The 57,671-nt window shown below is 54.5% G+C and carries 50 protein-coding genes (2 of these 50 only partly in view); 37 read left to right on the top strand and 13 right to left on the bottom strand.

The genetic code is table 11. The features are described from left to right. From ACLTX1_RS03775 to ACLTX1_RS03735, 9 genes are all read left to right on the top strand, one after another. Positions 1–2,909 carry the 3' portion of a glycoside hydrolase family 2 TIM barrel-domain containing protein gene (locus ACLTX1_RS03775; RefSeq protein ID WP_395506817.1) on the top strand. Its footprint begins 70 nt before the window's first position, so only the last 2,909 of its 2,979 coding nucleotides appear in the window; its start codon lies beyond the left edge, outside the window; it ends in the stop codon at positions 2,907–2,909. Positions 2,910–3,258: 349 nt separating this feature from the next. After that, complete coding sequence (locus ACLTX1_RS03770; RefSeq protein ID WP_308448575.1) at positions 3,259–3,618, top strand: hypothetical protein; 360 nt, start codon at positions 3,259–3,261, stop codon at positions 3,616–3,618. A 218-nt stretch (positions 3,619–3,836) separates the two neighbouring features. Next, on the top strand, positions 3,837–4,925 hold the full coding sequence (locus ACLTX1_RS03765; protein WP_308448576.1) for a GntR family transcriptional regulator: 1,089 nt from the start codon (positions 3,837–3,839) through the stop codon (positions 4,923–4,925). Between the two features lie 37 nt (positions 4,926–4,962). Further along, entirely contained in the window at positions 4,963–5,922 is a 960-nt protein-coding gene (locus tag ACLTX1_RS03760) for a type I phosphomannose isomerase catalytic subunit (protein ID WP_308448577.1), read from the top strand. 13 nt (positions 5,923–5,935) lie between these two features. Further along, a complete protein-coding gene (locus ACLTX1_RS03755; protein ID WP_308448578.1) occupies positions 5,936–6,946 on the top strand; it encodes a sugar kinase in 1,011 nt (336 codons plus the stop codon). A 77-nt stretch (positions 6,947–7,023) separates the two neighbouring features. Further along, entirely contained in the window at positions 7,024–7,467 is a 444-nt protein-coding gene (locus ACLTX1_RS03750) for an 8-oxo-dGTP diphosphatase (RefSeq protein WP_308448579.1), read from the top strand. Between the two features lie 30 nt (positions 7,468–7,497). Continuing rightward, positions 7,498–8,223 carry a purine-nucleoside phosphorylase gene (gene deoD, locus ACLTX1_RS03745; protein WP_308448580.1) on the top strand — a complete coding sequence of 242 codons (726 nt, stop codon included), beginning with the start codon at positions 7,498–7,500 and terminating at the stop codon, positions 8,221–8,223. Next, complete coding sequence (cdd, locus tag ACLTX1_RS03740; protein ID WP_308448581.1) at positions 8,213–8,647, top strand: cytidine deaminase; 435 nt, start codon at positions 8,213–8,215, stop codon at positions 8,645–8,647. Before deoD ends, cdd begins: the two co-directional genes overlap by 11 nt. Positions 8,648–8,666: 19 nt before the next feature. Further along, entirely contained in the window at positions 8,667–9,971 is a 1,305-nt protein-coding gene (locus tag ACLTX1_RS03735) for a thymidine phosphorylase (protein WP_308448695.1), read from the top strand. 65 nt (positions 9,972–10,036) lie between these two features. Here the strand turns inward: ACLTX1_RS03735 and ACLTX1_RS03730 are convergent, their stop codons facing one another. Further along, entirely contained in the window at positions 10,037–10,564 is a 528-nt protein-coding gene (locus tag ACLTX1_RS03730; RefSeq protein ID WP_308448582.1) for a peptidylprolyl isomerase, read from the bottom strand. Positions 10,565–10,660: 96 nt separating this feature from the next. On the opposite strand from ACLTX1_RS03730, the gene ACLTX1_RS03725 reads away from it, so the two are divergent. The 3 genes from ACLTX1_RS03725 to ACLTX1_RS03715 are packed head-to-tail and all read left to right on the top strand — an operon-like array spanning position 10,661 to position 13,038. Then, the gene (locus ACLTX1_RS03725) at positions 10,661–11,431 is read left to right on the top strand and encodes an exodeoxyribonuclease III (protein WP_412330481.1); all 771 of its coding nucleotides are present in this window, start codon (positions 10,661–10,663) and stop codon (positions 11,429–11,431) included. Next, entirely contained in the window at positions 11,428–12,075 is a 648-nt protein-coding gene (locus tag ACLTX1_RS03720) for a hypothetical protein (RefSeq protein ID WP_412330480.1), read from the top strand. The genes ACLTX1_RS03725 and ACLTX1_RS03720 overlap by 4 nt, the downstream gene beginning before the upstream one ends. After that, a complete protein-coding gene (locus ACLTX1_RS03715) occupies positions 12,076–13,038 on the top strand; it encodes an AraC family transcriptional regulator (RefSeq protein ID WP_412330479.1) in 963 nt (320 codons plus the stop codon). It begins immediately after the preceding gene. 125 nt (positions 13,039–13,163) lie between these two features. Here the strand turns inward: ACLTX1_RS03715 and ACLTX1_RS03710 are convergent, their stop codons facing one another. After that, complete coding sequence (locus ACLTX1_RS03710) at positions 13,164–14,678, bottom strand: alpha-N-arabinofuranosidase (RefSeq protein ID WP_412330478.1); 1,515 nt, start codon at positions 14,676–14,678, stop codon at positions 13,164–13,166. A gap of 264 nt (positions 14,679–14,942) precedes the next feature. Between ACLTX1_RS03710 and ACLTX1_RS03705 the strand changes: the two genes are divergently transcribed. The 5 genes from ACLTX1_RS03705 to fucO all read left to right on the top strand — a co-directional run bounded on the left by ACLTX1_RS03705 (position 14,943) and on the right by fucO (position 20,923). Beyond that, positions 14,943–16,331: a rhamnulokinase gene (locus ACLTX1_RS03705; protein ID WP_412330477.1), complete on the top strand. Its 1,389-nt coding sequence runs from the start codon at positions 14,943–14,945 to the stop codon at positions 16,329–16,331. 46 nt (positions 16,332–16,377) lie between these two features. Further along, positions 16,378–17,574: a bifunctional phosphopantothenoylcysteine decarboxylase/phosphopantothenate--cysteine ligase CoaBC gene (gene coaBC / locus ACLTX1_RS03700; RefSeq protein ID WP_176819703.1), complete on the top strand. Its 1,197-nt coding sequence runs from the start codon at positions 16,378–16,380 to the stop codon at positions 17,572–17,574. Next, entirely contained in the window at positions 17,571–18,845 is a 1,275-nt protein-coding gene (locus tag ACLTX1_RS03695) for an L-rhamnose isomerase (protein ID WP_412264196.1), read from the top strand. The genes coaBC and ACLTX1_RS03695 overlap by 4 nt, the downstream gene beginning before the upstream one ends. A 14-nt stretch (positions 18,846–18,859) precedes the next feature. Then, complete coding sequence (rhaD, locus tag ACLTX1_RS03690; RefSeq protein ID WP_316686724.1) at positions 18,860–19,681, top strand: rhamnulose-1-phosphate aldolase; 822 nt, start codon at positions 18,860–18,862, stop codon at positions 19,679–19,681. Positions 19,682–19,774: 93 nt separating this feature from the next. Beyond that, positions 19,775–20,923 carry a lactaldehyde reductase gene (fucO, locus tag ACLTX1_RS03685; protein WP_412264194.1) on the top strand — a complete coding sequence of 383 codons (1,149 nt, stop codon included), beginning with the start codon at positions 19,775–19,777 and terminating at the stop codon, positions 20,921–20,923. Positions 20,924–21,009: 86 nt separating this feature from the next. Here fucO and ACLTX1_RS03680 read toward each other — a convergent pair whose 3' ends face one another. From ACLTX1_RS03680 to ACLTX1_RS03670, 3 genes are all read right to left on the bottom strand, one after another. Further along, positions 21,010–22,569, bottom strand: coding sequence for a glycosyltransferase family 39 protein (locus ACLTX1_RS03680; RefSeq protein WP_412330476.1), 1,560 nt, complete (start codon positions 22,567–22,569; stop codon positions 21,010–21,012). Between the two features lie 92 nt (positions 22,570–22,661). Then, positions 22,662–23,654 (bottom strand): glycosyltransferase family 2 protein, encoded by a 993-nt coding sequence (locus tag ACLTX1_RS03675; protein WP_176819707.1) that lies wholly within the window; start codon positions 23,652–23,654, stop codon positions 22,662–22,664. Beyond that, on the bottom strand, positions 23,644–26,193 hold the full coding sequence (locus tag ACLTX1_RS03670; RefSeq protein ID WP_412330475.1) for a YfhO family protein: 2,550 nt from the start codon (positions 26,191–26,193) through the stop codon (positions 23,644–23,646). The genes ACLTX1_RS03675 and ACLTX1_RS03670 overlap by 11 nt, the downstream gene beginning before the upstream one ends. Positions 26,194–26,649: 456 nt before the next feature. On the opposite strand from ACLTX1_RS03670, the gene dusB reads away from it, so the two are divergent. The 6 genes from dusB to galT all read left to right on the top strand — a co-directional run bounded on the left by dusB (position 26,650) and on the right by galT (position 33,659). Then, positions 26,650–27,636 carry a tRNA dihydrouridine synthase DusB gene (gene dusB, locus ACLTX1_RS03665; protein ID WP_176819708.1) on the top strand — a complete coding sequence of 329 codons (987 nt, stop codon included), beginning with the start codon at positions 26,650–26,652 and terminating at the stop codon, positions 27,634–27,636. Positions 27,637–27,653: 17 nt separating this feature from the next. Then, the gene (gene polA / locus ACLTX1_RS03660) at positions 27,654–30,248 is read left to right on the top strand and encodes a DNA polymerase I (protein WP_412330474.1); all 2,595 of its coding nucleotides are present in this window, start codon (positions 27,654–27,656) and stop codon (positions 30,246–30,248) included. Positions 30,249–30,254: 6 nt separating this feature from the next. Continuing rightward, complete coding sequence (locus tag ACLTX1_RS03655) at positions 30,255–31,070, top strand: putative RNA methyltransferase (RefSeq protein ID WP_308448595.1); 816 nt, start codon at positions 30,255–30,257, stop codon at positions 31,068–31,070. A gap of 201 nt (positions 31,071–31,271) precedes the next feature. After that, complete coding sequence (locus ACLTX1_RS03650) at positions 31,272–31,694, top strand: low molecular weight protein arginine phosphatase (RefSeq protein ID WP_308448596.1); 423 nt, start codon at positions 31,272–31,274, stop codon at positions 31,692–31,694. Between the two features lie 9 nt (positions 31,695–31,703). After that, positions 31,704–32,138: a ribosomal protein S18-alanine N-acetyltransferase gene (gene rimI / locus ACLTX1_RS03645; RefSeq protein WP_343284600.1), complete on the top strand. Its 435-nt coding sequence runs from the start codon at positions 31,704–31,706 to the stop codon at positions 32,136–32,138. Positions 32,139–32,165: 27 nt separating this feature from the next. Next, positions 32,166–33,659: a UDP-glucose--hexose-1-phosphate uridylyltransferase gene (galT, locus tag ACLTX1_RS03640; RefSeq protein WP_308448598.1), complete on the top strand. Its 1,494-nt coding sequence runs from the start codon at positions 32,166–32,168 to the stop codon at positions 33,657–33,659. Positions 33,660–33,780: 121 nt separating this feature from the next. Here the strand turns inward: galT and ACLTX1_RS03635 are convergent, their stop codons facing one another. Beyond that, on the bottom strand, positions 33,781–35,346 hold the full coding sequence (locus ACLTX1_RS03635) for a putative ABC transporter permease (RefSeq protein ID WP_343284601.1): 1,566 nt from the start codon (positions 35,344–35,346) through the stop codon (positions 33,781–33,783). Between the two features lie 134 nt (positions 35,347–35,480). Here ACLTX1_RS03635 and ACLTX1_RS03630 point away from each other — a divergent pair, with 134 nt between their 5' ends. Further along, positions 35,481–35,621, top strand: a complete 141-nt coding sequence (locus tag ACLTX1_RS03630) for a hypothetical protein (RefSeq protein ID WP_412264186.1) — start codon at positions 35,481–35,483, stop codon at positions 35,619–35,621. 174 nt (positions 35,622–35,795) lie between these two features. Here the strand turns inward: ACLTX1_RS03630 and ACLTX1_RS03625 are convergent, their stop codons facing one another. Further along, positions 35,796–36,617, bottom strand: coding sequence for a sugar phosphate isomerase/epimerase (locus ACLTX1_RS03625; RefSeq protein ID WP_343284602.1), 822 nt, complete (start codon positions 36,615–36,617; stop codon positions 35,796–35,798). A 221-nt stretch (positions 36,618–36,838) separates the two neighbouring features. Here ACLTX1_RS03625 and ACLTX1_RS03620 point away from each other — a divergent pair, with 221 nt between their 5' ends. From ACLTX1_RS03620 to ACLTX1_RS03605, 4 genes are all read left to right on the top strand, one after another. Continuing rightward, entirely contained in the window at positions 36,839–38,215 is a 1,377-nt protein-coding gene (locus ACLTX1_RS03620; protein WP_343284603.1) for a MurT ligase domain-containing protein, read from the top strand. Beyond that, a complete protein-coding gene (locus ACLTX1_RS03615; RefSeq protein WP_395506801.1) occupies positions 38,212–38,913 on the top strand; it encodes a hypothetical protein in 702 nt (233 codons plus the stop codon). The genes ACLTX1_RS03620 and ACLTX1_RS03615 overlap by 4 nt, the downstream gene beginning before the upstream one ends. Continuing rightward, positions 38,913–39,392 (top strand): DNA-deoxyinosine glycosylase, encoded by a 480-nt coding sequence (locus ACLTX1_RS03610; RefSeq protein WP_412330473.1) that lies wholly within the window; start codon positions 38,913–38,915, stop codon positions 39,390–39,392. Before ACLTX1_RS03615 ends, ACLTX1_RS03610 begins: the two co-directional genes overlap by 1 nt. 85 nt (positions 39,393–39,477) lie before the next feature. Continuing rightward, the gene (locus ACLTX1_RS03605; protein ID WP_176819722.1) at positions 39,478–40,281 is read left to right on the top strand and encodes a ZIP family metal transporter; all 804 of its coding nucleotides are present in this window, start codon (positions 39,478–39,480) and stop codon (positions 40,279–40,281) included. 70 nt (positions 40,282–40,351) lie between these two features. On the opposite strand, the gene ACLTX1_RS03600 is transcribed toward ACLTX1_RS03605, so the two are convergent. The 4 genes from ACLTX1_RS03600 to ACLTX1_RS03585 all read right to left on the bottom strand — a co-directional run bounded on the left by ACLTX1_RS03600 (position 40,352) and on the right by ACLTX1_RS03585 (position 43,568). After that, positions 40,352–41,725 (bottom strand): MATE family efflux transporter, encoded by a 1,374-nt coding sequence (locus ACLTX1_RS03600; RefSeq protein ID WP_412330472.1) that lies wholly within the window; start codon positions 41,723–41,725, stop codon positions 40,352–40,354. A gap of 196 nt (positions 41,726–41,921) precedes the next feature. Then, positions 41,922–42,092 carry a chorismate--pyruvate lyase gene (locus ACLTX1_RS03595; protein WP_176819724.1) on the bottom strand — a complete coding sequence of 57 codons (171 nt, stop codon included), beginning with the start codon at positions 42,090–42,092 and terminating at the stop codon, positions 41,922–41,924. Then, entirely contained in the window at positions 42,092–42,676 is a 585-nt protein-coding gene (locus ACLTX1_RS03590; protein ID WP_176819725.1) for a GNAT family N-acetyltransferase, read from the bottom strand. Before ACLTX1_RS03590 ends, ACLTX1_RS03595 begins: the two co-directional genes overlap by 1 nt. A 4-nt stretch (positions 42,677–42,680) precedes the next feature. Beyond that, the gene (locus tag ACLTX1_RS03585) at positions 42,681–43,568 is read right to left on the bottom strand and encodes a ribokinase (RefSeq protein WP_412330471.1); all 888 of its coding nucleotides are present in this window, start codon (positions 43,566–43,568) and stop codon (positions 42,681–42,683) included. Positions 43,569–43,859: 291 nt separating this feature from the next. Here ACLTX1_RS03585 and typA point away from each other — a divergent pair, with 291 nt between their 5' ends. The 5 genes from typA to ACLTX1_RS03560 all read left to right on the top strand — a co-directional run bounded on the left by typA (position 43,860) and on the right by ACLTX1_RS03560 (position 52,697). Continuing rightward, complete coding sequence (gene typA / locus ACLTX1_RS03580; RefSeq protein WP_176819727.1) at positions 43,860–45,683, top strand: translational GTPase TypA; 1,824 nt, start codon at positions 43,860–43,862, stop codon at positions 45,681–45,683. A gap of 40 nt (positions 45,684–45,723) precedes the next feature. Continuing rightward, positions 45,724–47,421, top strand: a complete 1,698-nt coding sequence (gene pgeF / locus ACLTX1_RS03575; protein WP_412264176.1) for a peptidoglycan editing factor PgeF — start codon at positions 45,724–45,726, stop codon at positions 47,419–47,421. Beyond that, positions 47,418–49,928 carry a glycoside hydrolase domain-containing protein gene (locus tag ACLTX1_RS03570; protein WP_412330470.1) on the top strand — a complete coding sequence of 837 codons (2,511 nt, stop codon included), beginning with the start codon at positions 47,418–47,420 and terminating at the stop codon, positions 49,926–49,928. The genes pgeF and ACLTX1_RS03570 overlap by 4 nt, the downstream gene beginning before the upstream one ends. 121 nt (positions 49,929–50,049) lie before the next feature. Next, positions 50,050–51,351 carry a M18 family aminopeptidase gene (locus ACLTX1_RS03565; protein ID WP_412330469.1) on the top strand — a complete coding sequence of 434 codons (1,302 nt, stop codon included), beginning with the start codon at positions 50,050–50,052 and terminating at the stop codon, positions 51,349–51,351. 41 nt (positions 51,352–51,392) lie between these two features. Then, on the top strand, positions 51,393–52,697 hold the full coding sequence (locus tag ACLTX1_RS03560; protein ID WP_395590273.1) for an alpha-amylase family glycosyl hydrolase: 1,305 nt from the start codon (positions 51,393–51,395) through the stop codon (positions 52,695–52,697). A 95-nt stretch (positions 52,698–52,792) separates the two neighbouring features. Here the strand turns inward: ACLTX1_RS03560 and sigE are convergent, their stop codons facing one another. Together sigE and ACLTX1_RS03550 are read right to left on the bottom strand one after the other, a co-directional pair. Then, positions 52,793–53,485 carry an RNA polymerase sporulation sigma factor SigE gene (gene sigE, locus ACLTX1_RS03555; protein WP_412266566.1) on the bottom strand — a complete coding sequence of 231 codons (693 nt, stop codon included), beginning with the start codon at positions 53,483–53,485 and terminating at the stop codon, positions 52,793–52,795. Positions 53,486–53,505: 20 nt separating this feature from the next. Then, on the bottom strand, positions 53,506–54,366 hold the full coding sequence (locus ACLTX1_RS03550) for a sigma-E processing peptidase SpoIIGA (protein WP_412330468.1): 861 nt from the start codon (positions 54,364–54,366) through the stop codon (positions 53,506–53,508). Between the two features lie 173 nt (positions 54,367–54,539). Between ACLTX1_RS03550 and ACLTX1_RS03545 the strand changes: the two genes are divergently transcribed. The 4 genes from ACLTX1_RS03545 to ACLTX1_RS03530 form a co-directional block, all read left to right on the top strand. Then, positions 54,540–55,385 (top strand): sugar phosphate isomerase/epimerase family protein, encoded by an 846-nt coding sequence (locus ACLTX1_RS03545; RefSeq protein ID WP_412330467.1) that lies wholly within the window; start codon positions 54,540–54,542, stop codon positions 55,383–55,385. Positions 55,386–55,413: 28 nt separating this feature from the next. After that, positions 55,414–56,091, top strand: coding sequence for a response regulator transcription factor (locus tag ACLTX1_RS03540; protein WP_176819734.1), 678 nt, complete (start codon positions 55,414–55,416; stop codon positions 56,089–56,091). 8 nt (positions 56,092–56,099) lie between these two features. After that, a complete protein-coding gene (locus ACLTX1_RS03535) occupies positions 56,100–57,104 on the top strand; it encodes a sensor histidine kinase (protein WP_412330466.1) in 1,005 nt (334 codons plus the stop codon). Positions 57,105–57,212: 108 nt separating this feature from the next. Further along, a protein-coding gene (locus ACLTX1_RS03530) for an ABC transporter ATP-binding protein (protein WP_412330465.1) crosses the window boundary here: on the top strand, positions 57,213–57,671 show its 5' portion. The gene runs 297 nt beyond the window's last position; only the first 459 of its 756 coding nucleotides appear in the window; it begins with the start codon at positions 57,213–57,215; the stop codon falls past the right edge of the window.

The following is a 57,671-nucleotide window of genomic DNA, read 5'->3' as shown; positions in this document are numbered from 1 at the left end:
TCTTGCCAAAGGCACCGGAGGACGGGGAAGAATCCACAAGAGTGTGCCTTTTGAACGGCACATGGTCGTTTCGGTATTTTGACTCGTTTTTAGACGTGTTCCCGGAGGGCTCCGAGGGTGAGATCTGCTTTGACGAGGAGGATATGGACGAGATTGAGGTGCCGTCCTGCTGGCAAAATGCGGGCTATGACCGCCACCAGTACACGAACGTGCGCTATCCGTTCCCGTATGACCCGCCGTATGTGCCGGACGAGAACCCCTGCGGTCTTTATCTGCGCCGCTTCTACATGAACGCGGAAGACCTGACGCAGAAAATTTATTTGAACTTTGAGGGCGTGGACTCCTGCTTCTATCTGTGGATCAACGAGCAGTTTGCAGGGTACAGCCAGGTTTCGCACTCGACGAGCGAGTTTGACATCACCGATTTACTGAACGAGGGTGAAAACTCCGTGGCGGTGCTGGTTGTAAAGTGGTGTGACGGCTCGTACCTGGAGGACCAGGATAAGCTGCGCATGAGCGGTATTTTCCGTGACGTGTACCTCATTCGCAGACCTTTGGCGCACATCCGCGATTACTTTGTAAAGACGACGGTGAGCGATGACCTTTCCCATGCGGATATCCGCGTGGAGATGGACTTTATCGGGCTGCCGGACGTGACGGCGGAGCTGTATGACGCCGAGGGCGCTCTGCTCGAAAGCACGGCGGGCGCGGAGCCGAACTTTGCGCTCGAAAACCCGCATCTTTGGAATGCCGAGGACCCGTACCAGTACACGATCGTGTTCCGCACGGCGGATGAAGTGATCGAGCAGAAGGTGGGCATCTCCAAAATTGAGATCCGCGACAGCGTTCTGTATTTCAACAATGTGAAAATCAAATTGCGCGGCGTGAACCGCCATGACAGCGACCCGGTGACGGGCTACACCATCAGCCGCGAGCAGGCGAAGCGCGACCTGTTCCTGATGAAGCAGCATAACATCAACGCAGTGCGCACAAGCCACTACCCGAACGCGCCGTGGTTCTTACAGCTTTGCAGCGAATACGGCTTCTATGTTATTGCCGAGGCGGACATTGAGGGCCACGGTGCGGCGGCGCAGACCGGCGGCTACGGCATGGACGAATACGCGGACAATGCACTGAACCCGATTTTCGACAAGGCGATTATGGACAGAATTCAGCGCAGCGTCATCCGCGACAAGAATAACGCGTGCGTGCTGATGTGGTCTTACGGCAATGAGACCGGCTGGGGCCCGAGCTTTGAGAAGGCCGGCGCATGGGTGCGCGAATATGACCCGTCCCGCTTGACGCACTACGAGAACACGTATTACGATGCGCGCGGCCACAAGAACGACCTGTCTTCCCTGACGACGGAGAGCCGCATGTACTCGGCGCCGGAGTGGATTGATGAATATATGGTCGACCCGAAGTACACGAAGCCCTTGGTGCTTTGCGAGTACATCCACGCGATGGGTAACGGCCCCGGAGATGCGGAGCAGTACCAGCAGCTTATCATGAAGTATGACCGCTTTATGGGCGGCTTTGTTTGGGAATGGTGCGACCACGCCGTTTACGGCGGTACGACGCCCGACAACCGCGATATTTTCCGCTACGGCGGCGATTTTGGCGAATATCCGCACGACGGCAACTTCTGCATGGACGGCCTTGTGTACCCCGACCGTACACCGCATACGGGTTTACTCGAATATAAAAACGTCATTCGCCCGGTGCGCGCGGCGCTTGTGAACCGCGAAACGGGGGAAATTCAGCTGACGAATTACCGCGATTTTACGAACACGGAAGAATTTTTGACGCTTTCCTGGGAAATTCAGCAGGACGGCGATACGGTGGCCTGCGGCGTGATGGACGACATCAAGATTGCCCCGCACGAAAGCGGTGTCATTACGCTGCCGGATGCAATTCCGACGGAGGGCGACGTGGCGGTGCTTCTGCAGTACAGCGCGAAGAAGAACGACAGCGTGTTCTTTGAGAAGGGACACCCGCTCGGCTTTGACCAGCTGATCGTTTCCCGCGGGGCACGCAAGGAAGAAGCGCTTAGAAAGGGCTTTGTTGTTGCGGAGGAGGACAGCCGCGCCGTGACGGTGACGGGCGACAGCTTCCGTTATGTGTTCTCGAAGACCGAGGGCGTGTTTACGTCTATGGTGAAGAACAATGTGAACATCATGACCCGCCCGATGACGTGGAATGTGTGGCGTGCACCGACGGACAACGACCAGTTTGTGCGCAAGGAATGGGAGCAGGCCGGCTACAACGAACCCGCGATAAAAGTCTATGCCTGCAACGCGAAAGAGGAAGACGGCGTTGTTGTGATCGATTGCAAGCTGAGCCTTGCGGCGGTGTACCGCAGACCGTTCCTGCACCTTGACTGCCGCTTTACGGTGGACGCCGAGGGCAAGGTAAGAGCGGAGATCAACGGTAAGCGCGACATGGAGCGTCCGTTCCTGCCGAGATTCGGCCTTAGAATGTTCCTGCCGAAGTCGTTTGACACGGCGGAATATTACGGCTACGGCCCGTATGAATCGTACTGCGACAAGCACCATGCGTCTTCGCTGGGTCACTTTGCGCAGACGGCGGACGACCTTTTTGAGGACTACGTGAAGCCGCAGGAGAACGGCAGCCACTTCGGCTGTGCGCGGGTGACGATCACGGACGGCGCGGGCGCTGTGACCGTGACGAGTCCGGAGGACTTCTCGTTCAACCTTTCGCACTATACGCAGGAGGAAATGACGGAGAAGATGCACAATTACGAGCTTACGGAAAGCCCCGACAATGTGTTCTGCTTCGACTGCAAGATGAGCGGCGTAGGCTCCAACAGCTGCGGTCCGCGCCTTGCGAAGGCGATGCAGTTTGACGACGAGACGTTCACGTTTAAGTTTGACCTGACCGTGGAATAAGACGGGCAAAATTTTGATAAATCAGAGCCGCCGTGTGGGAGCTTTTCCGCACGGCGGTTTTTCTGTGTAGTTGCGTGCAAACAGCCCAGTGGACTGTTTGCACGTGGGAGACCCAATTAGGGGGTCTCCCGAAAGGCGGCAATGCCGCCTTTTTATGCTGAACAGAGGGAAAAAGTACGAATGAGAGGCAAAGACTAAAAGTACAAAAATGCAGGGATTATACGAATGAATCTGTGTAAAATTATTGACAAAAAGACTTGAATACAGTATACTTTAGTTAAATAAAGGAGTTGAGTCCGATGGTTTTAATATAAGCGATTCCGGTACAATGAGGAAGGGAGAATTTGCTATGAAAAGAACCGTTGTAATTTTACTTGTTTTACTGATGGGATTGCTGACCGCGTGTGCTGTGCCGCCGAAAACGGAGGCGAACGTGACCGACCCGGATGCCATGAATGCTACCGCAGTGCGTCAGACAGAAGCGGACACCAAGACGGATTGGGCGCAGGGCTTGACGGAACAGCAGGAAGTCGAGACGGAGATCGAAAACGCTGTGAGCGCAGATACGCTTGACCGCTTGCAGCAGGATGCTGCGGAGCTGCTTGAAGAGTACGAAACGGCGAAGCTGGACGGCACGGAAGAGGAAGCCGCAAAGCTGAACGAAGCGTATGAGCGTGTGCTTGCGGAAATCAATGCGATGCTCGGCTGAAAGTGAAGAAATGGAATGTTTGCCGCTGCATGGCTTTTTGGGCTGTGCGGCGGCGTTTTTCCTCAAAATTTTCGTACTTTCCGGTGCTTTTGCAAAATATCTTGAAAATAAGTCCGTACAAATTTTGCGAAAGGTATTGCAAAAAGTTGTACGGCTTTTTATAATAAGGTTGTATTGAACCTGTGCAAACAGGTATCCTTTTTGAAAGGAACGATGACATGGCAGACACAGAAAAGAAAACTGCGAAATATCGCTTTCTGGTGGATACCATCAAGGAGAAGATCAAAAACGGCGAATATGAGCCCGGCGAACGCATGGAATCTGAAAACACGCTTTCCGATCAGTTCGGGTACAGCCGCCAGACCGTGCGGCAGGCGCTTTCCGTCCTCGAGCAGGAGGGGCTCATTGAACGCAGACGCGGCAGCGGCACGTATATCAGCTCCGAGAGCCGACGCACGCCGCGCGGCAACAGCATCGCCATTGTGACGACGTATATTTCCGACTATATTTTTCCGACGATCATCCGCGGCATTGAGGAGACGCTGACGAACGCGGGCTATGATTTGACCCTGAATGTGACGAACAACCACGTGGAGGAGGAAGCGCGCATTTTGCAGTCGCTCATCTCCCGCCGCGTGGACGGAGTGATTGTGGAGGGCACGAAGACGGCGTTCCCGAACCCGAACGTGGAGCTTTACCGCAGGCTTGAAAAAATGGGTGTGCCGGTGGTGTTTTTCAACAGCTATTACCGCGATTTACCCGATTCCGTTTACGTGGTGACGGACGACCGCAAGGCCGGCTTGCAGGCGGTCGACCTCTTGATTGAAAAGGGATGCAGACGTATCGGCGGCGTGTTTAAATCTGACGACATGCAGGGCCACGGGCGCTACGCGGGCTTTTCCGAGGGGCTTATCCACAACGGATGCGTCCTTGGCGACGACAATGTGGTTTGGTACACGACGGCCGAGCGCAGCAGGCTTTTTCGCCCCGACAACAGCGACTACATGTTTGAGCGCCTGCGCGGGTGTGACGGCATTGTGTGCTACAACGACCAGATTGCGTATGGGGTGATTGACCTCTTACAGAAGCACAATGTGCGCGTGCCCGAGGATGTTCTCGTCATCGGGTTTGACGATTCGAGCATTTCGGAATACTCGCCGGTGAAGATTACCTCTTTTGTGCACCCGAAGGTGGAGATGGGCAGAGCCGCGGCGAATAAGCTCATCCACATGCTGCGCAGCAGCGACCCGGAGCAGCCGCTTGTGCTCGATATGCCGCTGCACGAGAAAGAATCGACAAGACGATAAATTTTGATATAAAACAGTTTGAAAGGAACGAATGGATATGAAGATTGAGAAATTATCCCCGGCATTTAAGGACTATCTGTGGGGCGGCACAAAGCTGCGCGACGTTTACGGCAAAAAGTGCGACTATGAAAAGGTTGCGGAGAGCTGGGAGCTTTCTACGCACCCGGCGGGCCAGAGCGTGATAGACGGCGGTGAATACGACGGGCTGAAATTCGGCGAGTATTTGGAAAAAGTCGGTGCGAAGGCGCTCGGTGTGAACGGTGCGAAGTTTAAGGAGTTCCCGGTGCTTATCAAGTTCATCGATGCGAAGCAGCCGCTTTCCGTGCAGGTGCACCCGAGCGATGAATATGCGCTGCGCGTGGAGGGCGAATACGGCAAGACCGAGATGTGGTACGTTGTGGACTGCGAGCCGGGCGCTTCGCTGTACTTCGGCGTGAACCGTGCGCTGACGAAAGAGGAATTCAAAAAGCGCATTGAAGACAACACGCTGACGGATGTGCTCTACAAGGCCGACGTGAAGAAGGGTGACGTGTTCTTCATTCAGTCCGGTACGATCCACGCAATCGGCGCGGGAATTCTCATTTGCGAAATTCAGCAGAATTCCAACACGACATACCGCGTGTACGACTACGGCCGCCGTGGTGCGGACGGCAAGCTGCGTGAACTGCATATTGATAAAGCCATTGACGTTTCCAAGCTGACCCCGAGCGATACATCCGACAAGCAGGGCAAGCCGGAGGAGATTCCCGGAGGCACAAAGTGCGCGCTGGCTTCCTGCCCGTACTTTACGACGGAGAAATATGTTGTGGACGGCGAAGTCGAAATTGATGTGGCGGGCGATTCGTTTGCGTCGCTTGTTGTGACGGAGGGCAGCGGCAAGGTTGTCGGCAGCGAGAACGAAGTGGAGTTCAAGCCGGCGGACAGCCTGTTTGTACCGGCCGGCAGCGGCAAAATTAAGATTAATGGCCACTGCACGGTGGTGAAGACGACGGTTTAAAAGGGAAAACGCTATGAAGATGGAGTTTGTAGACGAAGCTGAACTGCAGAAAGCTGTGGACGAGCCGGAGGACGAGGTGCGCGGGCGCATTGTGCTGGTCGGCGAGCCGATGGGGCTTTTCATCGCGGAGGAGTTCGGCGAGCTGGAGGATGTGACACACTTTTCGGCGGCTGTGGCCGGTGCGGAATATAACGTGGCGGTGGGACTTTCCCGCCTTGACCATGAAGCGCTGTACTGCACGCGCCTCGGCGACGACCCGGTGGGCAAACGCATTTTAAAGAGCATGAAAGGCAACCACGTTTCCGACGCGCTTGTGACCGTGACGGACACGGCTTCGACCGGTTTTATGATGAAAGGCAGGACCGAGGCGGGCGACCCGAAGATCGCGTATTTCCGGCGAAACAGCGCGGCTTCGCAGATCTCGACGCATGACATCGATAAGCTCGACTTATACGGATGTGATTTTCTGCACGTGACGGGTATTTTTCCGGCGGTGTCGAAGTCGGCATTGGACGCGGTGAAACGATTGATGAGCCGCGCGAAGGCGCTGGATATGTTTATTTCGTTTGACCCGAACCTGCGCCCGCAGCTTTGGAAGGACGAAAAAGAGATGGTGCGCACGCTGAACAGCCTCGCACAGGAAGCAGACCTCGTTTTGCCGGGCCTTAGTGAGGGCAAAATTCTCACAAAGCGTGACACGCCGGAGGGTATTGCGGAGTTTTACCACGAGCGCGGCGTAGACAGCGTGATTGTGAAGCTGGGCGACAAGGGCGCGTACTGGTCCACGGGCGGCGAGCACGGCACGGTGCCGGCATTCCCGGTGAAAAGAATTGTGGACACGGTTGGCGCGGGCGACGGCTTTGCGGCGGGCGTCCTCTCCGCTGTGGCGGAGGGCATGTCCTTACAGGAGGCTGCGGCGCGCGGCACGGTAATCGGCTCGATACAGATTACGCACCGGGGCGACAATGAGGGTCTGCCGACGCGTGCGGAGCTTGAGACCATCACAAAAGCGGGCATTGTGTAAATTCTAATACTAACGGTGCCGCGCAGGAAATGAGGGTTTGTTCTGCGCGGCATTGTGCTATTTAGGGAGTGAGAAAAATGGGCAGAAAAGAAACGGTGGAGCTGACAAACATGTGCATGGTGGAGGACGGCAAGGGCAACGTACTCGTGCAGAACCGTCTTAACCCGAACTGGCCGGGTATCGTTTACCCGGGCGGGCATGTGGAAGCGGGGGAATCCATCACGGCATCGGTCGTGCGCGAAGTGCGGGAAGAAACCGGACTGACCGTTCAAAACCCGACACTGTGCGGCGTGAAGCAGTTTTGGCTTGACGACGGCGTGAGGTTTATCGTGTTTTTGTTCCGCGCGGATCAATTTTCGGGCGAGCTGCACGGCTCTGAGGAGGGAGATGCGTTCTGGCTGCCGCGGGCAGAGCTTTTCGAGCACCAGACGGCGGAAAACTTTGAGGGCTTAGTGCACGTTTTTGAGACGCCGGAATGCAGTGAAGTTTATTGTAAAGACGGCGAAACGCATTTTGCATGATTTGAAATTTAAATTTGGGAGGAAAGGTTTATGACACCGCATAACGAAGCAAAAAAGGGCGATATTGCAAAGGTGGTTTTGATGCCGGGCGACCCGCTTAGAGCGAAATTCATTGCGGAGACGTTTTTGGAAAATGCCGTGTGCTTTAATACGGTGCGCGGAATGCTGGGTTATACGGGCCTGTATAACGGCAAGCGTGTTTCCGTAATGGGCAGCGGCATGGGTATGCCTTCTATGGGCATATACAGCTACGAGCTGTATCATTGCTACGATGTGGAAGCGATCATTCGTATCGGTACGGCGGGAGGCATTGCGGACGGCGTGGAGCTGCGCGATTTAGTATTGGCGATGGGCGCGTGCACGGACTCGAACTTTGCGCACCAGTACCGTTTGCCGGGCACATTTGCGCCGACGGCGAGCTTTGAACTGCTTGAAAAAGCGGTGCAGACGGCGCGGGAGAAGAACTTACGTTATCGCGTCGGCAACGTGGTGACGAGCGATATTTTCTACGGCGACTGTGAAAATGAGACCGCCGAATGGAAAAAAATGGGCGTTCTGGCCGTGGAAATGGAGACGGCGGCGCTGTATATGACGGCGGCGCGCGCGGGCAAGCAGGCGCTTTCCATCACGACGGTATCCGACTTGCCGCTGAAGGGGGAATCGACCTCGAGCGAAGAGAGACAGAAGACGTTCACGCAGATGATGGAGGTAGCGCTGGCGGTTGCCTCTGAGGCGGTGGACGGACATGACAAATGAGGTCATAAAAAAGCTTTCGGAAGCGGCGCTTAATGTGCGGAAAAAAGCGTACTGCCCATACTCCGGTTTTGCGGTGGGCGCGGCGCTGCTTGCGAAAAGCGGTGAAATATACACGGGCGTGAACATTGAAAACGCTGCGTTTACGCCGACGAACTGTGCGGAGCGCACGGCGTTTTTTACGGCGATTGCAAAGGGCGAGCGAGATTTCGTCGCTGTTGCAATCGCGGGCGGCAAGGCGGGCGAGGAGCCCGAAGACTTCTGCGCGCCGTGCGGCGTGTGCAGGCAGGTGATGCGGGAATTTTGCGGGGACGCGTTTGTGATCATTCTTGCAAAGCCCGGTGAAGAAAAGGTTTACACATTAAAGGATTTGCTGCCGCAGAGCTTTTCGCCGAGAGACGTTCTGGGCGAAAAAGCGAAGCGGTAAAAAAGGCGGTGATTTTGTGCTGCATATTTTGGACATTATCCGCAAAAAGCGGGACGGCGGGACGCTGACAAAGGACGAGATTGAATATTTTGTGCGCGGGTGCACAGACGGGAGTATCCCGGACTATCAGCTTTCGGCGCTTTTGATGGCGATTTATTTAAACGGCATGACGCACGAGGAGACGGCGGAGCTGACCTTGGCGATGGCGCATTCCGGCGACATGGCCGACCTTTCCGCGATACACGGCGTGACGGTGGATAAGCATTCCACGGGCGGCGTGGGTGACAAGACGAGCATGGTTATTGTGCCTGTTTGCGCGGCGTGCGGGGTGAAGATTGCCAAGATGAGCGGCCGCGGGCTTGGACACACGGGCGGCACGGCGGATAAGCTTGAGAGCATTCCCGGTATGCGGATCGATCTTTCTCCGGAGGAATTTACAGCGCAAATCAATAAGATCGGGTGCGCGATGATCGGACAGACGGGCGAGCTGTGCCCGGCGGACAAGAAGCTTTACGCGCTGCGCGACGTGACCGGGACGGTGGAGAGCGTGCCGCTCATCGCTTCGAGCATCATGAGCAAGAAGATCGCCTCCGGCGCAGAGCGGATTTTGCTGGACGTGAAGACGGGCAGCGGCGCATTTATGAAGACAACGGAGGACGCGATTACGCTCGCCGAGGAAATGGTGGAGATCGCGAAGCTTTCCGGCAGGCGCGCGGCGGCGCTCATCACCGATATGGACAGGCCGCTTGGGCACGCCGTGGGCAACACCTTGGAGGTGCTGGAAGTTTTGGAGACGCTGCACGGACGCGGGCCGGAAGACCTTACGGAAGAGTGTTTGGAGCTTGCGGCAAACATGATCTGGCTCGGCGAGCAGGCGGAGAGCCTTGAACACGCGCGGAAGAAAGCGAAAACGGCACTGGAGACGGGCAAAGCGTTTGAGAAATTCTGCGAAATGGCCGAGGCGCAGGGCGCGGATGTGCGGTACTTGAGAGAACCCGAGCGGTTTGCGCTTTCGCCGGTGAGAAAAGACGTGTGCGCGCCGCGCAGCGGGTATGTGGTGCATATCAACGCGGAGCAGGTGGGCATGGCAAGCGTGCGGCTCGGCGCCGGACGCGAGAAGGCCGACGATATGCTCGACTACGGCGCGGGCATCGTGCTGAAAAAGACGGTGGGCGACGCGGTACAAAAAGGCGAGGTGATCGCCGAGCTGTACGGTGCGAGCGCAGAAAAGTGCCGCGACGCGGAAAGCGTGCTGCACGGGGCGTTCCGCTACGGCGACGAGAAAACAGAAGAATGTTCACTTGTACTGGCAAGGGTAGAGTAAAATAAAAAACCGCACCTGAAAAGGTACGGTTTCTGTGCGTTCGGTTTTAACGTTTGCGGTTAAAATCAGCCGCGCTCGGGGCCGGTGACGGGCTCGTCGTAATCAACGCCGAAGGTCTCGACGGTGACTTTCGTCATGACCTGATCTTCGCGCGGGCGGTCAGACCAATCGCGCGGGGAGGAAACGATGGCCTGTGCGACATCGATGCCCTCGGTAACCTTGCCGAATGCGGCATACTGGCCGTCGAGATGCGGAGCGTTATCGACCATGATGAAGAACTGGCTGCCTGCGCTGTTCGGGCGCTGGCTTCTTGCCATGGAGAGTACGCCGGTGGTGTGCTTCAGGTCGTTCTTGAAGCCGTTCATAGCAAACTCACCCTTGATGCCGTAGCCGGGGCCGCCCATGCCGGTGCCTTCCGGGTCGCCGCCCTGGATCATGAAGCCAGGGATGACGCGGTGGAAGATGGTGCCGTCATAAAAGCCCTTCTGAATGAGGGAAATAAAGTTGTTGACCGTGTTCGGCGCAATCTCGGGGTAAAGCTCCGCCTTGATGGTGCCGCGGGTGGTCTCGAAAGTAACAATAGGATTCTGCATACCGAATAACTCCTTTCATAGAGGTCTTTCGGGAAGAAAGACCGTTCGTAGAATTCAGTATACCATATTTAATTTGAAATTGGAAGTGATTTTGCTTTGAAGTTGATTTCTTGGAACGTAAACGGGTTGCGCGCCTGCATGACAAAGGGCTTTAATGACTTTTTAGCGGCGGAAGACCCCGATGTTATCTGCTTGCAGGAAACGAAAATGCAGCGCGAGCAGGCGGATTTTGATTTTGCGGGGTACACGGAATTCTGGAACTCTGCCGAGAAAAAAGGGTATGCCGGCACGGCAATCTTTACAAAAACAGAGCCGCTTAATGTGACGTATGGCATCGGCGACGAACAGTTTGACTGCGAGGGGCGCGTGATCTGCGCGGAATTCCCGGAGTTTTACCTTGTGACCGTGTACACGCCGAACGCTCAAAGAGAGCTTGTGCGCATTGATTTTCGTATGGCGTTTGAGGATAAGTTCCGCGCGTATCTCGAAAGGCTGCACGAAACGAAGCCGGTTATTGTGTGCGGCGACATGAATGTGGCACACAGGCGCATCGACATCAAAAACGCAAAGCCGAACATCGGCGGCGCGGGATTTTCGTACGAAGAAAGAGGGAAGTTTTCCGAACTGCTCGCGGCGGGTTTTGTGGATTCGTTCCGCGAATTGTACCCCGATGCAAAGGACGCGTATTCCTGGTGGTCGTATATGGGCAAGGCAAGAGAAAAGAACGTCGGCTGGCGCATTGACTATTTCCTCATCACGGAGGAGCTGAAAAAGAATTTGGCGGACAGCAAGATCCTCTCCGACGTGATGGGCAGCGACCATTGCCCGGTGGAGCTCATCTTGAATTTTAGCGAGGAAAACGCATGATTTTTAAGGAGAAAAAGACACCGACGCTTTTGATGATGCCTTCGGCGAACGGCTGGCGCGCGGTGCACAAGAAATATAAAAACGAATACGGCACGATGATCTGCACCGAAAAGGGTGATACGGTGGAAGTCATGACGGACTTCGGTGAATTTTCCACCGAGCGTACGGAAGCGGTGGAAAGCGCTGCGGCGATGATTTTTGAAAACAACGGCGTGAAAGAGATTACGGTGGACGGAGAGAAGCTTACCCGCGAAGCGTGGCAGGAAAAAGAAGATGCGCGCCTAAATGCGCTGCACAGGACGCGGGAGAATTACAAAAATGTGCTCGGAAAGCCCGTGCACTGCGTGACGGACAGGCCGCTTGGCTCTGCGCACCCGCGCTATCCGGAGATGATCTACCCCGTGAACTACGGCTATGTGCCGGGCGTGATGGCGGGGGATAACGCCGAGCAGGACGTGTACATTTTGGGCCCAACGGAGCCGCTTAAAACCTTTGACGGCGTGGTGATCGCAGTGGTGCATCGCTTTAACGACGTGGAAGACAAGTGGGTGGCGGCGGAAAAGACCGGCGTTTACACGGCGGAGGAAATCCTGAAAATTCTCGATTTTCAGGAAAAATACTACGAAAGCGAGCTGATCCTCTAAATGACCGAGGAACTCATGCGCAGGCTACGGGTCATCACGCCGGAGGAACAGCGCATTTTGGACGGCGGTGCGGTGGACAAGGCGGCGTACACGGCGCGGGCGGTGTTTACGGTGGACAGCGAGAAGCTTTTGGAGCGCGGGCGGCTCATCTCCGTGCGCGCGCACACGCGGTTTGCACCGTTCCCCAGACACGCGCACAGCTATATTGAAATTATGTACATGTGCTCCGGCAAGACGGTGCACCGCATCAACGGCGGCGAGCCTATCACCGTACATGCGGGCGAGCTGCTGTTTTTGGGGCGCGGCGCTTCGCATGGGATAGAACGTGCGGAATATGAGGACATTGCGGTGAATTTCATTGTGCTGCCGCAGTTTTTTGATACGGCGTTGGAGCGCATCGGCGCGGACAACGCACTTGGGCGGTTCATCGCGAACAGCATCAGCCGCGCGGGGGGCTCGGATTTTTTACTGTTTAGAGTTGCGGATGTGCTGCCGGTGCAGAATCTCGTTGAAAATCTCGTTTGGACGCTTGTGAACGACACGAAAAACCGCAGACGCATTACGCAAAACACGATGGCGCTGCTGTTTTTGGAGCTTCTGAACTGCACGGATAAGCTGGCGGCGAGCGAAAACGAGGGCGATCACAGCGCACTTGTGATGACGGCGCTGCGGGAGATTGAAGAAAATTACCGCACGGCGAGCTTGACGGACATTGCGGAAAAGTACGGTGTGACGATTTCGTACCTCAGCGCGGCGGTACACAGCACGACGGGGTTCACGTTTAAATCGCTTTTGCGGCGCAAGCGAATGGAGAAAGCGGCGGCGCTGCTTTCCGGCACAAAGCTTTCCGTGAGCGATATTATCATGGCGGTGGGGTATGAGAACACAAGCTATTTTTACAGGGCGTTTTCGGAAATGTACGGCGTGACACCAAGGGAGTATCGGTTGAGGCAGAGAGGTTAGTACGCATAAAATAACGCCGCACGCTCGATGAGGAAAACGAGGGTGCGGCGCTGCTTTATTTCTGAGAATTTGCCGTCTTTGAAAAGGCGGGCGAAACTTTTAACTACGCTTTTCGGAAGCTCGGTTTACTTCACGAATCTCAAAACATTCCACGAGGTTTTTGTGAGGTTCGCTTTATAGAAATTGCCGTCTTTTTCGGTTCTGTCCGTATGGAGCTTCGGGGTGACGGCGCTGTGCTCGGCGGTGTTGACGGCCTTCATATCCGGGTTTTCAAGGACGATGTGCTCTGCGAGGCGGTAATCGCCGAAGGAGCGCAGGTCGAGGTCGAGGACGATGTCATCCATCAGGCTGCGGTTGACGGCGAAGACGGTAACTTCGTCCTTTTCGTCGTTCCACACGGCGATGGACTCGACGTCGGTGACATCGGTGAAATCGATGGTATCGTGCTTTGTGGAGGTGAGCACCGGCTGGAGCGCAATGCCGCGGCCGTATTTGGAGGCGTGGAGCAGCGGATAATAAATCGTCTGGCACCATGCGGGGCCGTTTTCTTCGGTCATAATGGGTGCGATGACGTTGACGAGCTGTGCCATGCACGCCATTTTTACGCGGTCGGAGTGCTTCATCAGCGTGATGAGCATGAGGCCGACGAGCAGGGCGTCTTCAAAATCGTAGTGGTCTTCGAGCAGGTGCGGCGCGATCTGCCACGGGCGGTTCTTCATGGTGTCGGCATCGGTGGCATCGGCGTGGAACCAGACGTTCCATTCGTCGAAGCTGAGGTTGATGTTTTTCTTTGCGCGCTTCTTCGCTTTGACGAAATCGCACGTGGCGATGACGGTACGGATGAAGTGATCCATGTCGTCGCTCTGGGCGAGGAAGTTTGCGGTATCGTTGAAGCGGTTGCCGTAGTACTGGTGCAGGGAGATGTAATCGACGCTGTCATACGCCCAGGAGAGCGCGGTGTTTTCCCACTCCGGGAATGTGGGCATGCCCGTGCTGGAGCTGCCGCAGAGCACGAGCTCGATGGACGGGTCAATCTGCTTCATGGCTTTGGCGGTCTCATCGGCAAGGTGGCCGTATTCGTCGGCAGTCTTGTGGCCGGTTTGCCACGGGCCGTCCATTTCGTTGCCGAGGCACCAGACCTTGATGTTGTGCGGGTCTTTGACGCCGTGCTTGACGCGCAGGTCGCTGTATTTGGTGCCGGACGGGTGGTTGCAGTATTCGAGCAGGTTGCACGCTGCTTCAATGCCGCGTGTGCCGAGGTTGACGGCCTGCATGATCTGCGTGTCGGCTTTTTTCGCCCACTTTGCGAACTCGTTGATGCCGATATAATTCGGCTCTGTGCTGCGCCATGCAAGCTCAAGACGCTTCGGGCGGTCTTCTACGGGGCCTACGCTGTCTTCCCAGTAGAAATTGGAGACGAAGTTGCCGCCGGGGTAACGGACGATCGGCACTTGCAGCTCGCGCACGAGGTCGAGTACGTCGCGGCGGAAGCCGTCTTCATCGGCAGTGGGGTGGCCCGGCTGCCAGATGCCGCCGTATACTGCACGGCCGAGGTGCTCGATGAACGAGCCGTAGATGCGCTTATCGATTTTAGAAATTTGGAAATCCTTTTCAATGGTGAGTTTTGCCTGTTTTGCCATAGACCTGATCTCTCCTCAGAAGTTGTATGTACAATTTATGTGTTCATTTTAGCTTGAAAGCCGTGGATTGTCAACCTATTTCGGCGGAATTCTTTTGCTGTGTGCCGAAAAGTGAAGTGCGGATTTGTGCAGTTTGGCGGGAGAAAATTTTATGCGGCAGAAGAGAAGTTAAAATAAAGATAGTTTTAAGTGAAAACAGCGTCCTTATTTTTGAACACGATTCCTGCTATACTATTGCTGTAAACGAAAAAACGGAGGGCTTATATGAAAACGTATTTGGCGGTGGACATTGGGGCTTCAAGCGGGCGGCACATTTTGGGGTGGCTCGAGGACGGAAAACTGAAGCTGAAAGAAATCTACCGTTTTAAAAACGGGGCGGAAGACCAAAACGGCCGTTTGTACTGGGACATTGACCGCCTTGAAAGCGAAGTGACAGACGGCATTGCGGCGTGTGAGACTGCGCCCGAGAGCGTGGCGGTGGACACGTGGGCAGTGGATTATGTTTTGCTCGGTAAAAACGGAGAACGCATCTGCCCGGCGGTGGCGTACCGCGACAGACGCACGGAGACGGTGCCGGACGAGCTGGAAAAAACGGTGCCGTTTGCGTGGCTGTACGGAAGAACGGGCATTCAGATGCAGAAGTTCAACACGGTGTATCAGCTGGCGGCGCAGAAAAAAGAAATGCCGGATGTATTTGAAAAGGCCGAAAAGCTTTTGATGATCCCGGATTATCTGACATACAGGCTTTCGGGCGTGGCCGTGAACGAATACACAAATGCGAGCACGACGGCGATGGTCTCGGCAGAACATAAGACATGGGACAAGGAGATCATAGCGCGGGTGGGTTTGCCGGAGAAAATCTTCGGCGCGCTGCACAAGCCGGGTGAAGCGCTCGGCGGGCTGACGGAGCGCGTGAAGGAGAAGGTCGGCTTTGATTTGACGGTGCGGCTTGCGGCTTCGCACGACACGGCTTCTGCGTTTTTGGCGGTGCCGGCGAAGGATGAGAATGCGGTGTTCCTTTCGAGCGGCACGTGGAGCCTCATTGGCGTGGAGCTGAAAGCGCCGGTGACGAACGACGAGAGCCGTGCGCAGAATTTTACGAACGAGGGCGGGTATGAGTACCGCTATCGGTATTTGAAAAACATCATGGGCCTTTGGATGCTGCAGAACATGCGGCAGGAGCTCGGCGAAGAGAACAGCTTTGATAAGTTGACGGAGCTTGCGCAGAGCGCGGCGGATTATAAGGGCCGTGTGGACGTGAACGCAGAGTGCTTTTTGGCGCCGAAAAGCATGTGCGAAGCGGTGAAAAACGAGCTTATGAAACAGGGCTTCAAAGAACCGACAGTGCCGGAGATGCTCTCCTGTGTATACCACAGTCTGGCGGAAAGCTACGCCGAGACGATAAAGGCACTTGAAAAGCTGACGGGCAAAGTATATACGAGTTTAAATATCGTCGGCGGCGGCAGCCGGGACGAATATTTGAATAAACTCACGGCGAAAGCTTGCAAATTACCTGTATATGCGGGCCCGACAGAGGGCACGGCCATCGGTAATCTCATCGTGCAGATGATTGCGGACGGCGAGCTTGCGAGCGTACAGCAGGCGCGCAACGTGATACGGGACAGCTTTGAAATTAAAATTTACGAACCCTGAAAAGTGTATTATAATAGAGTAAAAACAAAACGGAAAGGACGATAAAATGCTGAAAGGTAAAACGGTTTTACTGGGCGTGACGGGCAGTATTGCGGCGTACAAAATTGCGGGGCTTGCGAGTATGCTGAAAAAGCAGCACGCGGATATTACGGTGCTGATGACGCAGAACGCCACGAATTTTATCAACCCCATTACATTTGAGACTTTGACGGGCAACAAGTGCCTCATCGATACGTTCGACCGCAATTTCCAGTACAGCGTGGAGCACGTTGCGCTGGCAAAGCGCGCGGACATTGTGCTCATCGCCCCCGCGAGCGCGAATGTCATCGGCAAAATTGCGAACGGCATTGCGGACGACATGCTGACGACGACCGTGATGGCGTGCCGCTGCCCGATTTTGATTTCGCCTGCGATGAACACGAATATGTTCTTGAACCCCATTGTGCAGGATAATCTTGCAAAACTGAGACGCTTCGGGTACACGGTGATCGAGCCGGACAGCGGGTATTTGGCTTGCGGTGATATAGGCGCGGGCAAGATGCCTTCCGAAAAAACGCTGTTTGACTGGATCATGCAGACGATCGGTGCGGAGAAAGACCTTGCGGGGCAGAAAATCCTCGTGACGGCGGGCGCAACGGCGGAGAAGATCGACCCCGTGCGGTTCATCACGAACCACTCGACAGGTAAAATGGGCTGCGCGCTTGCACGCCGTGCGGCGATGCGCGGTGCGGACGTGACGCTCGTCTGCGCAAACATGACCGTGGAACCGCCTCCGTTTGTGACGGTGGTGAAAGCGGAATCTGCGGAAGACATGTTCAACGCGGTGACGAGCCGTGCGCCGAAGATGGACGTCATCATCAAAGCGGCGGCGGTGGCGGATTACCGCCCGAAAACGGTCGCCGAGGAGAAGATCAAAAAGCATGACGGCGGCATGAGCATTGAGCTTGAGCGCACGCAGGATATTCTGGCGTACCTCGGCGCGCACAAGCCCGCGGGGCAGTTCCTCTGCGGCTTTGCGATGGAGACCGAGAATCTCATTGAAAACGCGCGTGGAAAGCTCGAGCGCAAGAACCTCGACATGATCGCGGCGAACAGCCTGCGCACGAAGGGTGCGGGCTTTGCGGGCGATACGAACGTGGTGACGCTGCTGACAAAAGACGAAACGGAGGAGTTGCCGATGCTCTCAAAAGACGAGACGGCAGACCGCATTTTAACAAAAATCAACACGCTTAGGAAAGGATGAACGATATGACACAGTATGAGGCGGCAAAAAAGCGCTATGCCGAGCGCGGTGTGGACGCCGACGCTGCCATCAACACGCTGAAAAGCGTGCCGGTCTCTCTGCACTGCTGGCAGGGCGACGATGTGCGCGGCTTTGACGGCGACCCGAATGCTCCGCTGACGGGCGGTATTCAGACGACGGGCAACTACCCCGGCCGTGCGCGCACGCCGGAGGAACTGATGGCGGACATCGACGAGGTGCTGCGCCTTTGCCCCGGCACGAAGAAGCTGAATTTACACGCGAGCTACGCGATCTTCACCGAAGAAAACGGCGGTTGGGTGGACAGAGATAAGCTGGAGCCGAAGCACTTTGCGCCGTGGGTGAAGTTCTGTAAGGAGCGCGGGCTCGGCTGCGATTTTAACCCGACGTATTTTTCGCACCCGAAGTGCGACCCGCTGACGCTCTCGAGCCCGAACCCGGAGACGCGCAAATTCTGGGTGGAGCACGGCAAGGCGTGTATCCGCATTTCGCAATATCTGGCGGAGGAGCTCGGTCAGCCGTGCATCATGAACATCTGGACGGGCGACGGACTGAAAGATATTCCCGCCGACCGCATGACGCCGCGCATGCTGTATAAAGAGTCTCTCGACGAGATTCTCTCTGAGCCGTTCGATTTTAACCTTGTGAAGCCGTGTGTGGAATCGAAGGTGTTCGGTATCGGGGTGGAGGCGTACACGGTGGGCAGTGCGGAATTTGCGCTGAGCTATGCGGCGATGAATAAAGATAAGTGCATCCCGCTGCTCGATAACGGCCACTACCACCCGACGGAGGTCGTATCCGATAAAATTCCGGCGATGCTGACGTTCTTCCCGGAGATTGCGCTGCACATCACGCGCGGTGTGCGCTGGGACAGCGACCACGTGGTGCTGTTTGACGACGAGACAAAGGAAATTGCGAAAGAGATTGTGCGCTGCGGCGGGCTTTCGGGTCGTGTTAAGATTGCGCTCGATTACTTTGACGCGTCCATCAACCGTATCGGCGCGTGGGTGACGGGCTTCCGCAATGTACAGAAGGCGCTGTTGTTCGCGCTGTTGCAGCCGACGGAGGAGCTGACGAAGCTGCAGAACGAGCAGGATTTCACGTCTTTGATGATCCGCGCGGAGGAGTTGAAAACGATGCCGTTCGGCGATGTTTGGGCGGAATACTGCAAGGAGCAGAATGTCCCCGCAGACGACATGGCGTGGCTTTCTGAAATTAAAAAATACGAAAACGAAGTGCTTTTAAAGCGCTGAGGAGGTATATAAAAATGATGACGGAAATTCCCGCAGTACGCGGTTTTATCCGCATGTGCACGGATGGCTGGGAGCAGGGCTGGCACGAGCGAAACGGCGGCAACCTGACCTACCGCATGAAGCCGGAGGAAGTGGAGCAATGCCGCCCGTTTTTCACCGCGCCGCGCGAGTGGAACAGCATGGGCGTGCAGGCAGATAACTTAAAGGGCGAATATTTCATCACGACGGGCAGCGGCAAGTTTTTGCGCAATGTGCAGGATGACCCGGAGCACAACATCGGTATTGTAGAGATCAACGATGCGGGCGACAGCTGGCGCATTGTGTGGGGCCTTGAGAACGGCGCGCGCCCGACGAGCGAATTCCCGAGCCACTTTATGAACCACAGTGTGCGCAAGGCGGCGACGAACGGCGCTTACCGTGTCATTTACCACGCGCACACGCCGAATCTCATTGCGATGACGTACATCATGCCGCTGACGGCGCGCGACTTTACGCGTGCTTTATGGCAGAGCGCCACGGAGTGCCCGGTGGTGTTCCCCGGCGGCGTGGGTGTGGTGCCGTGGATGGTGCCGGGCGGCGCAGACATTGCGATGGCGACGAGCGAGCTGATGAAAAAATATGACGCGGCCGTTTGGGCGCACCACGGCTTGTTCGTTTCCGGACCGGATTACGATATTACGTTTGGCCTCATGCACACGATCGAGAAGGCGGCGCAAATTTATATGCTTGCTATTACGGCGGGCGGCGGTAAAATTCGCCAGACCATTACAGACGACAATTTGAGAGCCATTGCGAAGGAATTCGGCGTGGAACTGAACGAAGAATTTTTGAACTGATATTTACAATTTCGTTACAAACAATCTGTGCGGACAGGTGTATAATTAACTTAGTTAAAAATTTCCCGTATTGGGGATTAGGAGATGTTTTTTATGGTCAGCAGAATCGTATTGAACACAATTTCTTATCACGGCAAGGGCGCGATTGAGAAGATTCCGGAGGAGCTTCAGGCGCGCGGCTACAAAAAAGCTTTTGTTTGCTCGGACCCGGACCTTTTGAAGTTCGGCGTTACGCAGAAGGTGACGGATCTTCTGGACAAGGTCGGCTTCCCGTATTCCGTTTACAGCGAGATCAAGCCGAACCCGACGATTGAGAACGTACAGCACGGCGTTGAGGCCTTCAAGGTTTCCGGCGCAGACTGCATCGTGACCATTGGCGGCGGCTCCTCCATGGATACCGCAAAGGCCATCGGCATCATCATTGAGAACCCGGAGTTCGCAGACGTTCGCTCTCTGGAGGGCGTTGCGCCGACGAAGAAGCACGCGGTGTTCACCATTGCTGTGCCGACCACTGCCGGTACCGCTGCGGAAGTGACAATCAACTACGTTATCACCGACGTGGAAAAGAAGAGAAAGTTCGTCTGCGTAGACACGAACGACATCCCGGAGATCGCGGTTGTTGACCCGGATATGATGTCCTCCATGCCGAAGGGTCTGACCGCTGCGACCGGTATGGACGCTTTGACCCACGCCATTGAGGGCTACATCACGAAGGGCGCCTGCACCATTTCCGATATGTTCCACCTTGAAGCCATTCGCCTGATTTCCGAGAACCTGCGCGGCGCGGTGCAGAACACCGAAGCCGGCAGAGAGGGCATGGCACTCGGTCAGTACATTGCAGGCATGGGCTTCTCGAATGTCGGCCTCGGCATCGTACACTCCATGGCACACGGTCTCTCCGCTCTGTATGACACCCCGCACGGCGTGGCTTGCGCCATCATTCTGCCGACCGGCCTTGAGTACAACAAGTCCGTTGCAGGCGAGCGTTATCGCGCAGTAGGCAAGGCCATGGGCGTTGAGGGCATTGACGCGATGACCGCCGAAGAGGCTGCCGATGCAACGATTGCGGCTGTGAAGAAGCTGAGTGAAGATGTGGGTATTCCGGAAAACCTGAAGGGCATCCTGAAGGAAGAGGACGTACAGTTCCTCGCAGAAAGCGCATTTGCAGACGCTTGCTGCCCGGGCAACCCGCGCGACACCTCCGTTGAGGAGATTGCCGAGCTGTACAGAAGCTTGATGTAATCGTTTTTTGCCTAAGGTAACCGAATAAACATAGAGACCCCCGCTTTCGGAGATTTCCGGGAGCGGGGGTCTTGTGCGTTATGGGGTTATACGGATTTTTTTGCGGGAAGACGCGCAGAGAGCTTTTCGGTGATGCGGCAGAACAGGCGGCGGATATTTTCGATGCCGACGGCTGCAAGCACGCAGAAAAGCGGAACGTTGGTGTATAAATAACGGGCGCGTACTTCAAACAGGAGCTCAAAGACGGTGAGACCGATCCAAGTGAGCCACAGGATATTTAAGGTTTTTGCGTGCTTATGACTGAAGCTGCTGAACAGACCGGCGGCGCTAAGCAGCAAGATCATGAGCCAAATGAATTGCTCGAAGGTTGCGAAATACAAGTAGCGGCTGCCGTCGGGGTAGTAGATGCTGCGGAGGAAGGGCGCGGCTTTTGTATTGGGCGGATCAAAAACGGTTTGAAGGAAATGTCCCTCTTTTCCCCATGCGAATGTGCCGTCATTATAGAGCGTGAGCATTTTTTGCGCGAGCTGTTTGAGCGTGCCGAAAAAGCCCATTTCCTGTAAACGCTGTTTGCCGACGGCGATATTTGCCTGCGTGCGCTCGGAAGCGGTGACAAAAGAACGGGAATAGCGAACGTCTTCGGCGGAATAGACACCTTTTTTTTCCGGGTTAAGACCCATCATCCAGAAATGTGCAATGCCGAAGCTTTGCTCGTTATCGAGCTGAATGTGATAGTGGGAACACAGAAAATCTGTACCGGCTTTAACGGCGAAAAAGGTGATGGCGACTGTCAAAAGTGAGAGCAGAAGCGGTTTTAACAGGTGCTTTTCGGACAGTGCGTAAATACCTTCAATCAAAAAAACGGCGATAAGCAAAATAAAACACTGCGGCTTGATAAAATACCCGAGTGTGCCGATGATGGCGGAAAGCACATAGGAGAGCCATTTGTATTTTGCCGGACGGATGAATACATAGAGTGTAAGGATAGGGAAAATCAGCCCTAAAGCGTCTGTGTAGCAGATGACGTTCCACGGGGAAAGCCCAAAGCTGAGTACCGCGAGAAAAAAGCCGAAAAAAGCGTATAGCTTTCGTGTGAGCTGCGCGGCGGTTTTATAAACGAGCAGACAGGAAAGCGTATTGAGTGCGCAGTTGACGGTGATGACGCACAAAGCCTGCTGTGTATCGGAGAAAATGCTGAAATATTTATTCAGCTTGAAGACGAACAGCTCGAAGAAAAAGTACAGCAGATTATTGGGATAGTTGGAAAAATAGCGGATATCGACCGACTGCTTGTGCATCAGATTGCGGGCGTTTTCTGTAAGGAGGCCCGCGTCCCAACCGGTTTCGAAATAAATGTTATAGGAAATATAGAGCTGTGCGGAAAATAAAAGCAGACACAGACAGTATATGAGCACATCGGACGATACGGTCGGACGATGCCACGAAAGCTTGACCTGTTGCAGGCGGTCAAGGGACAGAAACAGCACAAAAAGGGGGATGCCGAACAGAAGCAGAGCGATGTTTGAGAGCAGAAATGTCTGCTTTTTGGCGTATGTACATTGCGTAAAAAACAGGAGCAATACAAAAACGCAGCCGAAAACGGAGCCGAGGAAAAATTTGGAAGCTCCGAAAGCGAATTTTTTCATAAAATGTACCTCTTAAACTCAACATGCCGTGAGCAGCGGGAAAAGAAATCCCGAACTGCTGAGACAATTCGGGATCCGGTTTGGTTAGCGTATCAGTGTTCGTCCAAGACCTTTTCTTCCGGTTCGGCTTTGAGGTGGGTTTCGATGAGAAAGCGGGGGCGCTGCTTGACTTCGCTGTAAATTTTGCCGATGTAGCCGCCGACGACGCCGAGGCAGAGCATTTGCAGACCGCCGAGCAGCCAGATGGACGCGACGATGGCTGTCCAGCCCGCGACGGTGACGCCGCACAGGTGCGAGATGAGCGCGTACAGGAGGCCGAAGATGCTGAGGACGGAGATGAGAATGCCGAGGTTGGAGATGAGCTTTAAGGGCTTTACGCTGAACGACGTGATGCCGTCGAGCGCGAAGGAGATCATCTTTTTTAAGGGGTATTTGGATTCGCCCGCGAAACGCTCGGCGCGGTCATAATAGACATAGTCGCTTTTAAAGCCGATGAGCGGCACGATGCCGCGCAGAAACAGGTTGACTTCCTTATACTCGGAAAGGCCCTCGAGCGCGCGACGGCTCATCAGGCGGTAATCGGCATGATTGAAGACGACGTCTACGCCGAGAATCTTCATGAATTTATAAAAGCCCTCTGCGGTGGTGCGCTTGAAGAACGTATCGGTCTCGCGCTTGTTGCGCACGCCGTAGACGACGTCGCAGCCCTCCATATATTTTTCGACGAAGCGGTCGATGACGTTAATGTCATCCTGCAGGTCGGCATCCATGCTGATGGCGCAGTCGCACAGCGGCATGGCGGTCATGAGGCCGGCGAGCAGGGCGTTTTGGTGGCCGCGGTTGTGCGCGAGCTTTACGCCGTCCACATAGGGAATCGCTTCAGCATATTCGGAGATAATCGCCCAGGTTTTATCCTTGCTGCCGTCATCGACATAGAGAATGCGGCTTTCGGGATCGACCTGCTCGGCGCGGATCATGGTGTGCATTTTTTCGGTCAGACGCTTGGTGGTCTCCGGCAGCACGGCTTCCTCGTTGTAGCAAGGAATGACGAGGTACAAGACCGGAATATTACGTTCAGTCGTCATTATCAAAACCTTCTTTCTTTTCCAAAGCGCGGTCGGTTTGACTGCGCGGTTTTATGTGAATAATCCCGCTGTTTTCAAAATGCGCGCCGTGCTTTTTTGCATAGTGGGAGAGCTGGCGCAGCACCATATTGTGGCGGGCGAGCGGCACGGGGACTTCTTTGAAGATCGTGCGCATGAGTACCATATACAGTGCGAGCAGAAGCACGCACACGACGGTGATTGCTACGCCGAGGAACAGGCCGGGCGTGCGGTATTTGAACTCGATCTTGACATTGGTGCCGGCGTTGACGCGGATGGCCATGAAGCCGACGTTCACCTTTTCGATATCGACCTTTTCGCCGTTGACGTAGGCCGACCAGCCGTCTTCGTACGGGATGCTGAAGAACACGGGCACGTCGCGGCTTGCTGAGATGGTGGCGTTAAAGCCGGTATTTGTATATTCAAAGGTATCGCAGGTGAGCTTTGCGCGGTTTTCGCAATCTGTTTTGTAGGTTTCTTTGGTGTAGGAGAGTTTGCTTGTATCGAGCGGAGAAAGCATATCGCCCCATTTTGAAACCTGCTTATCGGTGAGGACGATGCCCTTGAGCATCAAAAGCTCGCGGTAGCTTTCGCTTGTGTTTTCGTAGTCCTTTTCGGTGACGTAGCTGTCGTAGGTGAAGCCCATGGGAATGTAATGTTCGTTTTCCCAAATGTCAAAGCCGTTTGTGTTGCCGTAGTACATCCAGCCCGGCATGGCGGGGTCGGCGTAGTCTTCGCCGGCGAAATACTCGGTATCGTGATCGTCGTCAAAAAGATACTTGACGCTTGTCAGTCCGCGCAGGCCGTAGTGAGTGGTATCCGGGCGGGAAGCGACATCGCGCTGCACGCCGATGGAATCGTAGAACTCCATGAGCGAGCCGGGGACGATGCTGTGGAACGCCTGAATGGACTGTACCTCCCAGAACATGGCGGAGTTATCGAGGCTTTCGTAGAAATCCGTACGGACGTTGTCGTCGCGCAGGTCGTCTATGGCGACATCCGCGCCGCCGTTTAAGGCGTAGGGGATGATGTGGTCATAGGTGTAATCCGACTGTGTTTTGCCGAGCGCGATGAAGAAAACAGAATACAGCACGATGGTGATGCTGAGACAGACGGACGCGGCGCGGTAGAACGGGCGGGAGCCGCGGTTATAAAATGCAAGAACAAAGCCGACAAGTGCAAGTGAGAGGAGCGCAATGGCGGCGTATGTCCAGAAGCGCGTGGGGTATTTTTCGAGGCCGAATGTGACATCGGTAATCTCGCCGTCCGTTTTGGTGAGTGTAGGCATGAGGCCGATGATGAGCGTCATGGCGAGCGTGATGAGCGTTGTCCACTTTAAGGAGCGGCGCCAATCAACACGCGGGTTTTCGAGCGCCATCATGGTGGCGGCGGCCATCATGAGCGTGAGCATATAGAACCAGCGTGCGTAATACGACGCGTTCATGAGCTGGAACAAAGCGTTGAGGCCGGGAATAAACGCCATGAAGAGCAGAACGCAGAGCATCTTTTTCAGCCAGTGGCGGCGCTTCAGCTGCATCCAGCCGATGACGCCGGCCATGCTGAACATGGGCAGCCATGCGCCGAGGGACGCCCATTTGGATTCGGAATCCGGGGTGAAGTTCGGGCGTGCGGGAAGATCCGGCGGGAAGAAGAGACACTGCAAAATGTGAATGTAGCGCTGGTTGCGGTCATAAAGCAGGGCGCTCCAGCCGCTGATGGGATTGGAAACGCGGTAGTTTTGAATGATGCACAGAACGCTTGGCACAAGCAGAATGCACGCGATGCCGAGGCCGAGCACGGCTTCGAGCGCGAGCAGGAGGAAATCTTTGACCGTGATGTGCCAGCTGCCGGAGAGCAGACGCACAAAGAAGTAGATGACCGTGAATGTCACCATGCCGACGAAGAAATAATAATTCACGATGCACGCGGCGGCGACCATGAGCGCAAAAATGCCGCGGCGCTTTGTGTACATGTATTCATCGAGCGCGGCTAAGAGCAAAGGGAACACGATGATGGCTTCGTGGAAATGATTGAAGAAAATGTTGTAGATCGAGTATCCCGAGAAAGCGTATAAGAGAGACGCTAAGAGCGCCGTGTTGGGGTTCTTTGCATAGCGGTGCAGATAGATATAGCCGGAGAGGGAGGCACAGCCGAACTTTAAGATGAACAGCGGGCCCATGAGGTATTGCAGCCATTCGCCCGGGAACGGAATGGTGAGCCAGAAGAACGGGCTGCCGAGCAGGTAGAACGAATAGGAACCGATGAAATTGACGCCGAGGTCTGTTAAATGATTCCAGCCGATGTTGCCGGAACGAATGGCATCGTGCGCGATGCGGTAGAACGGCACCTGCTGCACATTGAAATCGCCGTAGAACAGAAAGCGGCCGCCGTCTACGATCATGAACGGCACAAAGATGACAAAGGCCAAAGCGAGGCCGAAAAGGAAGGAGAAGAGGAAATAATTGCCGCGCGGCTTTTGCTGGATGCGACCATCGCGCACATAAGATTTTGAGGTATCCAAGTGAATGTCCTCCTGTATGTGAATTTAGAATGAGGTTTCTTATAAGCGTGGTTAAAAGTTTTTGATCGACCTTTTTTCAAATGAAGGTCAAACCGAACCTGCGGTTCGGTCGTGGGGTCTCGGGGTGAAGCCCAGAGTCGTCGTCCGCAGACGACGAAAACTTTTTGCCTCCCAAAAATCAGGACTGGGAGAAACCAATGCTTCGCATTGCTATCAAACAGTCCGGTGGACTGTTTTTGCGCGGGAGACCCAATTAGGGGGTCTCCCGAAAGGCGTGTAACGCCTTTTTAAAAGAGAGATTCCCCGCATCTATATTTAAGCTCAGTATAACACAAATAAAGGGTAGATTAAAGGCAAATTCTAATTTTTAAGGAATTTTTATTGAAATGTGCGGGGCAGTTCGGTATTATAATATAAGTAAAATTAAAAATACAGAAAAATCAGAAGGATATAAAAATGAAAATCGGAAATCTGACTTTGAACGGTGTGGCGGCGCTGGCTCCGATGGCGGGCGCGACCGATCGGCCGTTCCGCGAGCTTTGCTGCTCGTTCGGCGCAGCGTACTGCGTGACGGAAATGGTCTCGACGAGAGCGCTGCAGTATAACTATAAAAAAACGCAGGAGCTTATCACGCTCGGCGAAAAGGAACACCCCGTCGCGATCCAGATGTTCGGCGACGACCCGCTCATCTTTGCATCTGCCGCAAAGCGCGCCGCAGCGGCCGGGCCGGATGTTATTGATATCAATATGGGTTGCCCTGTGCCGAAAATTGCGGGCAATAACTGCGGCAGCGCCCTAATGAAAAAGCCGCCGCTGTGTGGGGACATTGTCCGTGCCGTGAAAAATGCGGTCGACCTGCCCGTGACGGTGAAAATTCGTAAGGGCTGGGACGAAAACAGCGTGAACGCAGTGGAGGTCGCAAAATATTGCGAAGATGCGGGCGTGGACGCCATTTGCGTGCATGGCAGAACGCGCACACAGATGTATGAGCCGCCGGCGGACTGGGATATTATCCGTCAGGTGAAGGAAGCCGTGAAGGTGCCCGTCATCGGCAACGGCGACGTAAAATGCGTGCAGGACGCCGTGCGCATGATGAACGAGACCGGGTGCGACATGGTGATGATCGGGCGCGGGGCGCTCGGCAATCCATGGATCTTCAGGGAGATCAACGGCTATTTCAGCAGTGGTCTGCGCATTATGCCGCCGCCGACGCTTGCGGAGCGCATTGTGGTCATTAAAAAGCATATGGATGCGCTGTGCGCCGCAAAGGGAGAGGGGCGCGGCATGCGCGAAGCGAGAAAGCATGTGGCGTGGTACATGCACGGTCTGCGCGGTGCGGCGGAATTCCGGCGCATGGCGGGCGAGCTGGAAACGCTCAGCGACCTCGATAAATTGCTCGAGAAAGTGTATATAGAAAACAAAGACGTGTCTTTTGACCCGTAACGGAAAGGAAGATCAGCGTGAAGCTTTTGGTACTGGACGGCAACAGCATTTTAAACCGCGCGTTTTACGGCATTAAGCTGCTGACAACGAAAAGCGGCGAGTTTACAAACGGTATTGTCGGATTTTTGAATATTCTGGAAAAAGTGAAGGACGAAACGGAGCCGGACGCGGTGGCCATCGCATTCGATATGAAAGCGCCGACATTCCGCCACAAGGCCTATGCGGGTTATAAGGCGCAGCGCAAGGGCATGCCGCCGGAGCTTGCGGCACAGATGCCGGTCTTAAAGGAGCTGCTCGGCGACCTCGGCTATAAAATCGTGACGTGCGAGGGCTGGGAAGCAGACGATATTCTCGGCACATTTGCGGAAACGTGCGAAAACACGGACAATACGTGCATGATTGCGACCGGCGACCGGGACAGCCTGCAGCTTGTCTCGCCGAAAACGACGGTGCGCCTTGCAACGACGAAATTCGGTCAGTCTGCCGTGACGCTGTGTGATGAGGCGTATATCAAAGAGACGTACGGCGTGGAACCGAAGCAGCTCATCGACATCAAGGCCATTCAGGGTGATACCTCGGATAATATTCCGGGCGTTGCGGGCATCGGCGAAAAGGGTGCGGGCGAGCTGATCCGCAAGTTCGGCTCTTTGCAGTATATTTACGACAATTTAGATGAGCTGGACATCAAGCCCGGCATGAGAACGAAGCTGATCAATTCCAAAGACAACGCGTTTTTGAGCTACGACCTCGGCACCATCCGCCGCAATGCGCCGATCGATACGGAGCTTGCGCATTATATTCCCGGCGAGGGCGACCCCGCAGCCGCAGCGCAGATCATGACGCGTTTAGAGCTTTTTAAGCTGATGGAACGCCTGCACCTGACTCCCGGCGCGGCGCCGACGGCGAACAGCACACAGGCCGAAGAAGCGGTTTTGCTGCCCGTGAAGAATTATAAAGACGGCGCAGCGGTGCTCGGCCAGTGTGAGGACGAGGGGGCGGCGTACTTTGTGCCGGTATTTGAAAACGACGAATTAAAGCAGCTTGTGTTTAACGGTAAGTTCGACGCGGGCAAGCCGGCGATTGCGGTCGTGGATGCGGACGACGCGTTTTTGAAGGCGTTCCTCGGCAGTAAGGTGACGAAAAAGTACACGTTTGCGCTGAAAAAGCTGCACCGCACGGCGCTGCATTTGAGGACTTCCCTTGAAAACGCCGTGATGGACACGGAGCTTGCGGCGTATCTTTTGAACCCCTCAGGCTCCGATTACGGTGTGCTGCGTTTGGCGGCGGAATGGGGCATTGCCGTGCCCGCATATGAGGACGCGAACGTGCAGGCGGCGGCTGTGCTGCCCGCTGTTTGTGCGGCGCTGCAAAAGGGCATCGACGAAAACGGCCAGCACGAATTATTGGAGAACATTGAAATTCCGCTTGCTTTGGTTTTGGGCGAGATGGAGGAAAGCGGCTTCCTTGTTGACCGCGAGGCCATAAAAACCTACGGCGAGGTGCTTTCTGAGCAGGTGGACGCGCTGCAGAAAGAAATTTATGAAGACGTGGGGTACGAATTCAACATCAACTCCCCGGTGCAGCTGGGCGAAGCGCTGTTCGTAAAGCTCGGACTGCCGCACGGCAAAAAGACGAAAAAGGGATACTCCACAAACGCAGATGTGCTGGAGGGTCTGCGCGGTGTGCACCCGGCGGTCGATAAGGTTTTGCGCTACCGCACGCTGACGAAGCTGCGTTCCACGTACTGCGAGGGCTTGCTGAAAGCCATCACGGCGGACGGGCGCATTCACTCGAGCTTCAACCAGACTGAAACGCGCACGGGGCGTATTTCCTCGACTGAGCCGAATTTGCAGAACATCCCGGTGCGCACGCCGCTTGGGCGTGAATTCCGCCGGTTCTTCATCGCAAAAGAGGGAAATGTGCTTGTGGACGCCGACTATTCGCAGATTGAACTGCGCGTATTGGCGCACGTGGCAAACGACACGCAGATGCAGGAGGATTTCCGACTTGGGCGCGATATCCACACTATGACGGCGGCGCGTGTGTTCGATATGCCCGAAGACCTTGTGACCCCGCAGATGCGCAGCCGTGCGAAAGCGGTCAATTTCGGCATTGTGTACGGCATCGGCGCGTTCTCGCTTTCAAAGGATATCGGTGTTTCCCGCCGCGAGGCCGAGGACTACATTCACGATTACCTGCGCAATTATAAGGGCGTTGCAGACTATATGGAACGCGTGGTGGAGGAAGCGAAGAAAAACGGCTATGTGGAGACGCTGTTCGGCCGCAGACGCTATCTGCCGGAGCTTGCAAGCTCCAATTTCAACATGCGTGCGTTCGGTGAACGTGTGGCGCGCAACATGCCGATTCAGGGCACGGCGGCGGACATCATCAAGATTGCGATGGTGCACGTGCGCAACCGTTTGAAAGCCGAAAAGCTCGATGCAAAGCTGATTTTGCAAGTGCATGACGAACTCATTGTGGAGTGCCCGGAAGCGGAAAGCGACACGGTGAAGAAAATTCTGGAAGAAGAAATGGCAAACGCGGTGCAGCTGAGCGTGCCGATGCTGGCAGAGGCCGGAAGCGGTAAGAGCTGGTATCAGGCGAAGGGCTAAGGGTTTATGATGATATTTTGCTGTCCCGCATGCGGCAGCGCGTTGGAAAGAGAAGACCGCGCGCTGCGCTGCGCAAACGGACATTCTTATGATATTGCGCGCCAGGGGTATGTGCATCTTCTGCCCGTAAAGCAGATGCACGCGAAGATTCCCGGCGACACAAAGCAGATGGTGGACGCGCGCCGCGTGTTTTTGAGCGGCGGCTACTACGATGCGTTCCGTGACAAACTGGCGGAGCTGACGGACAAATATCTGCCCGAGAACGGCGTTGTTTTGGACGCAGGCTGCGGCGAGGGCTTTTACACTTCGGCTTTATATGAAAAAGCCAAAGCGAAAAACGGTTCGGTTTCCGGCGTGGACATCTCGAAATTCGCGGTGAAAGCGGCTGCGGGCAAATATAAGGGCATCGATTTCGCGGTGGCGAGTTTATTTCACTTGCCGTGTGCGGAAAACAGTGCAGATGTGCTGACGGACGTTTTTGCGCCTATTGTGCCGGAGGAGTTTTTTAGGGTACTGAAGCCGGGCGGCGTGATGATCCTTGCGGTGCCGGGTGCGCGACATCTGTACGGCATGAAAGAGGTTTTATACAAAGAGCCGTATGAGAACGAAGAGCACGACACGGCCTACGACGGGTTTGAATACCTCGGCCGTGCGTGTGTGCAAAAGTTTATCACGGTGAACGGGCAGGAGAGCATTGAAGCGCTGTTCTCCATGACGCCGTACTACTGGAAGACGGACGTAGAGGGCGGAGAGCGTCTGCGCGCGCTCGATGTGCTCGAGACCGAGATTAAATTTGACTTTCTGGTTTACAGGAAGAAGTAGGCGGGTGCGCCTTTCAGCAGCTTTGTGCGGCACAATGTTGTTTATTATTGTTGTTTTGTTGTCATTCATTGAAAATTAAAGAATACTTAGTAGAATTCTCTCCCGAACTGTGCTATGATAGGTAGCGGTCGTTCGGGAGCGTTTTCATTTTGGAAGACGAAATACGACCGATTATAGAAGTATTCGAGGTTTATAATAAAGATGAAAATTTTGTTTGTCTGCACCGGAAACACGTGCAGAAGCCCAATGGCGGAGGGCATTTTCCGCCACGAAATGGAGCAGCGCGGCTTTGAGAATATCATGTGCCAAAGCGCCGGCCTTTCCGCGCTGGACGGGCAGCACCCCAGTGAAAATGCGGTGCTGGTCTGCAAAGAGATCGGCGTGGACATTAGCGGTCACATTGCGCGCCGCTTTACGCCGGAAGAAATCGATGTGTGGGACGTTTATTTCACGATGTCGAAAACCCATGCGTACATTTTGATGCAGGCGGGTGTGCCGGCGGAGAAGATTTACGTGCCGCATTACATTGACGATCCCTACGGCGGGGACCTAAATACCTACCGCAAGTGCCGCGACAAGATCTGCGAGGAATTGCAGACGTTTGAGCAGCATCTCGGTTTTTAAGGAGCGTTTATGCAGATTGTTTCGATGACGGCGGAGCACGTTTCGCGCCTTGCGGAGCTTGAAAAGCTTTGCTTTTCGGAACCGTGGAGCGAAAAAAGCCTGACGGAGGAGATTGATAATCCTGCCGCGTGCTTTTTGGTGGCGATGCAGCAAGATGAGGTGCTCGGCTACGGCGGCATGCACACGGTGCTCGGCGAAAGCTATGTGGATAATATTGCGGTGTTCCCGGAGTTTCGCGGCCACGATGTGGGCAGAACGCTCATGGCGGCGCTGATCGAAAAAGCGCGGGAAAACGGCGGCGTTTTCATCACGCTGGAGGTGCGGACATCAAACCTGCCGGCCATTGCGATGTACCGTTCGCTCGGCTTTACGGAAGCGGGTGTGCGCCGCAATTTTTATACAGAACCAAGAGAGGATGCGCTGATTTTTACGCTCTCCTTCTGAATTTTTAGCTATACGGGGGTAAAAAGTATGCTTTTCGGAAAAATCAAGGCGCTTGTCGAATACGGCGTGCGCACGGGGCTCATCGAAGCGGAAGACACGATTTACACGCGCAACCGTTTATTGGAGGCGCTTTGTGAAGAGGATTACGCGGATGAGGAAGCGGAGCAGAGCGAAAACCTGGCACTTTTGCTGGACGGTCTTTGCGACGAAGCCGTAAAGCGCGGCATCATCGAGGACGGTGCGACGTCCCGCGATTTATTTGACACGAAACTGATGGGCCTTTTGACACCGCGCCCGTCCGATGTGAACCGCACGTTTCGTGCACTTTACAAGGAATCCCCGGAAAAGGCGACGGACTGGTTCTATAAGCTTTGCGGCGACTGCAATTATATCCGCCGCGACCGTGTGGCGCGCGATTTAAAGTGGGTGTATAACGACCCGCGTTTCGGTGCGATTGATATTACCATCAACCTTTCAAAGCCGGAAAAAGATCCGAAGGCTATTGCTGCGGCAAAGAAAATGAAGGCTTCTGGTTATCCTGCCTGTATGCTGTGCAAGGAGAATATCGGTTATGCGGGCCGCATGAACCACCCGGCAAGACAGAACCACCGCGCAATCCCGATCACGGTGAACCATGCGGATTGGTTTTTGCAGTATTCTCCGTATGTGTACTACAATGAGCACTGCATTGTGTTCTGCGGCGAGCATGTGCCGATGCAGATTGACAAGAGCACGTTCCGCAAGCTGTTTGATTTTGTGGAGCAGTTTCCGCACTATTTCCTCGGCTCTAATGCCGATTTGCCCATCGTTGGCGGTTCCATTTTGACACACGACCACTACCAGGGCGGCCACTATACGTTCGCGATGGCGCGCGCGAACATGGAGGAGCACTGCACGCTGCACGGCTTTGAAGATGTGGAAGCGGGCATTTTGAACTGGCCGGTATCTGTTTTGCGTTTGCGCCATAAAAACCCGGATCGCCTGATTGACGCGGCCGACCATGTATTGAAAGCGTGGAGAAGCTACACGGACGAGGATGCGTTCATTTTTGCGGAGACGGACGGCGAGCCGCACAACACCATCACGCCGATTGCGCGCTGTGTGGACGGCGTATACGAGCTTGACCTTGCGCTGCGCAACAATATTACGACGGAAAAGTATCCGCTCGGCGTATACCACCCGCACGACGAATATCATCACATCAAGAAAGAGAACATCGGCCTCATTGAAGTTATGGGCCTCGCGGTTTTGCCGTCCAGACTGAAAGACGAGCTGAAGACCCTGAAAGACGTGATGCTGAAAAACGGCGATGTTTCAAGCGTGGAGAGCATCGCAAAGCACGCGGAGTGGGCAGCGCAGGTGAAGCGCGACCACCCGGAAATGAACGAAGCGAATGCCGAGCACATCTTGCAGCAGGAAGTGGGAAAGGTGTTTGTAAAGGTGCTGGAGAACGCAGGCGTCTACAAATGCACGGCAGAGGGCAGAAAAGCGTTCAGAACGTTTGTAGAAAGCGTACGCTGAATCGAAAATAATACGATAAAATAAGGAATCCACCGTATGTGTGAAAGCGATACGGTGGATTCTTTTTAATTCGTGATGAAACAGCTTCAAATTTCTTTGCCGCAGTATGGACGGATTGCGTTTACGTGTTCTTTACCGTGTCTTTCAGCGGTTCGCTTTTCGTGCCGTCTTCGTTGACCTTCTGCATGTTCGGGTAGACGAGTGCGAGGTAGTTGTCATCCAAGTGCTTATCGAGGAACATTTGGAACGAGCTTGTGGCGGGGATGCCCTCGGCGCGCTCGTTGGCGCGGGTCAGCGCGGCGCAGGAGATGAGCCCGTCAAACAGCATGAACGCAACGAGCAAAATGGTGAGGATAGCGCCCGGGCGCTTCGGGATTTTTTCGATCATGCGCGACATGGCGGGGTAAATTTCTTTGATCCAGATAAGGCCGAGCGTGCCCCAGATGAGCGCGAACATCAAGTTTGTGCGGCCGTCAATGTTGAACGGTGTGCCGCTGTAATCCCACGAAACGGTGCCGAACAGCATCTCCTGTCCCCAACTGCACAGATACTCGAACGCCGCACCGATGATGCCGCTGGCAACAAAAATGACGATGTCGTCCTGCTTGTAGAGCTTATACAGGCACAGCGTGATGATGGCTGCGCCGCCGCCGTAAATGGGTTGGAATGGGCCGTACACAAGGCCTACACGCAACTCAATCTGGTGCGCGATGAAGAACGCCCAGCATTCTTCAAGCACAAAACCGGCAAGGCAGCCGATGAAGAAGATCCAGAAGAGTTTTGTGAAGTTCATGCCGAACGCAAACGGGCGGTCTTCCGGGTTTTCGAATGTAGCTTCATATTCATAGCGGTTGCGCTTCCAGCGTTCGGCGGAGCGCTTTTTGCGCTCTTCCGTCGTGATGCGGTACGCTTTTAATTCCTTTTCGTACTGCTCGTTCGTCATATCCGGCGAGGCGCTCATGAAGCGGCGCTTTAAGAAGTTCGATTTGTTGAGGAGTGCTGTGTAGTTTTCGTCGGCGGTCTTCTGTGCTTCCTGAAGCTTCTTTTGCAGGTCGAGGTCATCGATGGCCTCCGCTGCGCCGATGGCGCCGCCGGTGACGGCATTGCCGAGGGCGTTTCTCGCCTCGCGCACGCGGTCTCCGAGTTCGGATAAGCGTTTAAACTGGTGATTCAAGCGCTGCACGGTGATGGACGTGATGATGATGTCGAGCAGCATGATGCCGAGGACGGCATAGAGGATGACCCAGCCGACGGTGCGGTTGACGTAGTGCAGAAGTGACGTGAGTACCGGCACGATGAACACCACAATGAACGAGAAGCACACGCCGCGCACGGTGGCGACGGGCACGGAAACGTAGCCCTTGATATTCCACTTGAATTTGGAGTAATCACGCAGGCGGATGTGCGTTGTTTTGCGCAGCAGCCACGCGAACGTGAATTCCACAAGAAAGCTTGAAATCAGGCAGAAAAACAGCGTGGCAACAAACGACGTCTGCCAATGCAGCGCCGTCAATGCCGCCCACGGCAGCGCAATCATCAGGCCGTACTGCGGGCAGTACGGGCCGTTCAGCATGCCGGGGTTTTTGAATTTTCGGTATACCATGCCGATGTACCCCACCTCTGCGACCCAGCCGCAGAAGGAAGCAAGCACAAAGTACCACAGAAAAAGCCAGATCTTATATGCCATGCGTGCATCTCCTTAAACCATCGAGCGTCCTATGTATATCTCGGAAAAGTATAAAACAGTATAGCATATTTCACGGTTTTCAACAATACTTCTGCAAGAAAAAACTGTCGAAAACCGCAGCAATATCGGAAATTTTGAGGGGAAAACAAACGGCTCCTACCACGAAAACCTGCCCATACTGCCTGATGGATGACGTGAAGATCGGCGCGACGAAATGCCCGCACTGCGCATCCGTGCTTCCGCCGGAAGACGAAGAGGAAAAGAAGGGCGCATAATATCTCGCTTATACATACGCGGCTCCACGGTGCTTTCATGCGCCGGGAGCCGTTTTTCTTTTTATTGTCCGAAGGACTATAGCATTCGCCGACAGGCGAATATAATGAAGGCGCACTTTCGGAGAGAAAGTACGCCTTGAAAATATGTATTCTTATGTCTTACTTAGAGCAAAATTACCAGCCGAGGCCCTTGAGGTAATCGCGGCTCATCTTCACGGCTTCGAGAGCGGGGGTGTCATAAGACTGATCCTGCTCGACAACGACCCACTTGGAGCCGGCTTCCAGTGCTGCATCGAGCACCGGCGGAATGTTCTGCATGCCGTGGCCGACCGGACGGAACTCGAACTTGCCGGTTTCTTTCTTCTTCTCGGTCTCAATGCCGATGAGCTCGTACATGTTGGCCGGCTTACCTTCCTTGTAGAAGTCCTTGAGGTGGACGACCGGTGCGCGGCCGGCGTACTTCTTGATGTAATCGACCGGCTCTTCGCCGGCGACCTTGACCCAGCAGATATCAAGCTCGGTCTGGAGCAGGTCAGCGGGAATCTCGGTATAGATATAATCGAGTGCATACTGACCGTTCGGCATCTTTACAAACTCGAAATCGTGGTTGTGGTAAAGCAGCGTGATGCCGACTTTCTTGCAGGCTTCGCCGATCTTCTTGAAGGTCTCAATGTTCTTGAGGAACTTCTCGGTGCCCGGACGATCTTCTTCCATCAGATACGGGATGGCAATGTACTGCATGCCGATCTCCTTATACTGTGCGACCGTGCCTTCGATGTCGGCTTCGAGCTCCTGGAACGGAACGTGTGCGGAAAGCGGAACGAGGCCCACTTCTTCCAAAATCGCCTTGACTTCCGCCGGCTTCATGCCATAAAGGCCTGCAAGCTCAACGCCGTCATAGCCCATGTCCTTGATTTTCTGCATGGTGCCCTTAAAATCGCGCTCAGCGTCATCGCGGACAGAATAAACCTGTACCGCTACGGGTAAAGTTTTCATGGTGAACTCCTCCTAAATTAATGGATTGCTTTTCTTTATCATACAGTCTTTTTTGTGAAAAATCAATCCGTGATTATGAAAAATTCCTAAATATTCGCAATTTCAGAGCCGAAACAATTCAAAACGGCGTTATCTTGCAGTTCATCTTGCAGTTCACGTCTAAAAGTAGTATAATCATGCGTATCGATAAACGGAAAATTCAAATTTAAGGAATGAAGAAAATGAAACGAAATTTACGCTTTTATTTTGCGCTGATGTTTGCCCGCGGTACGGCGCTGGTTTTAAAGCTCATCGGGCGAAAGGGCACGTCCATGCCGGGCTCTTGGGCCATTATTCTGTGCCCGGATTTTATCGGGCGCATGCCGAAACCGAAGAAGATCATCGGCATTACGGGCACGAACGGCAAAACGACTGTCTCGAACATGATCGAGGATGTTTTGGAGGATAACGGCATCGAGTTCATGTGCAACCGCTCCGGCACGAATGTCGCGACCGGCGTGGCATCTACGCTCATTGCGAACAGTCACTTTTTCGGCAAGCCGAAGTGTGACCTTGCGGTGTTTGAGCTTGATGAGCGCTCTGCGCCGAACATTTACCCCTACATGCAGCCGGACATTGTGCTGTGCACGAATATTTTCCGTGATTCTTATAAGCGCAACGCGCACGCGGAGTTTATCCTCGACATTCTGAATAAGGAAATTCCAAAGAACACAAAGCTCGTTTTGAACGGCGACGACCCGCTTTGCAGTTCCATTAAGCCCGAAAACGACCGCGTATATTTCGGCATCGACCACCTTGACACGGACAAAAAGGAATGCGACAATATCGTAAATGATGTGCCTGCCTGCCCAAAATGCCACGGTCCGCTTGTGCACGACATTGTGCGCTACCATCATATCGGCCGTGTGCACTGCGAAGCCTGCGGCTACCGCTCGCCGGACATCGACTACCTTGCAACGGACATCGATACGAAAGACATGAAAATGAACGTGACGGTGGGCGGAAAAAAATCGGAATACCCGCTTTTGAACAGTACGAACATCAATATTTATAACGCCCTTGCCGCCATTGCGACGCTGCGTGAATTCGGCCTTTCCGAAGAAAAAATCCGCAATTCTATGGAGAAAATGGGCATCAGCGAGACGCGTTACTCTGAAAAAGAAGTGAACGGCAGAAAGTACATTCTGCACCTTGCAAAGGGGCAGAACCCCATTGCGTGCTCCCGTGCGTTTGAAAATATCCGTAACGCGCCGGGCAAAAAGTCCGTTGTGATGTTTCTCGACGACTACTTCGATGCGCGCCACACCGTGGAGAACACCGCGTGGTTCTACGACACCGATTTTGAGTTTTTAAATGACCCGAGCATCGTGCAGGTCGTCATTGCCGGTGCGCGCCACCACGATACGTATGTGCGCACGCTTCTGGCCGGTGTGCCGGCGGAGAAGATCGTGCACATGCGCGATGAAAGCGATACGCCTGCGGCGGTCTCGAAAGAAGCGGATACAGTCTTTATTCTGTACGACGTATACACCATTCGTTTGGCAAATGACATTCGCGATAAGATGATCGAACGTGAGAAGGAGGGCGAGACGAAATGAAAATAGAAGTCCTTTTCCCGGAATTCTGCAACCTGTTCGGCGACGCGTACAACATGGTCTACCTTGAAAAAACGCTGCCGGAAGCGGAGTTTATCCGCACGAAATTCAGCGACGATGTGCGCTTTACCGAAGAAAAAATGAACCTTGTGTATATGGGTCCCATGACGGAGCGTATGCAGGAGCAGGTCATCCGCAAGTTGATGCCGCTGAAGGAGAAAATCCAAAAAGCCATTGACGACGGCACGGTGTTCCTTTTCACGGGCAATGCGCTCGAAATCTTCGGCGATTACATTGAAAACGAGGACGGCAGCCGCGTAGAGTGCCTTGGGCTTTATCGTTTGTACGCAAAGCGCGATATGATGCACCGCCACAACAGCGACTTTGAGGGCGAATTTGACGGCAATGTCATCATGGGCTTTAAGACGCAGTTCACGATGGCCTACACGCCGGATGAATCGCACGGCTTGTTCGTGAAAAACAAAGGTGTGGGGCTCAATATAAAGGCGAAATACGAGGGTATCCGCGTAAACAACTTCTTCGGCACATACCTTGTGGGGCCGATCTTGGTTTTGAATCCGCCGTTTACAAAGTACATTTTGAACCTGATGGGCGCGGGCGATGTGAAGCTTGCGTTTGAAGCGGAAAACATGGAGGCCTACGAGCAGCGCAAGAAGGATTTTGCCGAGAAGGTACACTGATGGTGCAGCACGAAATTCCGCCGGTGTTCGACGAAAACGGCCGCGTGCTCGTTTTGGGCTCGTTTCCGTCTGTGCAGTCGAGAAAAGCGGCGTTTTTATACGGGCACCCCCAAAACCGCTTTTGGCGCGTCTTGAGCGCGGTTTTCGGTGAACCGGTGCCGGGGGATGTCCCCGAAAAGAAGGCGCTTTTGCTAAAGCATAAAGTTGCCTTGTGGGACGTCATTGCCTCGTGCGACGTGACGGGCTCGTCTGACGCGAGCATCAAAAACGTTGTGCCGAATGATCTTTCCGTGATTTTATCGACAGCGAACATCACGCATGTGTGTACAAACGGTCAAATGGCGCACAAGCTGTATCAAAACTATCTGGCGAAAGAGATCGACTTGCCGGAAACGGTTCTGCCGAGCACTAGCCCCGCGAACGCCGCGTGGAGCTTGGAGCGGCTGACGGAAGCGTGGAAGATTATCCGATCAATTTAATGCGGCAAGCACGCGGTTTTAAAAACCGCGTGCTTTTTTCACTCATTTTTTCTCTCTCCATATAATAAAATTAGGAGGGCTGAAAATGAATGATATTGTATTTTATGCGTTGTTGGCGACGCTGGGGACATGGCTCGTCACGGCGCTTGGTGCTGCTACGGTGGTGCTGTTTAAATCGCCGAACCCCAAAATTCTCAATTTGATGCTCGGCTTCGCCGCCGGGGTGATGGTTGCGGCGAGCTTTTGGTCACTTTTGCAGCCGGCCATCGAGCGCGCGGAGGCGGCGGGAAGCATGCCTGCGTTTTTGGTGGCGACACTCGGGTTTCTCTGCGGTGCGTTGTTCATGTGGGGTTCCGATAAATGCGTGACCTACGCGCAGCGGCGCTCCGCTTTGGCGCAGGGCGAGAAAAACGCACGGCTGAACCGCATCATTTTGTTGGTACTTTCCATCACGCTGCACAACATCCCGGAAGGGCTCGCTGTGGGCGTGGCGTTCGGTGCGCTGAAAAACGGCGGCTATACGCCGGAAGCGCTGATGGGTGCCGTGACGGTGGCCGTGGGCATCGGCTTGCAGAATTTCCCCGAAGGCGCGGCGGTCTCGCTGCCTTTGCGCCGTGAGGGGTGCTCCAGAAGGAAGAGCTTTTTCATCGGGCAGGCTTCCGGCTTTGTGGAGCCGATTGCGGGCGTTTTGGGCGCTTTGCTTGCCGTGTACATTGAAGCCGTTTTGCCGTTTGCGCTGTCCTTTGCGGCGGGCGCGATGATTTTAGTCGCGGTGCACGAGCTCATCCCCGAGTGTCAGCGCAACCAGAAAGCGCAGCCGTATGCGGCGACAATGGGCATTGTGACGGGCTTTGCGCTAATGATGCTTTTGGACGTGATGCTGGGGTGAAATTTTAAGATAGAATAAAAAGTCCGAAACACGGTTTAGGTGCTTCGGACTTTTGCCGTTTTGTTGTATTTTACGCCTTTGCGGGTTCTGCGGCGGGGACGGTGAGCAGCTTTTTCCAGCGGCCGCTGTAATAGTAGATGAGCAGCGGGATGATGCCCAGAATGTAGCCGATCGGCGCGGCAAACCAAATACCTGTGGTGCCGATCCAGATGGGCAGAAGCAACGAGAGACCGATCTTGCTGCACAGCTCCACAACGGAGGAGACCATGGAAATGTTGATTTTGCCCATGCCCTTGACGGTGCTGTTATAAAGCCAGATCCATCCGAGGAACGGGAAGAACCACGCCTGAATGCGGATGAATTCGAGCGAATATTGGATAACTTCGGTCTCGTTCGGCTTGACGTACAGCGAGACGAGCAGCTCAGAAAAAATGAGTGTCAGCGCACCTGCAAAAATGCTCAGACCGCCGACAAGAAGGAAGATTTGCCGCACGCCAAGCTTGATGCGCTCTGCGTTTTTCGCGCCGAAGTTCTGCCCGACATAGACGGAAAAGCCGAACGAGAAATTGCTGAACAACATCACGGCGAGGTTCTGCACGTTGCTGCCGACGGTGAACGCCGCGACGACGTTGGAGCCGTAGCCGTTGATGACGCGCGTAATAACCATCATGCCGACGGAAAGGAACAGGCTTTGCAGAGCCATTTGCGCACCCATGCCGAATATTTTAAGGCTGACGGGCATATCCGGGCGCAGGGTGTGGCGCTTCGGCATCAGATCGGGGTATTTGCGGAACATGACGAGGATGCAGATGGCGGCGGAGATGGCCTGCGAGCCGACCGTTGCAACGGCGACACCCGCAACGCCCATGTTGAGACCGATGACGCTGATGAGGTCGAGGATAACATTCAAAATGGAGCACAGAATGAGGAAATACAGCGGTGTTTTGCTGTCGCCGAGTGCGCGCAGGATGGATGCCGCGGCGTTATACGCAAACTGTGCGATGCCGCAGCCGCAGACAATCTGAATATACAGAACGGACATGTCAATGACGTCTTCCGGCGTTTTTAAAAGCTGCATGAGCGGCCGCGCGGCGAAAACGCTGATGAGACCCAGAACAACGCCGAGCAAAAGGGTGATCCACCCGGAGGCGACGATGCCCTTGCGCACGCGGTCGGTGTCGTTTGCGCCGACGTATTGCGAAAGCACGATGGAAATGGCACTCGTCACGCCGGTTGCAAGCAGCAGGATAAGGCCCGTTGTGGACGTGGTGGCACCGATGGCGGCCAGCGCGTGCGAGCCGACGAAGCGGCCGAGCACGGCGGAGTCCACCATGGAATAAAGCGACTGGAAAATACTGCCGATCATCATGGGCAGCGCAAAACGAAGCATCAGGTTGATCGGTTTGCCCTGCGTCATGTCGATGGCGCCGGACGGTTTGGACATGATACAACAACTCCTAAAAAAATAAGATTAAGGTAAACCGTTCCGTAGAAAATAAGGGTAAACCGCGTTTGTAGAACCTCTTCGCTGCGTGTTAGTTTACAAGTATCATTGTACCAAGAAAGCAACGCGAGTTCAATGAACGGTTTACCCAAATCAACGGGAAAAATATTTGGCTATTTTTGCCAATAATTGAATGTTAAATGATGGAATAGGTGAACATTTCGTAGTGCAGCGCGGTGCCGATGTCAATCTCCTCCGGCAAAAGCGCGCGAGCGACCAGAATTTCATCGTGCGTGTCATTGTCCGTTCGGCGCAAAACGGCGTAGTCGCCGTCGATGCTCGCCACTTCGTATTCGTAGGGGCCCATTATACCACCGTACCTTCTTTAACAAATGTGGCGGCGTGCTCACGCGCGGCCTCGTAGTCCTGCGCTAAGATGAGGTAGGCTTTCGTGAAGCGCTTTGCGTTCGGGTCTTCCGGCTCAATGGCGCGCTCCATTAAAAGAACACCGTCCGTTTCGGAGACCTCGTGAAAACCCATCTTTTTGTGGAATGCCACGGCGGCATCGTTCGGCAGATTGATGTGCGCTGTAACGCGGCGGTAATTTGCATAGTGCATGATGTCCAGCATCAGGCTGTATAAAGACGTGCCCACGCCGCTGTGCAGACATTTTTCGGAGACGTACAGCTGTGCGTCGGCGGAGAACAGGTCGTCTTTCGGAATATCGCGGTCGGTCAAAAAGCAGAATCCCGCCGTCTGGTTGTTGATCTCCGTCAGAATCCACATACGGCCGTATGTATAGGTGTCGATGCGCTGCACGTATTCGGCGAGCGTCGGCACTTCGGTGTCAGGCGTGTAGTGTGTCTTTTCGACGTAGGGTGTGTAAATTTTGAGCATGGACGGGCCGTCCCACTCGTTCGTTCTGCGTACTGCAACTCTGAAATCACTCATATTTTCAGTTCCTTTCGTTCGTAACTTCTGCATATAGGGGAATAGACGGTGCGGCACCGGGGCGCGAGACCGCAATGGCAGCGGCTTTTGCCGCGAGGATCAGCGATTTTTTCGGCGAAAGCCCATCCAGCATACCGCGCATGAAATAGCCCGTGAACGTATCGCCGGCCGCGGTGGTATCGACCGCACGGACAAGCTCCGCCGGGGCAAACGCGCGCTTATCTTCTTTGGCGTACCACGCGCCTTTACTGCCGAGCGTTAAGACTGCGGCGGCGTGCGGGTATTTTTGAAGGAGCTTATCCAAAATAGCGGTGGGAATTTTTGTGCCGGTCAGCTGTTCGCCCTCCACTTCGTTCAAAACGAACACGGAAACGAGCGACAGATTGCACTTTAAAACGTTTTCGTTCATCGGGGACGGATTGAGCCAGATCTCCATGCCGCGCGCATGGGCTTTTTCGAGAATATACGGCAGCGCGCTGATCTCGTTTTGCAGCAGAAGAATGTCGCCTGCGCCGAATTGCGCAAGCACGCGGTCGGCATATGCTTCATCCACAGCCCCGTTGGAGCCGCCGAAAAGCAGAATGGCGTTCTGTGCCTCTCGGCTGACCTGAATGACGGTGTGCCCGCCCGGCATATCGCGCATTTCGATGAGGGAGGTATCTACGCCGTTTTGGTTCAATAAATCGCGCAGGTGCTCGCCGTCCGTGCCGATGAGCCCCGCATGGCAGACGGAAAGCCCCGCCCGCACAAGCGCAATGGACTGGTTTAACCCCTTGCCGCCCGGGAACACGGTGCGGCTTTCGCTTTGAATGGTCTCACCGCCCTGCAAAATGTGGTCGACCTTATAAACATAGTCTGTATTGAGTGAGCCGAAATTCAAGATCCTCTTCAAGGTTTTGCACTCCTCTGTTTCAAAATCAATACAAGAATAGCACGAACAAAGCCCGCCGTCAAGGAAAGCAGGACAAAAGAAAAAACGCAAAAACCCAATATTTCAGCGGTTTCGCCAAGGCGGAACATATTCACAAAACGCGCGAAAAGTGGTATAATATTTCGGTTAGTGAGCAAACCGAGGTTTTAATCCGTTTTTTGCCGTATCCCGCGCATGCAAAACGGCGCGGCCGGTTTTGAATTTTTTGAAGCAGTTTGAAGTTAAGAACGATAAAGAAAGGGATTGATAAAGATGGGAAAAAGAGAAAATTTGCGCAACGTAGCCATTATTGCACACGTTGACCACGGCAAGACCACCCTTGTGGACCAGCTTCTGCGACAGAGCGGCGTTTTCCGCAGCAACGAAGCCGTAACCGAGCGCGTCATGGACTCCGGTGATTTGGAGCGTGAGCGCGGCATTACGATTCTCTCCAAAAACACAGCTGTCATGTACAATGACATCAAAATTAATATTGTCGATACCCCGGGCCATGCCGATTTCGGCGGTGAGGTGGAACGTATTCTGATGATGGTAGACGGCGTTCTGCTGCTTGTCGATGCGTTTGAGGGATGTATGCCGCAGACGCGCTTTGTTTTAAAGAAGGCGCTTGGTCTTGGCAAAAAGCCGGTCGTTGTCGTCAATAAGGTCGACCGTCCGGGCGCACGTCCGCTTGAAGTCGTGGACGAAGTGCTTGACCTCTTCATTGAGCTCGGTGCAGACGAAGACCAGCTCGATTTCCCGGTGGTCTACGCTTCCGCACGTGACGGCTACGCCATGAACCAGCCGGACGAAAAGGGCACGGACATGAAGCCGCTGTTTGAAGCCATTATAAACGATGTTCCGGCGCCGGAGGGTGACCTTGACGGCCCGACGCAGGTGCTGTTCTCCAACATTGACTATGATGAGTACGTCGGCCGTATCGGTATCGGCCGAGTGGAGCGCGGCTCCGTAAAGGTCGGCCAGACCGTTACCATCTGCAGCAGCACAAGCGACGAAAAACGCAACGCGCGCATTACGAAGCTCTACCAGTTTGAGGGCCTCAAGCGCGTGGACGCAGAGAGCGCAGAGCTCGGCGACATCGTGGCCGTTTCCGGCATGGCAGACCTCAACATCGGTGAGACCGCCTGCGACCCGGAGCACGTGGAGCCGCTGCCGTTCGTCAAGATCGACGAGCCGACCGTTTCTATGATGTTCATGGTCAACAATTCCCCGTTTGCGGGCCGCGAGGGCAAATATGTCACCTCCCGCAACCTGCGCGACCGCCTGTTTAAGGAGGTCGAAACGAACGTTGCTATGCGCGTGGAAGAGACGGATTCCGCCGATACGTTTAAGGTATCCGGCCGCGGCGAGCTGCACCTCTCCATTCTTATCGAGCAGATGCGCCGCCAGAACTACGAATTCCAGGTCTCCCGCCCGAGCGTTATTTTCAAGGAAGAAAACGGCAAGAAGCTGGAGCCGATGGAGCTTTTGATGATTGAAGTTCCGGATAACTACGTCGGCGCGGTCATGGAGAAGCTCGGCACCAGAAAGGCAGAGCTGCTCAACATGGGTACCCGCGACAGCGGCACCACACACCTCGAATTCAAGATCCCGTCCCGCGGCATTATGGGCTACCGCTCCGAGTTCCTTACGGACACGAACGGCAACGGCATCATGAACCACGTGTTCGATTGCTACGAGCCGTATAAGGGAGATATTCAGCAGCGCAGCACCGGTTCTCTCGTTGTACACGAGACCGGCGAGTCCACGGCTTACGGTCTGTTCTATGCACAGGATAGAGGCCGCCTGTTTATCGGGCCGGGCGTACCGGTTTACGAGGGCATGATTGTCGGCAGCAACCCGAAGGGCGACGACATCGTCATCAACGTCTGCAAGAAGAAGCACGCGACAAACACCCGTGCTTCCGGCTCCGACGACGCACTGAAGCTGACCCCGCACACCGTGCTCTCTCTGGAGCAGTCCCTCGAGTTCATCGCGGACGACGAGCTTGTGGAGATCACGCCGAAGAGCATCCGCATGCGCAAAATGGTGCTGAGCAAAGAGCTGCGCATGAAGCAGGCTGCGAAAAAGAAGTAATTTATAAACCTGACCAACGGAAAAGACACACGGAGAGCCAATGAATATCGTTATTTTGGATCTGGAGTGGAACGGTGCGTACAGCCGCCGTCTCCACGGCTTTATCAATGAGATTATCGAGTTCGGCGCTGTCAAGCTCGATGCACAACTGAATATCACAGACCGGTTTTCCTGCTTTGTCAAACCGCAGGTGACAAAAAAGATCAGCGCGATTATCTCGGACCTCACCAACATTACGGATGCGAATCTTTTGGACGCGCGCCCGTACATGCAGGTGATGAGCCGCTTCAAAAAATGGGCGGGCGACTGCGTGATTGCCACGTGGGGCACGTCGGACATTCTGGCGCTGATTGAAAACTGCCGCTATTTCGGCGGTGGGGAGACCGTTCCGTTTTTGCAGCGCTATGTCGATTTACAGCAGTACGTGGAAAAGCGCCTTGGCGAGGACGGCAAGGAGCAGCTTGGGCTTTCCAAAGCGGCAGAGCTGCTTTCCATCGATGACGGTGCGCTCGACCACCACCGCGCGCTCGACGACAGCGTGCTGTCCGCCATGGTGCTGGAGCGCATTTACACAAAGGATACGTTCCGCCCGTTCATTCAGGACTGCAAGGACCCGGAGTTTTACAGACGCATCACGTTTAAAACGACGTATATCTGTGACGTGAACAGCCCGTTGATCGAAAAAGAGCATCTGCATTTCACGTGCGAAAAATGCGGCGGCGAAGCAAAGCGCCGCGGCAAATGGACTGTGAAAAACAAGAGTCTGCGCAGCACATTTAAGTGCGAAAAGTGCGGCTACGAATTCTGCGGTCAGCTGCGCGTGAAGCAGAAGTATGAGGGTATTATCGTGAGCCGCAAATCCATTCCGCTGCCGAAAATCGAAAAGCCGCGTCGCGCCGAAAACGCAGACATCGCCGATATGCGTCTGACAATCAAGGAAAACGGTGTGGGACTGCTGACGTTTAAGGCGTGGGAGAATATCCCGTACCTTACGCACTGCTTCTCCACGCGCATCGGCGGCGTGAGTGAAGAAGAGTTTGCTGCTATGAACCTCGGATTCAACCGCGGCGACAGCGACGAAAATGTAAAAGAGAATTTCCGTCTCATCGCTCAAGCGGCGAATATCCCTGTAGAGAATATAACGGCGGGTGCGCAGGATCACCACACGAACGTGCGCCGTGTCACGATGAAAAACGCCGGCACAGGTATTTGGAAGCCGAAGGACATGGAAAGCGTGGACGGCCTTGTGACGGATGAGCCGAATCTGCCGCTGCTCATTTACGCGGCGGACTGTGTGCCGCTTTACTTCTACGACCCCATTCATCACGCCATTGGGCTTTCGCACGCCGGTTGGCGCGGCACGGTGAACGGAATGGCAAAAGCTACTGTAGAGAAAATGCAGGAGGAATTCGATACCCGCCCCGAGGATCTGCTCGCGGCCATCGGTCCGTCCATTGCAAAGGAGTGCTTTGAGGTGGACGCCCCGTGTGCGGAGGAATTCCTCGCGCTGCCCGACAGCGACAAATTCGTCACGGACGACGGCAACGGCAAATTCCACGTTGATCTTTGGGCGTGCAACCGTGCGTTCTTATTAGGTGCAGGCGTGCTGCCCGAGCACATCACAACGGGCGGCGTGTGCACCATGTGCAACAGCGACCTGCTGTTTTCACACCGCGTGACGCGCGGCAAGCGCGGCTCTAACGCCGGGTTCCTGATGCTCAGGGAACAAAACGCATGAGCGTTTGCACACTGTGCCCGCGAAAATGCGGTGTTGACCGTGAAATCATGCGCGGCTACTGCCAAAGCGGCGACAAAATGCACATTGCGCGCGCGAAGCTCCATTACTGGGAGGAGCCGCCCATCAGCGGTACGCGCGGCAGTGGCACGATCTTTTTTACCGGCTGCTCGCTGCGCTGCGCGTTTTGCCAGAACAGCGAGATCTCCGGTGAAAGCCTACACGGCAAGGATTTTACGGTTGAAGAATTCATCGAGACGATAAAAAAACTCGAAGCTATGGGTGCGCACAACATCAACCTTGTTACGCCGACGCACTTTGCATCGCAAATTGCCGAAGCGCTGCGCATCTATAAGCCGCGCGTGCCCATTGTCTACAACTGCGGCGGGTATGAATCGGTCGAGACACTGCGCATGTTAGATGGGCTCGTCGACATTTACCTGCCGGATTTCAAATATGCGGACGACGATCTCGCCGTGCGGCTTTCCAATGCGCCGCACTACTGTGAAACGGCGCTTGCTGCCATTCATGAAATGGTGCGACAGACGGGCGAAAATATGTACGACGAAAACGGCATGCTGCAAAAGGGCATCATCATTCGGCAGCTCATTTTGCCCGGCCACACGCGCAATTCCATGCAGGCGCTGGAGCTCATCAAACAGCATTTCCCGGGCGTGCCCGTGAGCCTGATGAGCCAGTATACGCCGATGGGACGTGTTTTGCGCGAGCCGGAATTTGCGGACATCAACCGCCGCATCACCCTGCGGGAGAGCCGCAAGGTACAAAATTATATGTTGGAACTGGGTTTGCCCGGCTTCTGCCAAAAGCGCAGCGCCGCCGGCGAACGTTATATACCGGATTTTACACAGTTTGACACGGTCAACTTAGGGGAGGAAAAATCCATGCAGACAACGATCCAGCTTCTTTCACCGATGGAAAAAGTCATGGCGCAGGAAGAAAAGACCTTTGCGCCGTACCCGAAGGCGAGCGCTCTGCGCGGAGAAGAGACCGCGTTTCAGGCCATCGTCACGGGCGAGGGCGAACACTACATTGAGGTGCGCACCGATGCACCCGTTAAAGTGGCGGTGTACCGCGAGGGCTATGTGCCGTGCACGCTTTCCGCGTACCCGGACAGGTTCGATGACGACTACATCACAACAGAGCCGAGCACGTTCCCGGATGTGCTGTATCCCGTCACGGATGGCGCGGTGAACGTCAACGGCCGCGAGGTGCTGTGGGTGAGCCTCAAAGTGAACGACGATGCCGCGGGCGGCGATTACCCCGTGGAGATCAGCGCAAACGGCAAAAGCGAAATTTTCCGTTTGACGGTCGCGCCGGTCACTTTGCCGGAGCAGAAGCTCACGTTCACGCAGTGGTTCCATGGCGACTGCATCGCAGCGCGCTACGGCGTGGAGATTTACTCAAAAGAGCACTGGGCATTGTTAGACAAGTATATGCGTATGGCGGCGGAACACGGCATGAACATGATCCTGACGCCGGTGTTCACTCCCGCGCTCGATACCGAGATCGGCAAAGAACGCCCGTGCACGCAGCTTGTGGAGATTACAAAGAACGACGCGGGTTATCATTTTGATTTCGCAAGGCTTGCCCGCTGGGTGGAAACCGCAAAGGACTGCGGCATTTCTAAGTTTGAGATTTCCCACTTCTTCACACAGTGGGGTGCAAAATGTGCGCCGAATATCTACGTCACCGAAAACGGCGAACGCAAGCTGAAATTCGGTTGGCATACTGCGGCAACCGACCCGGAATACGCGGCATTATTGCATGCGCTGCTGCCGCAGCTGCTTACATTCTTTGAAGAAGTAGGCGTTGAAAAAAGTGACCTTATGTTCCACATTTCGGACGAGCCGAGCGAGGAGCACAAGGCGGACTACTTAAAGGCGAAAGCTGTTGTGGAGCCGTATTTGCCCGGCTGCATTCTGCGCGACGCGCTCTCGTCGTATGATTACTACACGGAGGGGCTCGTCAAGCACCCCGTCGTCGCGACGAATCATATCACGCCGTTTATCGAAAACGATGTGCCGGATCTGTGGGCGTACACCTGCTGCGGTCAGTGCGTGGACGTGGGCAACCGTTTCCTCGCGATGCCCTCAAACCGCAATCGCATTTTGGGCGTGCAGATGTGGAAGTATCACATCACGGGCTTCCTGCACTGGGGCTATAACTTCTGGAACTCGCAGCTCTCCAAAGCGGTTATTGATCCGTTCAAGGTGACGGACGCAGGCGGCGCGTTCCCGGGTGGCGACGGATTTTCCGTCTATCCCGGCGAAAACGGCCCGCTGCCGTCGCTGCGGCAAAAGGTTTTCGCCATGGCGCTTTATGATATGCGCGCGTTGTCGCTCGCCGAAGAAAAGCTCGGGCGCGAAAGCGTCTTAAAACTGCTCGGAGACGGCGAAAGTATGACGTTTGCAAACTATCCGCGCACATCGTCCTATCTGCCTGATCTGCGCGAGCGCGTGAACGAAGCCATCGGAAATGCGTGCAAATGAATTTATTTTTTAAAGACTGTCGTACTGTTTCGGTGCGGCGGTCTTTTTTTCTGAAATTTGCTCTACCCATATTTGTCGTTTTGTGCTATGATGAATAGAAACAAGGAAAGGAATGACCGAAATGTTAAAGACTTCTGAAACCACCGAAAAGCTGCTGAAGTTTATCGACGCTTCTCCGTCGTGTTTTCATGCGGTGAAAAATATATGTGTAATGTTGGAAGATGCGGGCTGCATTCGCCTGCTTGAAAACGAAACCTGGACGCTCGAAAAGGGCAAGCGCTACTTTACGACGCGCAACGGCTCTTCTGTTTTGGCGTTCTCCGTGCCGGAAAACTATAACGGCATGCAGATTGTCTCCGCGCACAGCGATTCCCCGACGTTCCGCGTAAAGAGCGGCGCGGAGATCACCGTAGAGGGTCACTACAAAAAGCTCAACACCGAAGGCTACGGCGGCATGATTCTTTCCACGTGGTTTGATCGTCCGCTGTCGCTTGCCGGCCGCGCCGTGGTGCGTACCGAAAGCGGCGTAAGGAGCGTGCTTTTGAACATTGACCGCGACCTGTGCATCATCCCGAGCCTTGCCATTCACATGACGCGCGGCATGGCAGACCACAAGTTAAACCCGCAGGTCGATCTGCTGCCCTTGCTCGGCGGCGAAAACGCCGATTATAACGCGCTCATCGCGGAAGAGGCAGGCGTTAAAAAGGAAGACGTCATCTCGAGCGATATGTTCCTCTATCCGCGCCAGCACGGCGTTGTATTCGGCATGGAGAACGAATTTATTGCATCCCCGCGCCTCGACGACCTCCAGTGCGCGTTCTCCGCAACGGAAGCGTTTTTGAACGCGGAAAACAAAGAAAAGCTGCTCATCAGCGCCGTGTTCGATAACGAAGAAGTCGGCTCGCTGACAAAGCAGGGCGCAGATTCCACGTTCCTCACGGATACCGTGCGTCGCATCGCTGCCGCGCTCAATATCCCCGAAGCGGAGTGGCTGCGCAAAATGCCGGATAGCTTCATGCTTTCCGCCGATAATGCCCATGCCGTGCACCCGAACTACACGGAAAAGTGTGACCAGACGAACCGCTGCTACTTAAACGGCGGCATCGTCATCAAGTACAGTGCAAACCAGAAGTATACGACGGATTCCGTTTCCGCCGCCGTGTTCGGCGAGATCTGCCGTAAGGCCGAGGTGCCGGTGATGATCTTCCACAACCGCTCCGATATGGCGGGCGGCTCTACGCTCGGCAATATCTCAAACGGTCATCTGTCGCTCAACACGGTCGATATCGGCATCCCGCAGCTCGCGATGCACTCCTGCGTGGAAACGGCGGGCGAAAAAGACACCGCGTACATGGTTAAAGCCATGACGGCGTTCTATAACGCGGATATCCGCCAGACGGCAGACGGCATGTATACGTTTTAAGTTGCAATCGCATAACTCTCTTGAAAGGAACGGATATAACAATGTGGGCAGATGAAACGGTGTTTTACCAGATCTATCCCTTGGGCTTTACCGGTGCGCCCATGCCGAACGACGGCGTGTGCGTGAACCGCATTCAAAAGGTCAAAGGGTGGATTCCGCACCTGAAAAAGCTGCATATCGGCGCGGTGTATTTTTCCCCGGTGTTTGAATCGGACAACCACGGCTACGATACGCGTGATTTTACAAAAATAGACTGCCGCCTCGGCACGAATGAAGACTTCAAAGCCGTGTGCGATGCGCTGCACGAAAACGGCATCAAAGTTGTGCTTGACGGCGTGTTCAACCATGTGGGACGCGGCTTTTTTGCGTTCCGTGACGTGCAGGAGAAAAAGTGGGACTCTCCCTATAAAGACTGGTTTCATTTGAATTTCGACGGTAACAGCGCCTATAACGACGGCTTTTGGTACGAGGGCTGGGAGGGACATTACGAGCTTGTCAAGCTCAATCTCTATAACCCCACCGTTGTCGAGTACCTTTTAAACTGCGTCGGCAGATGGATCGACGAATTCGGCATCGACGGCCTGCGTCTTGACGTGGCGTACATGTTGAATGAAGATTTCATGCGCCGCCTGCGCGCGTACTGCGACGGCAAAAAGCCGGAGTTTGTGCTCATCGGCGAGATGATTCACGGCGATTACAACCGCATCACCGCAGACGGCCTGCTGCACAGCGTGACAAACTACGAGTGCTACAAGGGGCTTTACTCTGCGTTCAATTCGATGAATCTCTTTGAGATTGCACATTCGCTCGGGCGGCAGTTCGGCCCGGAGCCGTGGACGCTGTACCGCGGCAAGCACCTGATGAACTTCGCCGATAACCACGACGTAACGCGCATCGCGAGCATTTTAAACGACGAAAAGCAAATTTACCCGCTGTACGGTGTGCTGTTCGCCATGCCGGGCATTCCGTGCCTGTATTACGGCAGCGAGTGGGGCGCAAAAGGCGAAAAGCATGAGGGTGACAACGCCCTGCGCCCGTGCTTCGATGCACCCGTCGAAAATGAGCTGACCGCGTTCATCGAAAAACTCGCGAAGGTGAAGACCGAAAGCCGCGCATTAAATTACGGAGATTATAAGAATATCACCATTCAGAATAAAAATCTGCTGTTTGAGCGTCATTGTGATCATGAGACGGTGTTTGTTGCCGTCAATGCGGAAAACGCGCCGTGTTCCATAGACGCCCGCGGCGAGTACAAAGCGGTCGATTTTTTAACCGGCGAAACAAGCGACATCCACGGCAGGGTGGAGCTGCCGCCGTATGGGGTCAAATATTTGAAGCTCGTATAAACCGAATGCTTTAAAACCGGTGTATTTTTTAGAAAAAGCAGATGTGTCACCAAAATCGGTAGATACATCTGCTTTTTGTCGTGTTTATGGCGTGTTTATCCCGCCTTCTCCATTTCTGTTTTCAATCGGTGCAAAATGCGCTTTTCAAGCCTTGAGATGTACGACTGCGAAATGCCGAGTGCATCGGCAACTTCCTTTTGCGTGTGCTCCTTTTGCCGGTTCAGCCCAAACCGCAGCTCCATGATCTGCTTTTCGCGCGGGTCAAGCTTTTCAACGGCACGGAGCAGCGTTTGCTTTTCCGATTCCTGCTCGATGCCGCGATTCACAATGTCGGGGTCGCTGCCGAGTAGATCGGAGAGCAGGAGCTCGTTGCCGTCCCAATCCACATTCAGCGGGTCGTCGAGCGAGATCTCGTTTTTCAGCTGCGCCGTTTTGCGCAGGTACATCAGAATCTCGTTTTCAATGCACCGAGAAGCATACGTCGCAAGCTTGATATTGCGCTCCACGCTGAACGTATTTACCGCTTTGATGAGCCCGATGGTGCCGATGGAAATGAGGTCTTCCACGTTCACGGCAGGCGATTCAAATTTTTTCGCAATGTACACGACAAGCCGCAGGTTATGCGTAATAAGAGGGTCGCGTGCGTTCGGTTTTCCGTCACGGATGTTCTGAAAAATCACCTGTTCTTCCGCTTTCGTCAGCGGTGGCGGAAGCGTTTCCGGGCCGTTTATGTAGTGGCAGGTGTCTTCGTTCAGCTTTGATAAAAAGTGAGCAAAAATTTCGCGCATGCGGGTGAGAAAATCGTGTTTCATGGGATGTCCTTTCCGGGTTTTAAACCCTGTATCTGCGCGGCGTCACACACGGCGGCGCCGACGAGCGCCTGAAAACTCCCTGCGGAAAGCGTGCGGTCGGTCACGGCTACCCAACATTCGATTGATATGCCCGAAAGCGAAGCCGCATCCGGCTGAAACGCGGGCAAAACACCGTCCGCTCCGAGTGAAGAAAACGGGATGAGCCGCATAGAAACAGCATTTTCCGTGCTTTGCATTCCGAAATTCGGCGGCAATATGTCACCGAGCGCACATCGATCCGCAACGATGGCAGGCGTGCCGGAAAAAGGCTCCGTCAGCGTCAGCCCCGTGTCAATTTTCGCCGGCAGCGTGACGGTTTTGCCCTGCCGTGTGATGGTCAGTTTTGCGAAAAACACGTCCGGCTCCTTTTTTCGAAACAGGCGGTCGAAGCCGTACAGCACGCCGTAAGAGACGCACGTGAGCAAAATGAGCGTCAATGCGGAAATGTTAAAATACACCGCGCCGTTTGCGAGCAAAATGCCGTGTATCGGCAGAAAATACGCCGCAGCCGTCAAAAGCCCGGAAAGCGCCGCGCCAAACAAAAACAGCAAAAAAACGGCTTTTAAAAGCTGCGTCATCGGCTTTGGCGCAAACGCCGCCGCGCACAGCGCAAGCGATTCCAACAGCGCCAGTGGAAACAAAACAACCCCCGGCAGCGCGGGCAGCAGGGCAGAAAGCCCAAACACCCCGCCGAGCACGGAAGCGAGCAAAAGCCTTTTTCCCGTAAGCGGCAGCCGCAAAAAACGCCGTACCGCGCTGAGCAAAAGCGCGTCTATGTAGAGGTTTACGATGAAAAGCAGGTCGGCATAAACGGTCACGCTTTCACCTCCCGACACCAGTATACATGTGGGACAAATTTTGATTCTGTCACATTGTGCCGCCAGGAAAAATTTTCGGATAAGGCAGCGGAACGCGTGCTGCTTGCGGGTTTTGCATTGACAAAATCCGCATTGCCTGCTATGCTGAAAATACTTTTGGAGGTGGCGTTTATATGAACCGAATTTCTGTTTTTTACGAGCACATGGCAGAAGCCATGAAGCAGGAGAATATTACATTAGATGAAGTGTGCGCGGCGGTAAAACGCTTTGGCTTTGACGGTGTGGAGCTCGACGCGAACCGCATCAAAAACGAGGGTGATGTAATTTTGCCTGCGCTGCAAAAATTCGGTCTTTGCGTGAACGGCATTTATAATTTTTTCGATTTCGGCAGCGAGACGGGTTCCCCGGAAAACGACCGTGCGGAATCTCTGCGCGTCATAGACTGCTGCGAAAAAGCAAACTGCAAGTTCCTGCTTGCCGTGGCGGGCTTTTTGACGGAGGACGAAATGGTGCGCGGCAGCACAAAGTATGAAACCCGCCGTCTGCGCATGGCGGCATCTTTAACGGAGCTTACAGCGGAAGCGGAAAAGCACGGCATCACGGTTGTCATGGAGGAGTTCGATAATCTTACGGCGCCGTACTCCCGTGCCGATGAGCTCATGTGGTTCATGCGGCATGTGCCCGGTCTGCGCTGCGGCTTTGATACCGGCAATTTCCTTTATAATGAGGAGGACGCGGTGAAGAGCTTTTCCCTGTTCCGTCCGTACATTGCGTCCGTGCACTGCAAAGACCGCACGTTTACGGAAAACACCGGCAGTCCGTGCGTCACGGTCGCAAACCGCAAACTGTATCCCGTGGCGGTAGGCGACGGCAATCTGCCCATTGAAAAAATGATGCGTGTTTTGCTTGACTCCGGTTACACCGGCAGCTTTGCGGCAGAACATTTCGGCTCCATAGAGCAGCTGAAATGCATGGAGCGCTCGGCGGCGTTTTTGAAGCAGGTACTCGGGGAGAAGTGAGGCTAACGATTTGTAAATTGGAGATACTATGGAAAATCACAGAATTTTGATTGTTGAAGATGATGAGGCTATTGCGGGTGCGGTCAGCCGCATCATCGAATCTTGGGGGCTTACCCCGCGCTGTGTCCGCGATTTTCGCGATGTTCTGCGCGAATTTACGGATTTCGACCCGCATCTTGTCCTCATGGACATCACCCTGCCGTTTTTTAACGGCTACCACTGGTGCAGCGAGATCCGAAAAATATCCGCCGTGCCGATCATTTTCGTTTCCAGCGCGTCGGAAAATATGAATATTGTGATGGCGGTAGACATGGGCGGCGATGATTTTATCGCAAAGCCGTTCGACCCCTCCGTGCTTATGGCAAAAATTCGCGCCGTTTTGCGCCGTACCTACGACCTCGGCGACCGTGTGCCGGTCATTGAGCGTGGCGGCGCGGTCTTGAACCTGAACGATGAGACCGTGACGCACGACGGCCAAAAGGTGCAGCTCACGCGCAATGAGTTCCGCATTTTGCAGACGCTTATGGAAAGCCGCGGCAAGGTCGTCAGCCGCGAAACGCTCATGACACGCCTTTGGGAATACGACCTGTACATTGAAGAAAACACGCTGACCGTCAACATGACCCGCCTGCGTAAGAAGCTTTCCGGCATCGGCCTGACCGATTTCATCACGACGCGCGTCGGCAGCGGCTATGTCGTTTTGTGAGGTGACCCATGAAGAAAAAAGAAAGCGCGCTGTTTTTCTCATACCTGTGCGCACACATTTTGCAGATCGCGTTTTTGCTGCTGTGCTTTGCCATTTTTGCGGTGATCCTCTATTTATACGATTTGCCCGCCGATCCCGTTTTGTACGCGGCGCTGCTGTGCGCGGCGGTGGGGCTTTTAAGCTTTATTTTAAGCTATCTGCGGTTTCATAAGCAGTTTCGACGGTTGGAATCGGCGCTTTTGAATCTGCCCGAATCGCGCGATGACCTCCCGGAGCCCTCGGGCAGCACGGCCGTGTGTTATGACGAAGCCGTGCGCATGCTGTGCACCAAGCTCGCCCAAAGTGAGACCGACCGCCGCCGTGGGCAGGAGGAGAACACCGATTATTTCACCATGTGGGTACACCAGATCAAAACGCCCATCTCCGCCATGCGGCTGATGCTTGGCGAAGAAGATACCCCGCGCAGCCGCGCACTTTCCGCAGAGCTGTTCCGCATAGACCGCTATGCCGAAATGGCCTTGAATTACGCCCGCCTAAACAGCACGTCAAACGACCTTGTGTTCGCCAAAGTCGAGGTCGAACCCGTCATAAAGCGCGTTGTGCGGCAGTACGCCGGGCAGTTTGTCCGCAAGCACATCGCGTTAAAGTGCGATATTGCCCCGGTGCAGGTCTTAACGGACGAAAAGTGGTTGGCGTTCATTTTAGGTCAGCTGCTCGCAAACGCCGTAAAATATACGGAAAGCGGCACCGTGACCGTCACCGTCACAAAGGATAAGATCTTGAAGGTCAGCGATACCGGCATCGGCATCGCACCGGAAGACCTGCCGCGCATTTTTGAAAAGGGCTTCACGGGCTATAACGGCAGGGCAGAAAAGAAATCGACGGGTCTCGGCATGTATCTGAGCCGCCGCGCCGCCGATATGCTCGGCCACACGCTTTCCGTGCAGTCCGCCCCCGGCGCAGGCAGCACCTTTTCGCTCGACATGAAGGAAAGCAATTTACAGGTGGAGTGACCTTACAAAAATGTAAGCTCCGCCTTTCATTTTGTAAGGTGAATCGATGTTCTGCGTCCGCTTTTTGCTGTATACTTTTGTCAACGAATTGAAAAAGGAGACTTATTTATGGCTGTTTTGGAAGTCAATGGATTGAAAAAGGTATACACCACGCGGTTCGGCGGCAGCCGTGTGCAGGCGCTCACAAATGTCACATTTGCCGTGGAGCGCGGCGAGTATGTCGCCATCATGGGCGAATCCGGCTCCGGCAAAACGACGCTCTTAAATATCCTGGCGGCGCTTGACCGTCCCACGGAGGGTGAGGTGTTCTTAAACGGCCGAGCACTCTCAACCATCGGAGAAAAAGAGATTGCTTCGTTCCGCCGCCAGAACCTCGGGTTTGTTTTTCAGGATTTCAACTTGCTTGATACCTTCACCCTGCAGGATAATATTTTTCTGCCGCTCGTTTTGGCGGGCAAGCATTTCCCGGAGATGCAGGCGAAGCTTCTGCCGCTCGCGCAGCAGCTCGGCATTGCAGATCTGCTCCAGAAGTACCCGTACGAGGTCTCCGGCGGCCAGAAGCAGCGC

Origin of the sequence: Hominenteromicrobium sp. (genome assembly GCF_046974225.1) — a bacterium.
Lineage (GTDB): Bacteria > Bacillota > Clostridia > Oscillospirales > Acutalibacteraceae > Hominenteromicrobium > Hominenteromicrobium mulieris.
The sequence above is the reverse complement of the archived record's forward strand: the minus strand, read 5'-3'. Positions and strand labels throughout refer to the sequence as shown.

Coding starts and splice junctions, on each gene's coding strand:
- ACLTX1_RS03770 (WP_308448575.1), top strand. CDS start 3,259: ATGAAAAGAACCGTTGTAATTTTACTTGTTTTACTGATGGGATTGCTG.
- ACLTX1_RS03765 (WP_308448576.1), top strand. CDS start 3,837: ATGGCAGACACAGAAAAGAAAACTGCGAAATATCGCTTTCTGGTGGAT.
- ACLTX1_RS03760 (WP_308448577.1), top strand. CDS start 4,963: ATGAAGATTGAGAAATTATCCCCGGCATTTAAGGACTATCTGTGGGGC.
- ACLTX1_RS03755 (WP_308448578.1), top strand. CDS start 5,936: ATGAAGATGGAGTTTGTAGACGAAGCTGAACTGCAGAAAGCTGTGGAC.
- ACLTX1_RS03750 (WP_308448579.1), top strand. CDS start 7,024: ATGGGCAGAAAAGAAACGGTGGAGCTGACAAACATGTGCATGGTGGAG.
- deoD (WP_308448580.1), top strand. CDS start 7,498: ATGACACCGCATAACGAAGCAAAAAAGGGCGATATTGCAAAGGTGGTT.
- cdd (WP_308448581.1), top strand. CDS start 8,213: ATGACAAATGAGGTCATAAAAAAGCTTTCGGAAGCGGCGCTTAATGTG.
- ACLTX1_RS03730 (WP_308448582.1), bottom strand. CDS start 10,564: ATGCAGAATCCTATTGTTACTTTCGAGACCACCCGCGGCACCATCAAG.
- ACLTX1_RS03720 (WP_412330480.1), top strand. CDS start 11,428: ATGATTTTTAAGGAGAAAAAGACACCGACGCTTTTGATGATGCCTTCG.
- ACLTX1_RS03715 (WP_412330479.1), top strand. CDS start 12,076: ATGACCGAGGAACTCATGCGCAGGCTACGGGTCATCACGCCGGAGGAA.
- ACLTX1_RS03710 (WP_412330478.1), bottom strand. CDS start 14,678: ATGGCAAAACAGGCAAAACTCACCATTGAAAAGGATTTCCAAATTTCT.
- ACLTX1_RS03705 (WP_412330477.1), top strand. CDS start 14,943: ATGAAAACGTATTTGGCGGTGGACATTGGGGCTTCAAGCGGGCGGCAC.
- coaBC (WP_176819703.1), top strand. CDS start 16,378: ATGCTGAAAGGTAAAACGGTTTTACTGGGCGTGACGGGCAGTATTGCG.
- ACLTX1_RS03695 (WP_412264196.1), top strand. CDS start 17,571: ATGAACGATATGACACAGTATGAGGCGGCAAAAAAGCGCTATGCCGAG.
- rhaD (WP_316686724.1), top strand. CDS start 18,860: ATGATGACGGAAATTCCCGCAGTACGCGGTTTTATCCGCATGTGCACG.
- fucO (WP_412264194.1), top strand. CDS start 19,775: ATGGTCAGCAGAATCGTATTGAACACAATTTCTTATCACGGCAAGGGC.
- ACLTX1_RS03680 (WP_412330476.1), bottom strand. CDS start 22,569: ATGAAAAAATTCGCTTTCGGAGCTTCCAAATTTTTCCTCGGCTCCGTT.
- ACLTX1_RS03675 (WP_176819707.1), bottom strand. CDS start 23,654: ATGACGACTGAACGTAATATTCCGGTCTTGTACCTCGTCATTCCTTGC.
- dusB (WP_176819708.1), top strand. CDS start 26,650: ATGAAAATCGGAAATCTGACTTTGAACGGTGTGGCGGCGCTGGCTCCG.
- ACLTX1_RS03655 (WP_308448595.1), top strand. CDS start 30,255: ATGATGATATTTTGCTGTCCCGCATGCGGCAGCGCGTTGGAAAGAGAA.
- ACLTX1_RS03650 (WP_308448596.1), top strand. CDS start 31,272: ATGAAAATTTTGTTTGTCTGCACCGGAAACACGTGCAGAAGCCCAATG.
- rimI (WP_343284600.1), top strand. CDS start 31,704: ATGCAGATTGTTTCGATGACGGCGGAGCACGTTTCGCGCCTTGCGGAG.
- galT (WP_308448598.1), top strand. CDS start 32,166: ATGCTTTTCGGAAAAATCAAGGCGCTTGTCGAATACGGCGTGCGCACG.
- ACLTX1_RS03635 (WP_343284601.1), bottom strand. CDS start 35,346: ATGGCATATAAGATCTGGCTTTTTCTGTGGTACTTTGTGCTTGCTTCC.
- ACLTX1_RS03625 (WP_343284602.1), bottom strand. CDS start 36,617: ATGAAAACTTTACCCGTAGCGGTACAGGTTTATTCTGTCCGCGATGAC.
- ACLTX1_RS03620 (WP_343284603.1), top strand. CDS start 36,839: ATGAAACGAAATTTACGCTTTTATTTTGCGCTGATGTTTGCCCGCGGT.
- ACLTX1_RS03615 (WP_395506801.1), top strand. CDS start 38,212: ATGAAAATAGAAGTCCTTTTCCCGGAATTCTGCAACCTGTTCGGCGAC.
- ACLTX1_RS03610 (WP_412330473.1), top strand. CDS start 38,913: ATGGTGCAGCACGAAATTCCGCCGGTGTTCGACGAAAACGGCCGCGTG.
- ACLTX1_RS03605 (WP_176819722.1), top strand. CDS start 39,478: ATGAATGATATTGTATTTTATGCGTTGTTGGCGACGCTGGGGACATGG.
- ACLTX1_RS03600 (WP_412330472.1), bottom strand. CDS start 41,725: ATGTCCAAACCGTCCGGCGCCATCGACATGACGCAGGGCAAACCGATC.
- ACLTX1_RS03595 (WP_176819724.1), bottom strand. CDS start 42,092: ATGGGCCCCTACGAATACGAAGTGGCGAGCATCGACGGCGACTACGCC.
- ACLTX1_RS03590 (WP_176819725.1), bottom strand. CDS start 42,676: ATGAGTGATTTCAGAGTTGCAGTACGCAGAACGAACGAGTGGGACGGC.
- typA (WP_176819727.1), top strand. CDS start 43,860: ATGGGAAAAAGAGAAAATTTGCGCAACGTAGCCATTATTGCACACGTT.
- pgeF (WP_412264176.1), top strand. CDS start 45,724: ATGAATATCGTTATTTTGGATCTGGAGTGGAACGGTGCGTACAGCCGC.
- ACLTX1_RS03570 (WP_412330470.1), top strand. CDS start 47,418: ATGAGCGTTTGCACACTGTGCCCGCGAAAATGCGGTGTTGACCGTGAA.
- ACLTX1_RS03565 (WP_412330469.1), top strand. CDS start 50,050: ATGTTAAAGACTTCTGAAACCACCGAAAAGCTGCTGAAGTTTATCGAC.
- ACLTX1_RS03560 (WP_395590273.1), top strand. CDS start 51,393: ATGTGGGCAGATGAAACGGTGTTTTACCAGATCTATCCCTTGGGCTTT.
- sigE (WP_412266566.1), bottom strand. CDS start 53,485: ATGCGCGAAATTTTTGCTCACTTTTTATCAAAGCTGAACGAAGACACC.
- ACLTX1_RS03545 (WP_412330467.1), top strand. CDS start 54,540: ATGAACCGAATTTCTGTTTTTTACGAGCACATGGCAGAAGCCATGAAG.
- ACLTX1_RS03540 (WP_176819734.1), top strand. CDS start 55,414: ATGGAAAATCACAGAATTTTGATTGTTGAAGATGATGAGGCTATTGCG.
- ACLTX1_RS03535 (WP_412330466.1), top strand. CDS start 56,100: ATGAAGAAAAAAGAAAGCGCGCTGTTTTTCTCATACCTGTGCGCACAC.